The sequence below is a fragment of the Chthonobacter albigriseus genome (assembly GCF_013839445.1).
GTDB classification, from domain to species: Bacteria; Pseudomonadota; Alphaproteobacteria; order Rhizobiales; family Pleomorphomonadaceae; genus Chthonobacter; species Chthonobacter albigriseus.
Window position 1 is genome coordinate 1 of the sequence record NZ_JACDIT010000012.1, and the last position, 56,085, is coordinate 56,085.

54 protein-coding genes (1 of these 54 only partly in view) are annotated in these 56,085 nt (G+C 67.7%); 21 read left to right on the top strand and 33 right to left on the bottom strand.

The window, feature by feature from the left end:
- Positions 1-731: phosphohexomutase domain-containing protein (locus HZ321_RS20360; protein ID WP_483295044.1), on the bottom strand; the 731-nt coding region annotated here is incomplete at its 3' end.
- Positions 732-941: 210 nt separating this feature from the next.
- Here HZ321_RS20360 and cysQ point away from each other — a divergent pair.
- The gene (gene cysQ, locus HZ321_RS20365) at positions 942-1,745 is read left to right on the top strand and encodes a 3'(2'),5'-bisphosphate nucleotidase CysQ (RefSeq protein WP_181704252.1); all 804 of its coding nucleotides are present in this window, start codon (positions 942-944) and stop codon (positions 1,743-1,745) included.
- A gap of 26 nt (positions 1,746-1,771) precedes the next feature.
- Here the strand turns inward: cysQ and HZ321_RS20370 are convergent, their stop codons facing one another.
- Together HZ321_RS20370 and HZ321_RS20375 are read right to left on the bottom strand one after the other, a co-directional pair.
- Positions 1,772-1,987 (bottom strand): hypothetical protein, encoded by a 216-nt coding sequence (locus tag HZ321_RS20370; protein ID WP_181704253.1) that lies wholly within the window; start codon positions 1,985-1,987, stop codon positions 1,772-1,774.
- Between the two features lie 58 nt (positions 1,988-2,045).
- On the bottom strand, positions 2,046-2,672 hold the full coding sequence (locus HZ321_RS20375; protein ID WP_206682817.1) for a sugar transferase: 627 nt from the start codon (positions 2,670-2,672) through the stop codon (positions 2,046-2,048).
- A gap of 1,056 nt (positions 2,673-3,728) precedes the next feature.
- On the opposite strand from HZ321_RS20375, the gene HZ321_RS20380 reads away from it, so the two are divergent.
- Positions 3,729-4,343 carry a transglutaminase-like cysteine peptidase gene (locus HZ321_RS20380; RefSeq protein WP_181704255.1) on the top strand — a complete coding sequence of 205 codons (615 nt, stop codon included), beginning with the start codon at positions 3,729-3,731 and terminating at the stop codon, positions 4,341-4,343.
- Positions 4,344-4,353: 10 nt separating this feature from the next.
- Here the strand turns inward: HZ321_RS20380 and HZ321_RS20385 are convergent, their stop codons facing one another.
- The gene (locus HZ321_RS20385) at positions 4,354-4,638 is read right to left on the bottom strand and encodes a hypothetical protein (RefSeq protein WP_181704256.1); all 285 of its coding nucleotides are present in this window, start codon (positions 4,636-4,638) and stop codon (positions 4,354-4,356) included.
- Positions 4,639-4,807: 169 nt separating this feature from the next.
- On the opposite strand from HZ321_RS20385, the gene HZ321_RS20390 reads away from it, so the two are divergent.
- Positions 4,808-5,551: a CDP-alcohol phosphatidyltransferase family protein gene (locus HZ321_RS20390; protein WP_181704257.1), complete on the top strand. Its 744-nt coding sequence runs from the start codon at positions 4,808-4,810 to the stop codon at positions 5,549-5,551.
- Positions 5,548-6,339 (top strand): FkbM family methyltransferase, encoded by a 792-nt coding sequence (locus HZ321_RS20395; protein WP_181704258.1) that lies wholly within the window; start codon positions 5,548-5,550, stop codon positions 6,337-6,339. The genes HZ321_RS20390 and HZ321_RS20395 overlap by 4 nt, the downstream gene beginning before the upstream one ends.
- Here the strand turns inward: HZ321_RS20395 and HZ321_RS20400 are convergent.
- Entirely contained in the window at positions 6,273-7,238 is a 966-nt protein-coding gene (locus tag HZ321_RS20400; protein ID WP_181704259.1) for a lysylphosphatidylglycerol synthase transmembrane domain-containing protein, read from the bottom strand. The genes HZ321_RS20395 and HZ321_RS20400 overlap by 67 nt on opposite strands.
- A 30-nt stretch (positions 7,239-7,268) precedes the next feature.
- On the opposite strand from HZ321_RS20400, the gene HZ321_RS20405 reads away from it, so the two are divergent.
- Entirely contained in the window at positions 7,269-8,924 is a 1,656-nt protein-coding gene (locus tag HZ321_RS20405) for an alkaline phosphatase family protein (RefSeq protein WP_181704260.1), read from the top strand.
- Here the strand turns inward: HZ321_RS20405 and HZ321_RS20410 are convergent, their stop codons facing one another.
- The 16 genes from HZ321_RS20410 to HZ321_RS20485 form a co-directional block, all read right to left on the bottom strand.
- A complete protein-coding gene (locus HZ321_RS20410; RefSeq protein ID WP_181704261.1) occupies positions 8,925-9,713 on the bottom strand; it encodes a class I SAM-dependent methyltransferase in 789 nt (262 codons plus the stop codon).
- A complete protein-coding gene (locus HZ321_RS20415; RefSeq protein ID WP_181704262.1) occupies positions 9,710-10,756 on the bottom strand; it encodes a glycosyltransferase family 4 protein in 1,047 nt (348 codons plus the stop codon). The genes HZ321_RS20410 and HZ321_RS20415 overlap by 4 nt, the downstream gene beginning before the upstream one ends.
- A complete protein-coding gene (locus HZ321_RS20420) occupies positions 10,753-11,160 on the bottom strand; it encodes a 6-pyruvoyl trahydropterin synthase family protein (RefSeq protein WP_181704263.1) in 408 nt (135 codons plus the stop codon). The genes HZ321_RS20415 and HZ321_RS20420 overlap by 4 nt, the downstream gene beginning before the upstream one ends.
- Positions 11,161-11,199: 39 nt before the next feature.
- On the bottom strand, positions 11,200-12,072 hold the full coding sequence (gene rfbA, locus HZ321_RS20425; RefSeq protein ID WP_181704264.1) for a glucose-1-phosphate thymidylyltransferase RfbA: 873 nt from the start codon (positions 12,070-12,072) through the stop codon (positions 11,200-11,202).
- 26 nt (positions 12,073-12,098) lie between these two features.
- Positions 12,099-12,977, bottom strand: a complete 879-nt coding sequence (gene rfbD / locus HZ321_RS20430) for a dTDP-4-dehydrorhamnose reductase (RefSeq protein ID WP_181704345.1) — start codon at positions 12,975-12,977, stop codon at positions 12,099-12,101.
- Between the two features lie 7 nt (positions 12,978-12,984).
- On the bottom strand, positions 12,985-14,043 hold the full coding sequence (gene rfbB, locus HZ321_RS20435; protein ID WP_181704265.1) for a dTDP-glucose 4,6-dehydratase: 1,059 nt from the start codon (positions 14,041-14,043) through the stop codon (positions 12,985-12,987).
- A 44-nt stretch (positions 14,044-14,087) separates the two neighbouring features.
- A complete protein-coding gene (gene rfbC / locus HZ321_RS20440) occupies positions 14,088-14,648 on the bottom strand; it encodes a dTDP-4-dehydrorhamnose 3,5-epimerase (RefSeq protein WP_181704266.1) in 561 nt (186 codons plus the stop codon).
- A 163-nt stretch (positions 14,649-14,811) separates the two neighbouring features.
- Entirely contained in the window at positions 14,812-15,978 is a 1,167-nt protein-coding gene (locus tag HZ321_RS20445) for a glycosyltransferase family 4 protein (RefSeq protein ID WP_181704267.1), read from the bottom strand.
- A 157-nt stretch (positions 15,979-16,135) separates the two neighbouring features.
- Positions 16,136-17,104, bottom strand: a complete 969-nt coding sequence (locus HZ321_RS20450; RefSeq protein ID WP_181704268.1) for a zinc-dependent alcohol dehydrogenase — start codon at positions 17,102-17,104, stop codon at positions 16,136-16,138.
- Between the two features lie 3 nt (positions 17,105-17,107).
- Complete coding sequence (locus HZ321_RS20455; RefSeq protein ID WP_181704269.1) at positions 17,108-17,647, bottom strand: cytochrome b; 540 nt, start codon at positions 17,645-17,647, stop codon at positions 17,108-17,110.
- A gap of 91 nt (positions 17,648-17,738) precedes the next feature.
- The gene (locus tag HZ321_RS20460; protein ID WP_181704270.1) at positions 17,739-18,872 is read right to left on the bottom strand and encodes a Gfo/Idh/MocA family protein; all 1,134 of its coding nucleotides are present in this window, start codon (positions 18,870-18,872) and stop codon (positions 17,739-17,741) included.
- Positions 18,873-18,882: 10 nt separating this feature from the next.
- Complete coding sequence (locus tag HZ321_RS20465) at positions 18,883-19,641, bottom strand: sugar phosphate isomerase/epimerase family protein (RefSeq protein ID WP_181704271.1); 759 nt, start codon at positions 19,639-19,641, stop codon at positions 18,883-18,885.
- Between the two features lie 66 nt (positions 19,642-19,707).
- Positions 19,708-20,823: an ABC transporter ATP-binding protein gene (locus tag HZ321_RS20470; RefSeq protein WP_181704272.1), complete on the bottom strand. Its 1,116-nt coding sequence runs from the start codon at positions 20,821-20,823 to the stop codon at positions 19,708-19,710.
- 6 nt (positions 20,824-20,829) lie between these two features.
- Positions 20,830-21,720, bottom strand: coding sequence for a carbohydrate ABC transporter permease (locus tag HZ321_RS20475; RefSeq protein WP_181704273.1), 891 nt, complete (start codon positions 21,718-21,720; stop codon positions 20,830-20,832).
- A gap of 27 nt (positions 21,721-21,747) precedes the next feature.
- Positions 21,748-22,641 carry a carbohydrate ABC transporter permease gene (locus HZ321_RS20480; RefSeq protein ID WP_181704274.1) on the bottom strand — a complete coding sequence of 298 codons (894 nt, stop codon included), beginning with the start codon at positions 22,639-22,641 and terminating at the stop codon, positions 21,748-21,750.
- 134 nt (positions 22,642-22,775) lie between these two features.
- Positions 22,776-24,011: an ABC transporter substrate-binding protein gene (locus HZ321_RS20485; RefSeq protein ID WP_181704275.1), complete on the bottom strand. Its 1,236-nt coding sequence runs from the start codon at positions 24,009-24,011 to the stop codon at positions 22,776-22,778.
- A gap of 479 nt (positions 24,012-24,490) precedes the next feature.
- Here HZ321_RS20485 and HZ321_RS20490 point away from each other — a divergent pair, with 479 nt between their 5' ends.
- Complete coding sequence (locus HZ321_RS20490) at positions 24,491-25,504, top strand: LacI family DNA-binding transcriptional regulator (RefSeq protein WP_280514518.1); 1,014 nt, start codon at positions 24,491-24,493, stop codon at positions 25,502-25,504.
- Between the two features lie 13 nt (positions 25,505-25,517).
- Here HZ321_RS20490 and guaD read toward each other — a convergent pair whose 3' ends face one another.
- Positions 25,518-26,825 (bottom strand): guanine deaminase, encoded by a 1,308-nt coding sequence (gene guaD, locus HZ321_RS20495; RefSeq protein WP_181704277.1) that lies wholly within the window; start codon positions 26,823-26,825, stop codon positions 25,518-25,520.
- Positions 26,826-27,166: 341 nt separating this feature from the next.
- Between guaD and HZ321_RS20500 the strand changes: the two genes are divergently transcribed.
- Complete coding sequence (locus HZ321_RS20500) at positions 27,167-28,840, top strand: formate--tetrahydrofolate ligase (protein ID WP_181704278.1); 1,674 nt, start codon at positions 27,167-27,169, stop codon at positions 28,838-28,840.
- Between the two features lie 222 nt (positions 28,841-29,062).
- Positions 29,063-29,542 carry an RrF2 family transcriptional regulator gene (locus tag HZ321_RS20505; RefSeq protein ID WP_181704346.1) on the top strand — a complete coding sequence of 160 codons (480 nt, stop codon included), beginning with the start codon at positions 29,063-29,065 and terminating at the stop codon, positions 29,540-29,542.
- Between the two features lie 46 nt (positions 29,543-29,588).
- Here the strand turns inward: HZ321_RS20505 and HZ321_RS20510 are convergent, their stop codons facing one another.
- Entirely contained in the window at positions 29,589-29,804 is a 216-nt protein-coding gene (locus HZ321_RS20510; RefSeq protein ID WP_181704279.1) for a hypothetical protein, read from the bottom strand.
- A 336-nt stretch (positions 29,805-30,140) separates the two neighbouring features.
- On the opposite strand from HZ321_RS20510, the gene HZ321_RS20515 reads away from it, so the two are divergent.
- The 6 genes from HZ321_RS20515 to HZ321_RS20540 all read left to right on the top strand — a co-directional run bounded on the left by HZ321_RS20515 (position 30,141) and on the right by HZ321_RS20540 (position 37,096).
- Positions 30,141-31,241, top strand: coding sequence for a polysaccharide deacetylase family protein (locus HZ321_RS20515; RefSeq protein ID WP_181704280.1), 1,101 nt, complete (start codon positions 30,141-30,143; stop codon positions 31,239-31,241).
- 200 nt (positions 31,242-31,441) lie between these two features.
- Positions 31,442-31,942 carry a hypothetical protein gene (locus HZ321_RS20520; protein WP_181704281.1) on the top strand — a complete coding sequence of 167 codons (501 nt, stop codon included), beginning with the start codon at positions 31,442-31,444 and terminating at the stop codon, positions 31,940-31,942.
- Positions 31,943-32,029: 87 nt separating this feature from the next.
- Entirely contained in the window at positions 32,030-33,289 is a 1,260-nt protein-coding gene (locus tag HZ321_RS20525) for an imelysin family protein (protein WP_425305423.1), read from the top strand.
- Positions 33,290-33,327: 38 nt separating this feature from the next.
- On the top strand, positions 33,328-34,800 hold the full coding sequence (locus HZ321_RS20530; RefSeq protein WP_425305424.1) for a di-heme oxidoreductase family protein: 1,473 nt from the start codon (positions 33,328-33,330) through the stop codon (positions 34,798-34,800).
- A gap of 13 nt (positions 34,801-34,813) precedes the next feature.
- Positions 34,814-35,977, top strand: coding sequence for an imelysin family protein (locus HZ321_RS20535; protein WP_181704283.1), 1,164 nt, complete (start codon positions 34,814-34,816; stop codon positions 35,975-35,977).
- A gap of 3 nt (positions 35,978-35,980) precedes the next feature.
- Entirely contained in the window at positions 35,981-37,096 is a 1,116-nt protein-coding gene (locus HZ321_RS20540; RefSeq protein ID WP_181704284.1) for a DUF1513 domain-containing protein, read from the top strand.
- Here the strand turns inward: HZ321_RS20540 and HZ321_RS20545 are convergent, their stop codons facing one another.
- The 4 genes from HZ321_RS20545 to HZ321_RS20560 form a co-directional block, all read right to left on the bottom strand.
- Entirely contained in the window at positions 37,097-38,026 is a 930-nt protein-coding gene (locus tag HZ321_RS20545; RefSeq protein ID WP_181704285.1) for a carbohydrate kinase family protein, read from the bottom strand.
- Positions 38,027-38,129: 103 nt separating this feature from the next.
- Positions 38,130-38,969 carry an ABC transporter substrate-binding protein gene (locus HZ321_RS20550; protein ID WP_181704286.1) on the bottom strand — a complete coding sequence of 280 codons (840 nt, stop codon included), beginning with the start codon at positions 38,967-38,969 and terminating at the stop codon, positions 38,130-38,132.
- Positions 38,963-39,763 (bottom strand): ATP-binding cassette domain-containing protein, encoded by an 801-nt coding sequence (locus HZ321_RS20555; RefSeq protein ID WP_181704287.1) that lies wholly within the window; start codon positions 39,761-39,763, stop codon positions 38,963-38,965. The genes HZ321_RS20550 and HZ321_RS20555 overlap by 7 nt, the downstream gene beginning before the upstream one ends.
- Complete coding sequence (locus HZ321_RS20560) at positions 39,756-40,463, bottom strand: ABC transporter permease (RefSeq protein ID WP_181704288.1); 708 nt, start codon at positions 40,461-40,463, stop codon at positions 39,756-39,758. Before HZ321_RS20560 ends, HZ321_RS20555 begins: the two co-directional genes overlap by 8 nt.
- Positions 40,464-40,651: 188 nt before the next feature.
- On the opposite strand from HZ321_RS20560, the gene HZ321_RS20565 reads away from it, so the two are divergent.
- The 4 genes from HZ321_RS20565 to xylA all read left to right on the top strand — a co-directional run bounded on the left by HZ321_RS20565 (position 40,652) and on the right by xylA (position 45,814).
- A complete protein-coding gene (locus HZ321_RS20565; protein WP_181704289.1) occupies positions 40,652-41,878 on the top strand; it encodes an NAD(P)/FAD-dependent oxidoreductase in 1,227 nt (408 codons plus the stop codon).
- Positions 41,879-41,966: 88 nt separating this feature from the next.
- Positions 41,967-42,989 (top strand): LacI family DNA-binding transcriptional regulator, encoded by a 1,023-nt coding sequence (locus HZ321_RS20570; protein ID WP_181704290.1) that lies wholly within the window; start codon positions 41,967-41,969, stop codon positions 42,987-42,989.
- A gap of 34 nt (positions 42,990-43,023) precedes the next feature.
- The gene (gene xylB / locus HZ321_RS20575; protein ID WP_181704355.1) at positions 43,024-44,496 is read left to right on the top strand and encodes a xylulokinase; all 1,473 of its coding nucleotides are present in this window, start codon (positions 43,024-43,026) and stop codon (positions 44,494-44,496) included.
- Position 44,497: 1 nt separating this feature from the next.
- Positions 44,498-45,814, top strand: coding sequence for a xylose isomerase (gene xylA / locus HZ321_RS20580; protein WP_181704291.1), 1,317 nt, complete (start codon positions 44,498-44,500; stop codon positions 45,812-45,814).
- A 65-nt stretch (positions 45,815-45,879) separates the two neighbouring features.
- Here xylA and HZ321_RS20585 read toward each other — a convergent pair whose 3' ends face one another.
- The 5 genes from HZ321_RS20585 to HZ321_RS20605 form a co-directional block, all read right to left on the bottom strand.
- Positions 45,880-46,455: a type 1 glutamine amidotransferase domain-containing protein gene (locus tag HZ321_RS20585; protein WP_181704292.1), complete on the bottom strand. Its 576-nt coding sequence runs from the start codon at positions 46,453-46,455 to the stop codon at positions 45,880-45,882.
- A 126-nt stretch (positions 46,456-46,581) separates the two neighbouring features.
- A complete protein-coding gene (meaB, locus tag HZ321_RS20590) occupies positions 46,582-47,574 on the bottom strand; it encodes a methylmalonyl Co-A mutase-associated GTPase MeaB (protein WP_181704293.1) in 993 nt (330 codons plus the stop codon).
- On the bottom strand, positions 47,571-48,155 hold the full coding sequence (locus tag HZ321_RS20595; RefSeq protein ID WP_181704294.1) for a DUF1131 family protein: 585 nt from the start codon (positions 48,153-48,155) through the stop codon (positions 47,571-47,573). The genes meaB and HZ321_RS20595 overlap by 4 nt, the downstream gene beginning before the upstream one ends.
- A gap of 71 nt (positions 48,156-48,226) precedes the next feature.
- Positions 48,227-49,612 (bottom strand): M20/M25/M40 family metallo-hydrolase, encoded by a 1,386-nt coding sequence (locus tag HZ321_RS20600; RefSeq protein WP_181704295.1) that lies wholly within the window; start codon positions 49,610-49,612, stop codon positions 48,227-48,229.
- A 130-nt stretch (positions 49,613-49,742) separates the two neighbouring features.
- Entirely contained in the window at positions 49,743-51,389 is a 1,647-nt protein-coding gene (locus tag HZ321_RS20605; protein WP_181704348.1) for a helicase HerA-like domain-containing protein, read from the bottom strand.
- Between the two features lie 257 nt (positions 51,390-51,646).
- Here HZ321_RS20605 and HZ321_RS20610 point away from each other — a divergent pair, with 257 nt between their 5' ends.
- Entirely contained in the window at positions 51,647-52,057 is a 411-nt protein-coding gene (locus HZ321_RS20610) for a DUF4332 domain-containing protein (RefSeq protein WP_181704296.1), read from the top strand.
- 90 nt (positions 52,058-52,147) lie between these two features.
- Here the strand turns inward: HZ321_RS20610 and HZ321_RS20615 are convergent, their stop codons facing one another.
- Entirely contained in the window at positions 52,148-52,858 is a 711-nt protein-coding gene (locus HZ321_RS20615) for a helix-turn-helix transcriptional regulator (protein WP_181704297.1), read from the bottom strand.
- Between the two features lie 296 nt (positions 52,859-53,154).
- Between HZ321_RS20615 and HZ321_RS20620 the strand changes: the two genes are divergently transcribed.
- Positions 53,155-55,029, top strand: a complete 1,875-nt coding sequence (locus HZ321_RS20620; protein WP_181704298.1) for a methylmalonyl-CoA mutase family protein — start codon at positions 53,155-53,157, stop codon at positions 55,027-55,029.
- Positions 55,030-55,045: 16 nt separating this feature from the next.
- Positions 55,046-56,085, top strand: the beginning of a protein-coding gene (scpA, locus tag HZ321_RS20625; RefSeq protein ID WP_181704299.1) for a methylmalonyl-CoA mutase. Its footprint extends 1,126 nt past the window's final position; only the first 1,040 of its 2,166 coding nucleotides appear in the window; it begins with the start codon at positions 55,046-55,048; the stop codon falls past the right edge of the window.

Here is a 56,085-nt window from a genome sequence, read left to right on the forward strand (position 1 = left end):
ATGTCTTCCGGATTGGGGTTGTAGCGCGGGAAGGTGTAGTCGAGGTCGCAGTCGAGCTCGATCACCTCGGCTCCGAGCGCCCGGAGGATGGCGGGGGCGAAGGCGCCCGCGGTGCCGTTGCCGCAGGCGGCGACGACCTTGAGCTTGCGCTTGAGCTGCTTGCCGCGCGTGAGGTCGTCGGCGTAGGTGGCCGGGAAGCCTTCCACGAAGCGGTAGGAACCGCCGCCGGCCTGGCGGAAGCGGCCGGCCAGCACGATCTCCTTCAGCCGCCCCATCTCCTCCGGCCCGAAGGTGACCGGGCGGTCGCAGCCCATCTTGACGCCGGTCCAGCCATTGTCGTTGTGGCTGGCGGTGACCATGGCCACGGCCGGCACGTCGAGCGCGAACTGGGCGAAATAGGCCATCGGCGAGAGCGCCAGGCCGATGTCGTGGACGGTGCAGCCGGCGGCCATCAGGCCCTGGGCCAGCGCGATCTTGATGCCCATGGAGTAGCCGCGGAAGTCGTGGCCGGTGACCACGTCGAGCGGCTTGCCGAGCTCGTGGAGGAGGGTGCCGAGGCCGAGCCCCAGCGCCTGCACGCCCATCAGGTTGAGCTCCGGCGCCTTGTCGGAGGCCGGATGGCCGAACCACCACCGGGCGTCATACTCCCGGAACCCCGTCGGCTTGACGAGCGGCGTCGTCTCGAACGCAAGCGTGTTGGGCAGAACGGAATCAACAGGCTTCGGAAACATCAAGCAGCGTCCTCATCGATCGGTGGCCCCTATGGGGGCTCTCTACGGGAGCCTTACCGCAAAAAGGTGAACAACCGGGTGCCAAATCGACCTCCCATCGCCTTTTTGCGGACTGATCGCCGCGCGGGTGAAAGACCCCGCAGTCTCGGCTTGCCCGCGGCGCGGCCTTGCGATACCCAGCGCCGAACCTGCCGTGGATCCCGGACCGCCATGACCCGCATCGAGGCCCTCGCCGACATCGCCCTCCAGGCCGGCGCCGTGATCATGGACATCTACGGCACCGAATTCGCCGTCGCCATCAAGTCCGACGAGAGCCCCGTCACCGCTGCCGACCAGGCTGCCGAAGCGGTGATCCTGGCGGGTCTCGCCCGTCTCGACCCCGGCCGTCCGGTGGTCGCCGAAGAGGCGATGGCCGCCGGCGCCGAGGCGGTCACCGGACCTGCCTTCTACATGGTCGACCCGCTCGACGGCACCAAGGAGTTCGTCTCCCGCAACGGCGAGTTCACCGTCAACATCGCCCTCGTCGAACACGGCGTCCCGGTGGCGGGCGTGGTCTACGCCCCGGCGCTCGGCCGCCTCTACGCTGGTGCGGAAGGGCAGGGCGCCTGGCGCGCGAAGGTGACGGACGGCGGCTCGCTCGGCCCGGCCGAACCGATCCGCACCCGGCCGGTACCGGAGAAGGGGCTCGCCGTGGTCGCCAGCCGGTCCCATGCGGGGGCCGAGACCACCGAACTCCTCTCCCGTCTGCCGGTCGCCGAATTCCATGCCGCGGGCTCGTCCCTCAAGTTTTGCCTGCTGGCCGAGGGGTCGGCCGATTTCTATCCGCGCCTCGGCCCCACCATGGAATGGGACACCGCGGCCGGCGACGCCGTGCTGCGTGCGGCCGGCGGACTGGTCGTCACACGGGACGGCGCGCCGATGGTCTACGGTCGCCGCGACGACGATTTCCGCAATCCGTGGTTCCTGGCGGTGGGAAATGCATCGATCCTGCGATCGGTCCTGGCGGTGAGCTGATAGCTCGCCGCCGCGCCCGTCCCTGGTCAGGATTTGCTCGGCGCCTGCAGCGCCTTCATCAGCACGAGCACGGCGAGCGTCACCGGCCACAGCAGGCCCACCCACCAGCCGGCGGCGAGCGCCTTGGAAAGCCGCCAGCGCCGGCCGCGGAGATCCTCGACCGTTCCCGCCATCACGAGAAAACCCGCCGCAGCGTAGAGCCCGGCGAGCAGCGTGATCGTGGAGGGCACGTCTCCGTCCATCATAGTCTCGTTGCCCGATGAGGAGCCCCGGTGCGGTTGCGCCGGGGCCGTTCGTGGATCAGCAGCCGGACCCCGACAGGAACTCCGAGCGGATCGTCCGCAGGATGATCTTGATGTCGAGGAGAACGTTGAAGCTGCGGATGTATTCCAGATCGCACTCGACGCGGCGGCGAGCCTTGTAGGCGTCCGTCGTCGGGCCGCGATAGCCGTTCACCTGCGCCAGACCGGTCAGCCCGGGCCGCACGATGTGGCGCAGACCGTAGTTGGGCACCAGTTCGTCGTAGGGCACCCCGGCGGCCAGCATGCCGGGCACGTGCGGACGCGGTCCGACCAGCGACATGTCGCCCTTCAGCACGTTGAGCAGCTGCGGCAGCTCGTCGATGCTGGTCCGGCGAATGAAGCGCCCGATCGGCGTCACGCGCGGATCGTTCTCGGTCGTCTGCGCGACGCCGGAAAGATCGCAGCGGTCGGTGTACATCGACCGGAACTTGAAGATCCGGAACGTCTCGTTGCCGAGGCCGACACGCTCCTGCGAGAACAGCACCGGTCCCCGGCTGGTGAGCCGGATGATGGCCGCGATCGTCAGGAGCAGCGGCGCCAGGGCGATCAGCGCCGCCAGCGCCAGCAGGAAGTCGAGCGAACGCTTGATGGCGAACTGCCAAGCGCCGGCCCGGGCGATCGGCATCGGCGCGCTCTCGCCGCCACGCACGAGGCGTGCCGTGGAGGAGGGCGCGCGGCGGGCGGTGCTGGGCGCACCGACGCGGTCGCGGTTCTTGGGCTGGCTGTCCGGCTGCCAAAGGACGGACATCGACGTGCTCGACATCAACGGCTCGGACGACGGTCCGAAGCGGCGGGCACTGCGGGATCCGGCGGAAGCATAGGCGAAGGACGGCTGCGCAAAGGACGAGAAAGCGTCCGAAGGGGCAGAAAACAAACGACCGACAAAATCATTCAAATGCGAACGCATATCCAACTCCAGATTGGGTCGGACGCTGAAGCAACGCCTCGTGCGCCCTAAGCGACTGGAAGTGATGAAATACGACGCGAGCGTCCGTTCTCATCGGGTCTGGCGGGTCGATTAAGCGCTGATTTACCTTAACCGTCCGTAGAGACCCGAGGCAAAACAAAGCCGCGTCTCGGGGTCCTAAACCTGGAAACATGGTTAACGACGGCGCAACGCGCCCCGAAAACCTTGTCCATCTCCTGTTTGCAATACCGAAGCTCGGAAGCTGAAGCTCCTAGAACCCTCCCTGCAGCGGCTGCGCCGTTCAAATCCGACGCTGCAGTGCAGCATGAATGAAGGGACCAAGCGATTCAAATCCCAAATCATCCGTTTCCAATTTTTTCACTCTAAGCTGAACCCCCTACGCTCATCAAGGCCGCGACAGCGGGACGAACCGGCCGTCTACGAGATTCGGTCGAATTGATTCCGGTAACCTAAATGCCGACGAATCCGGGCATTTTCGAGTCACGATCCTGCGATCCGGGCCGGCTAGGGGGGATTTTGGGGGGTCTCGCGCCCTGTGGCGGCAGATCTGTGACGTTTCCACCACAAGCTGTTGTCATGGTATTGACACGTTGACAGCCGGCCGTCAGATTTTTTCAAGGCAGCTGTTGCAGCGCGACAACAGCGAGAGACACGATGCGCGAATGAACGTCGCACAGTCAAAATACGACTTATATTTTTGTACGCATGTGTTCACGCTCCACCGATGACGTGCCGGTGGAGGGCCTTCATACCATGCGGACGCGTGTCGCCCTGACGATTCTCGTATCCGGCCTCGCGGCTTGGGCCAGCGGGGCCAGCGCCGGTTTCCAGGCGCTACCCAAAACGATCCCGGCCCTGGAAAGTTCCATCCCGATCGTCGGAAAAATGTCGGCGAGCGAACCCGACGGTTTTACCGCCCTCTGCCGCCGGCTGCCGGACCGCTGCCGCCCCGTTGCTGCCCGCGCCGACGTGGAGGTCACGCCCAGCGGCGCGGTCAGGCTCACGCCGGCGCTCACCCGCATGGTGGTCGAGGTCAACCGGCTCACCAACCTGTCCATTCGTCCGCAGGCCGAGCTCCGCGGAGCGCCGGACAACTGGAAGATCGGCGGGCTGAGCGGCGACTGCGAGGACTACGCCCTCGCCAAGCGCGAGCGGCTGATTCGCGCCGGTTTTCCCACCTCGGCGCTGCCGATCGCCACCGCGCACCTGCCGAACGGCGAGTATCACGCCGTCCTCGTGGTGCGCACCGATCGCGGCGACTACGTGCTCGACAACCTGTCCCGCGCCGTCACGCCGGTCGCCAAGTCGCGCCTGCGTTTCCAGATCCTGCAGTCCCCGGTCGATCCGCGCAGCTGGCTCGCCCTCTGAAGGGCAGGGGTCAGCCGTCCTCGCCCGGCGCGCCGGACCGCTCGCGGCGGCGCTCCTTCTGGCGCAGGCGCACGACGAAGCCGAGCACCAGGCCTATGTTGAAGGCCACCACCATCAGGATCGTCGTCCAAGTCCCCGACCAGAACCCGTGCGCGCTCCACGCCAGCGCCGCGGCCAACGGCAGCACGAGCGTCGACGCGGCCACAACCACCGTGGGGCCGACTCGTCGAAACCGGAACGCCCGCACGATGCGGTCCAGTGTTCCGGAGGTTGAAAGGCTCGCCTTCTGCACCATTGCTCAATCCGTAGGCTGCGGAGCCGAGTATGAGCGAAACCCTGCTGTCGTGGTAGCCATCACCGGGTGGCGCGGGCGTATTCCGAAGGCATTTTTCAACAGGCCGTCATCGCGCGATCGGACAACCCGAATCCCTCGTATAATAAGCCGGCACAAGAAGGGTGGACGGATGAGCGTGGACGTGCGGAAATTCGGCGAAGCGATCGGGCGGCAGGTCGAGGGCGGGTCGCGCTCCCGTTTCGGCGACGTCATGCGCACCGCCGCCACGGCGCTGCCGCTGCTCGCCGCGCTGCTCGCGGGCGGCTTCGCGCCGGCCGCCATCGGCCTCGCCGCTCTCGTCTTCCTGGTCGGCGCCGCGCTCGTCGCCCGCGCCGCATCGGACCTCCCGCGATTCGGTCTGCCGAACACCGTCACCTGGCTCCGATTCGCCGCCACCGCGGGCCTTGCCGGCGCGGCGCTGGCGCTTCCGGCGGACACCTGGGCCATCGCCGCCGTCGCACTCGCCGTCGTCCTCCTCGACGGCGTCGATGGTTGGCTCGCCCGCCGCTTCGGGCCGGTCACCGCCTTCGGCGCGCGCTTCGACATGGAAACCGACGCGCTGCTGATTCTGGTGCTCTGCGCCTTCGCCGTTTCCGCCGACAAGATCGGGCCCTGGATCCTGCTGGCTGGCCTGATGCGCTACGCCTTCGTCGCCGCCGCGGCGGTCTGGCCCTGGCTTGCCGGAGCACTGCCCCCGTCGTTCCGGCGCAAGCTGGTCTGCGTGGTGCAGATCGCCGCCCTCATCGCGGTTGCCGCGCCGCCGGTCGGCCCGACGGCCGCCATCGTCCTCGGGGGCGTATCGCTTGGCGCGCTCGCCTGGTCCTTCACCGTCGACATCCTTTGGCTCCGGCGCAACGGCCCGGCGGCCGCATGACCTTGCCCGACGCTGCCAGCCTCATCGGCCTCGGCCGCTCCCTGGCGATCTACTACGGCCGGCCCTGGAAATCCGCGGAACTGCGCCGTTTCACCCGCGAACTCGTCGGCCCGGGCGATCTCGCCTTCGACATCGGCGCCCATGTGGGAAACCGCTCGCGCGCCCTCGTCGCCGCCGGCGCCCGCGTCGTCGCGCTGGAGCCGCAGCCGCTGTTCCGCGCCGTTCTCCGCCGCCTCCTGCCGCCCGGCACCGTTATCCTGCCGGAGGCCGTCGGCAGCCGGGAAGGGCGGATGACGCTCAACGTCTCCCGCCGCCATCCCACCGTCTCCACCCTCTCCACCGGCTGGATCGCCGAGGTCTCCGCCGACGCCGGCTTCCGCAAGGTGGCCTGGGACCGGGCGATCGAGGTCGACGTCACTACGCTCGACCGGCTGATCGAGCGCTACGGACGGCCCCGCTTCATCAAGATCGACGTGGAAGGCCTGGAGCCGGAGATCCTTGCCGGCCTTTCCCAGCCCGTTCCGATGGTCGCCTTCGAATACCTGCCCGCTGCGCTGCACGGTGCCGAAGCCTGCATCGCCCGGCTGCAGCAGCTCGGCGACTACGTCTTCAACCGCGTGGAGGGGGAACGCCACCGCTTCCTGCACGATGATTGGATGGCCGGCGCGGCCATGCTCCGCGTGCTGCACGAGGCGGCCGGCAACGGCCGGTCCGGCGACGTCTATGCCCGCCTGCGTGCGAGCGAAAGCACGCCGGGCAGTGCACCGACCACCGCGACCAGCCCATAGAGCGCCGCCGCCGCCGCGCCGTCGGCTGCCGGTAGTCCCACCGTCGGCCACAGCACGGCCGCCGCACCCTCCCGCAGCCCCCAGCCACCGACCGTGACAGGCAGCAGCATCGACAGCAGCACCAGCGGGATCACCGCCGCTGCGACCGGCAGCGGCAGCGTGCTTCCCACGGCGGCCGCGCACAGCGCGAACACTCCGACGTAGCTCGCCCCGATCGCCAGGCTGAGCCCCGCCTGGACCGCGAGCGACCGGCCTGTGCCGAACCCGGCGCGGATGTCCGATACGAATCGTCCGATCGCGTCCCGCAACCGCGCCGGGCCGCTCCGGCGCAGCGCCGAAGCGGCAACCCCCACGCCGGCGAGGGCGAGCGGAACGACCGCCACCGCCGCCACCGATCCCCGCGGCAGCGGAGCGGCGAGCGAGACGGCCCAGACCAGGATCCCCGCCACCGCCAGCACGGCGAAGGCGATCTGCCCGGAGGCCCGCTCCAGCACCACCGCGCTGATCGCCGCACGCGATCGGCCGGCAGCGGCCGCGCCGCGGCTGCGCAGCGCCCGGAGCGCGTCCCCGGCCACGCCGCCCGGCAGCACCATGTTGAGGAGGCTGGAAAGATAGTATTCCGCCGCCGCCGTCCCGAACGGGATCGCCAGACCCAGCCGTCCGGCCGTGAATCGCCAGCGCCAGGCCGACGCCAGGATCTGGGCCTGGACCACCAGCACCGCGAGGCCGAGCAGGACCGGGTCCGCCCCGAGCACTGCGTCGGCGATCGCCTTGAAACCCACGGTCCAGAGCACGCCCGTAACGAGAACAGCGCCACCGGCGAGTTGGACTGCGGTCCGGATCGCCCTGCGCCGCGTAGAACCGGTGGACAGCGTTTCTTCGCTTACGTTTTCTGTCATGCTGGGTCGGGCAAGAGGTGGGCGGAACGCATGGGTGGCAGCGGATCGGGCGGCGATACGACCGCGAACAGGCGAACGGGATTCGCGCTGTCGCTCCTCGCCATCGTCGTGGTGTTTGCCATTCTCGTGGCTCCGAACGAGCTGGACCGTATCACGCCTGCCGCCTTTCTGCGCATTCCCCTGGAAGCCGTGGTTCTGGCCATCCTGTATGGCGTGCTGCCGTTTCGGGCTGCGCGCGTTCTGGCGGCGTTCGCCGGCGTGGCACTCGGCCTCGTCGCCATCCTCAAGATCGCCGACATGGGCTCCTTCCCCGCTTTCGCGCGGCCCTTCGATCCCGTGCTCGACTGGCATCTCCTCGACGCCGCCATGAACCTTCTCACCGGTGCGATCGGCCGCACAGGAGCGGTTGCCGCCGCGGCCGGCGCCGCGCTGCTCGCCGTCGCCGTGCTGGCCGCGGCCGTCTGGTCGAGCCTCCGTATGCAGGCTGCAGTCGCCCGGCACCGCACCGTGGCCCTCCCGGCGGCCGTGGTCGCCGCGGTCGCCTGGCTCGGCCTCGCCGCGGCGGCCGTCGAGATTCGCCCGCGAGTGCCCGTCGCGTCCTCGGACGGCGCGGTCTTCGCCGCCAACCGCCTCGACCGCGTCCGCGTCAGCCTCGCCGACGCGCGGACATTCCAGGAGGAAGCCGCCGTCGACGCTTTTCGCGACACGCCCGCCGACCGCCTTCTCACCGCCCTTACTGGCAAGGACGTCCTCGTCGTCTTCGTCGAGAGCTACGGTCGCGACGCCGTCGAGAACCCCGAGTTCGCCCCTGCCGTCGGCGCGGTGCTCGACGAGGGTGACATCCGTCTGCGCGCCGCCGGCCTCGGCGTGCGAAGCGCCTACCTCACCTCGCCGACGGTCGGCGGCCAGAGCTGGCTTGCCCACGGTACGCTGCTCTCCGGCCTTTGGATCGACAACCAGCAGCGATACCGCACCCTCGTCGGCAGCGACCGGATGACCCTCAACGCGGCGTTCCGGAAGGCCGGCTGGCGCACCGTCGCCGTCATGCCGGCCATCAGCATGGCCTGGCCGGAAGGCGATTTCTTCGGCTACGACCGCGCCTACACCCTCGCCAACCTCGGCTATCGCGGCAAACCCTTCAACTGGGTGACGATGCCGGATCAGTACACCCTGTCCGCCTTCGAGCGCTTCGAGCGGGTGGCGCCCGACCGCAAGCCGGTCATGGCCGAGATCGCCTTGATCTCCAGCCACGCCCCGTGGACCCCGATCCCGGAGGTGATCGACTGGGCCGAGGTGGGCGACGGCACCGTCTTCAACGAGATGGCCTCGGCAGGCGACCCGCCGGACGTGGTCTGGCGCGACCCGGCGCGCGTGCGCACCCAGTTCCGCCTGTCGATCGAATATGCGTTGAAGAACCTGGTGTCCTACTTGGAAACCTTCGGCGACGACCGCCTCGTCGTCGTGGTCCTCGGCGACCACCAGCCCGCCCCGCTCGTCACTGGCGACGGCGCCACGCGCGACGTCCCCGTGTCCGTCATCGCCCGCGACCCGGCCGTTCTCGCCCGCCTCGACGGCTGGAGCTGGCACCCCGGCCTGAGGCCGCCGCCCGGCGCCCCTGTCTGGCGCATGGATCATTTCCGCGACCGGTTCCTCCAGGCCTTTTCGCCCGAAGCGGCCGGGCCCTGATCAGACCGTCGCCAGGATGTCCACGTGTCCGACGATGCAGCGGCCTTCCCCGGCGTGCTGCAGGCGGAAGTCCAGCCATTCGTCGACGGCCTCCTTCGCCAGGTGGCCCTCCTCGTGCGCGGCGGAGGCGATGCCGGTGGCAAGCTCGCGCACCAGCGCCTCGTCCTCCGGACCAAGCCGCCAGGCGCTCAACGCCGAACTGACGTGGAACCCCGCCCGGTTCAGCTTCTCCGCCAGTGCCCCTGGCGCGGACGGCCCGAGCGCCGCGCCGAAGCCTTTGTCGCGGCGCTGGTGCCGGTTGAAGGCGGCGAGCACCGGCTCGTCCAGCGGATGCGCCGGATGCCACTCGGTCGTTCCGTCATAGATCAGGTTGGCATGGAGCGCCGTCCGCCCGGCCGCGAGCGTGGCGACCAGCCGTTCCGCGAAGGTGTCGGACACGAGGTCGAACAGCGCCGAGGCCGTCACCAGCGTCGCCCCGCTCACCGGAAGCGGCGTCGGCGTGGAAAGGTCGTGCCGCAGCACCGAGACCTGACCGGGAAGCGACCCGGCGCGCGCGTCGGCCTCCGCCAGCACCGCCAGGTCGGCGTCCACCAGCAGCCATTCCGGCGCCTTCTGGAGATGCTGGGCGAGTGCGCGGGCCATCGCCCCCGTTCCGGTGCCGAGATCGACGACCAGCGGCGCATCGGCCGCGTCCACCAGCGCCGCGGCAGCCGTCAGCAGGCGGGTGTCGCGCGCCCGCCCGTCCGCCGCCTCGCGCAGATCAAGCCACGTCGCCGAAAAGCCGCTCATCGTCTAATCCCTTCCAGCACGCCGCGGATGATCCCTGCGGCGTCTCCCCAGCCGGGCAACGCAGCACCCGCCGCCCGCGATCCCTCACGATAGCGCTCGATGAGGGCGCGATCGTGAAGCATCGATCGGATCGCCGCCGCGAGTGCGTCCGGGTCGTCCGGCGGCACCAGGATGCCGGCGGTCTCCGGCACCACGTCCGGAACCGCCCCGGCCCGCGCCGCCACGATCGGCAGCCCGTGCGCCATCGCCTCGGCGAAGGCCATGCCGTAGCCCTCGTAGCGCGACGGCAGCACGAACAGATCCGCCGCGCCGAGCACGCCCGCCGTGTCGTCCACCGGCCCGCTCAGCCGAACCCGTTCACCAAGCCCCGCCCGCGCGATTCGCGCCTCGATCTCCGCCGTCCAATCCGGGTCGAAGTGGGTGCCGCCCACGAAGTCCGCCCGCCAGGCCAAGTCGGTCAGCCGGGCCAGCGCGTCCACCAGAACGTCGTGGCCTTTCCGCTTCGTCAGCGTGGCGAGCGTCACCAGCACCGGCGGCGAACCCGCGCAGGGCGACGCCGGCCGCGGATCGGTGCCCGGCACCGCCACGGTGATCGCCGGCCGTGGTACCCCGAACGCCTGCACCAAAAGGTCCGCCGTCGGCGGGCTCGTCACGATCACCGCCCGGGCGAGCGCCAGCGCCTCGGTCTCCTGCCGTTTCAGCCGCGCGGCGGTCTCCGGATCCAGTCCGGTCTCCAGGGCGAGCGGATGATGGCAGAGCGCCACGAACGCCAGCCGCTCGCGTTCCCGCCGCACGACATCGGCCAGCAGCGCATAGGCGAGCCCGTCGACCAGCACCACCGTCCTGTCGCCGAGCGCCGCGAAAGAGGCCGCCGCCGCGTCGAGATCCGCAGCGCTCGGATCGGGAAACCCGCCGGACAGGGGCAGGTGCTCCATTCCGATTGTCGGCCCGAGTTCCGCCAGGATCCGCCGGTCGTAGCCGTATCCGCCGGTCCGCTGCGTGATGTCGCCGGGTATCGCGAAGACCGTCCGGCGCGCCGTCATGCCCGCGGCACCGCCCCCTCGTACCAGGCCCGCGCCACGTGGCTCTCGTGCAGCTGGATGCGCAGCCGCTCCACCCGGGCGCCGCCGGCGCCGAGCTTGCCGGCGCCGATCTCCGCGACGAGGTCGTCGAAGATCGCCTTCGCCAGGAATTCCGTGGTCGTGGTCCGGCCCTTGAAGCGGGGCAGGGCGTCGAGGTTCTGGTAGTTGAGCGGCTTCAGGATGCGCTTCAGCGCCTCGGTCGCCAGCCCGATGTCCACCACCAGCCCGTCCGCGTCGAGATCGGCGGTGTAGAACGCAGCGTCCACCACGAAGGTGGCCCCGTGCAGGCCTTGCGCCGGGCCGAACACCTCGCCGGGCAGGCTGTGGGCGATCATCACGTGGTCACGGACTTCGACGGCGAACATGGCACCTCCAGGGCGTGGACGACGAAAGTCCCGCCCGGCTCAGTTCCCGGTCAGGACGACGTCCAGCAGATAGCGCCCGTAGGTGCTCTTGCCGAGGGCTTTGCCGAGTTTTTCCAGCTGGTCGGCGTCGATGAAGCCCTGCTTGAAGGCGATCTCCTCCGGGCAGGCGATCTTGAAGCCCTGCCGCTTCTCCAGAGTGCGCACGAACTCGCTCGCCTCGATCAGGCTGTCCGGCGTGCCCGTGTCCAGCCAGGCGAAGCCGCGGCCCATGATCTCCACGGAGAGTTGCCCGCGCTCAAGGTAGATCCGGTTGACGTCGGTGATCTCCAGTTCGCCGCGCGGCGAGGGCTTCAGGTTGGCGGCGATGTCCACCACCGCCGCGTCGTAGAGGTAGAGCCCCGTCACCGCCCAGTTGGAGCGCGGAGCGGCCGGCTTCTCCTCGATGGAGATCGCCCGCATCTGCTCGTCGAACTCCACCACGCCGTAGCGCTCCGGATCGGTCACCCGGTAGGCGAACACCGAGGCGCCGGTCATCCGCTGCCGCGCCTGCCCGAACAGGGTCGGCATGCCGTGGCCGTAGAAGATGTTGTCGCCGAGCACCAGGCACGACGGCGAATTGCCGACGAAGTCCGCGCCGATGATGTAGGCCTGCGCCAGTCCGTCCGGGGACGGCTGCTCGGCGTAGCTGAACGACATGCCGAGCCGCGACCCGTCGCCCAGGAGCCGCTGGAAGTTGGGCAGGTCGTGTGGGGTGGAGATGATCAGCACGTCGCGGATGCCCATCAGCATCAGCGTCGACAGCGGATAGTAGATCATCGGCTTGTCGTAGATCGGCATCAGCTGCTTCGACGTCACCATCGTCATCGGATGGAGACGAGTGCCGCTGCCGCCGGCCAGGATGATGCCACGCATCGGGTCCGCTTCCCTGTTCGCTGTCGTCAGGCGAGAAGCCTGCTCAAGGTGATTTCCAGCGCCGTCCGCCAGTCCGGCATCACGATGCCATGCTGGCGGCCGAGCTTGGCGCCGTCGAGCCGCGAGTTGGCCGGACGACGCGCCGGCGTCGGGTACTCGGCGGTGGTGATCCGTTCCACCGTCGGTACCTTGCGGCCCCGCGCCGCGGCCGAAGAGAAGATCGCCTCGGCGAACTCCGCCCAGGTCGCCTCGCCGCTTGCCGCCAGGTGGAACACGCCGCGCAGGTCCGGATCCCTTGATGCGGCAAGGTTCCGCGCCACCGAGATCACCGCGTCGGCGATGTCGAGCGCCGACGTCGGCCGGCCGTGCTGGTCGTGCACCACCCGCACCACGTCCCGCGTCTCGCCCACCCGCAGCATCGTCTTCACGAAGTTGGCCCCGAACGGGCTGTAGACCCAGGCCGTCCGGAGGATCGCATGGTCGGGCGTCGCCGCTGCCACCGCTTCCTCGCCGGCCAGCTTGGTCGCGCCGTAGACGCCGAGCGGCCCCGTCGGGTCGCTCTCCACGTAGGTGCCGTTCTTGGTGCCCGCAAACACGTAGTCGGTGGACAGGTGCACCACCGGCACGCCGAGCGCCGCGGCCGCCGCGGCCACCGCGCCGGCGCCCTCGGCGTTCACCGCGCGCGCCAGCGCCGGTTCGCTCTCCGCCTTGTCGACGGCGGTGTAGGCCGCAGCCGATACGATCACGTCCGGCTCCGCCGCCCGCAGCGCAGGCAGCACGTTCGCCGGATCGGCAAGGTCGAGCTCCGGCCGGCCGACGGCGACCACCGTCACGGCGGCGGTGGACGCGCGGTCGAGGAGAGACTGGACGACCTGGCCTTCCCGGCCTGTCACGGCGATGCGCATCATGTCCTCACGTCTTGTCCGGTTCCAGCACGCCGAGACGTTCGCCGGCGTAGCCCTTGCGCAGGGGCCCCCACCACCAGTCGTTCTCCAGGTACCATCGTACCGTCTTTTCGATGCCGCTCTCGAAGTTCTCCTGCGCCCGCCAGCCGAGCTCGGTCTCCAGCCGCGTCGCGTCGATCGCGTAGCGGTGGTCGTGCCCAGGCCGGTCGACCACATAGGTGATCAGGTTCTCCCGCGGCTGGGCCACCGGCTTCAGCGCGTCGAGCACGGCGCAGATCCGCTTCACCACGTCGATGTTGCGCCGCTCGTTGCGGCCGCCCACGTTGTATTTCTCGCCCGGTCGACCGCGCGCGGCGATCAGGTCCAGCGCCCGCGCGTGGTCCTCCACGTAGAGCCAGTCGCGGATGTTCGAACCGTCGCCGTAGACCGGCAGCGCCTTGCCGTCCAAGGCGTTGAGGATGATCAGCGGGATCAGCTTCTCCGGGAAGTGGTAGGGCCCGTAGTTGTTCGAGCAGTTGGAGACCACCACCGGCAGCCCGTAGGTCCTGTGCCAGGCGATCGCCAGATGGTCGGACGCCGCCTTGGAGGCGGAGTAGGGCGAACTCGGGTCGTAGGGCGTCGTCTCGGTGAACAGCCCCTCCGGGCCGAGCGACCCATAGACCTCGTCGGTGGAGACGTGCAGGAAGCGGAACGCCTGCTTGTCCGCGGCCTGAAGCCCGGCCCAGTAGTGCCGCGCGGCCTCCAGGAGCGTGAAGGTGCCGACGATGTTGGTTTCGATGAAGTCCTTCGACCCGGTGATCGAGCGGTCCACGTGGCTTTCCGCCGCCAGGTGCATGATCCGCGTCGGCTTGAAGTCCTCGATGGCCGAGACGATCGATGCCCGGTCACAGATGTCGATCCGGGCGAAGCGATGGTTCGGCGCGTTCTCGATCACCTTCAGGGAGGCGAGGTTTCCGGCATAGGTCAGCTTGTCCACGGTCAGCACTTCGGCCCCCACCTCGCTGACGAGATGGCGGACCAGCGCCGACCCGATGAAACCCGCGCCTCCGGTGACGAGTACCCTCATGAGCAATCCTAGTTGAGTGTCCGACCGGTCCGGTCGCTTGGGTGTCAGTTGGCGCGGAAGGTCTCGGGCAGGTCCCTCAGCCGAGGCAGGCGTCCGTCCTTGGCCGAGAGCACGACGCCGGCCGTGTCCACCGGCCAATCGATCTGGAGGTCCGGATCGTTCCAGAGAATCCCGCCGTCGTCCGTCGGGCTGTAGGGGTTGGTCACCTTGTAGGCGACCTCGGTATCCGCCTCCAGGGTGCAGAACCCGTGCGCGAAGCCGACCGGAACCCAGAGCTGACGCCCGTTCTCCGCCGAAAGCGTCTCCGCCACATGGCGCCCGAAGGTCGGCGAATCCACGCGGATGTCGACGGCCACGTCGAGGATCGCGCCGCGTAGGCAGCGCACCAGCTTGCCCTGCGCCGTGGGATGTCGCTGGAAATGCAGGCCCCGGACGGTTCCTTTCGGGCGGCTCAGCGAATGGTTCTCCTGCACGAAGACGATCGGGCCGACCTCCCGCGAGAACACCTCCTGTCGGAAGGTCTCCATGAACCAGCCCCGTTCGTCGGCAAACCGCTTCGGCGTGATCAGGACCACGTCGGCGAGGTGGGTTCGTTCGAAATTCATCCGTTGGAGACGCCCCGAGCCCGTTGAAAAAAAAGCTGCCACGGCCGCGATCATGGCGCAAACATCGGCCAGTTCTGCCAGACATCCCCCGGGCATGCAACCGTCGCCCGCTGCCGCGGATCGGTAGATTGTCCGTAGTATGAACGAGCCGAACGGGTCCTTGTCAGACCGTTGACGCGATCCGCTCCGACACCACCTTCCGCCACCGTTCCCAACTGAGGTCGCGGTCGTAGTGCTGGCCCACCTGGGCGCGGAACACATCGTACGCGGGTCGCTCTCGCCACATCCGCTCGATATGGCTCGCGACTTCGTCGAGCCCCGTGTCGGGGTGCAGCAGCCGACCTGTCCGTCCGTCCAGCAGCGCGTTTCCAACGCCGCCGACGTCATAGGCTATCGAGGGGACCGAAAGCGCGCTCGCCTCCACGAACACCACGCCGAAGGCTTCCGCCTTGCTCAGCACCAGCAGGGTGAAGCTGTTGGAGAGAAGCTCCAGAAACCGGTCCAGTTCCTCGTCCTTGACGATCCGGCCGTGGAATTGGACGTCGAATGGCGTTTCGCCCACCGGGTTGGTCGGCGGACCGACGATGTGGAGCTCCACCGGTACTCCGGTTTGATGCAGCCGGTTCGCCACGTCGACCACCTCCGGCCCGCCCTTGCGCGTCCAGTCGAAGCCGATAAACGTCAGGCGGCAGGTCTCCTCCGTGTAGGACGGCTTGCGGTGGCGGTCGATCACCGGCCGGGGCAGGCCTGCGCCGTATCCCACCACCGCGATCCGCTCCCGCGGGATGCCGTAGTTCTCGTTCAAGGAGGCCGCGCCATGCTCCGCCGGCAGGAAGAACCCGCAACAGCGCCGCGCAGCCGCCCTTTCGATCGCCTCGTAGTGGCCGATCATGAACCGCGGGCATTGCGAGTAGTCCAGATAGTGCTCCGCATCCCGCAGCGCGCGGAACGTCGTCCCGGTCATGTGGAACACCTTGATGCGGCCGGGGACGTAGGCCACGTAGTTCGCGCAGGACGTCCCGAACACGAAGTCCGCCCGGAGCAGGATCGCCGCGATCCAGATCACAAGCCCGTTCAGCCAGGCGTTGGGCAGCGTGTCGGAGGAAAGGAAGCGCACGTCCTTTTTCAGGAAGCGCTGTGATCCCCAGGAAACCAGTCGCATCAGCCGGTATTCGACCGCGTGGACGATCCGCGAGTACCAGTCGATCGAGACGACGTCGAAGTCCTTCTCCAACTCGGTACGCGCATGCCACGTGATGCCGGACCAGGTCGTGATCGACTTCGTCGGGCCACGCGAAACCAAGAGCAGTCGTTTGCGGGGGCTCGCCATGTTCGATAGCTTTCGGGGCTAGGGAAGACAGCGACGCGAGCGCGCAGTCGGGATTCGGGTCTGGTACGACCTTGCCGGACAGGTCTGCCAGTTCGGGACACGCGATGAAAGTACTAACATGTGCCATTGTTGGAAAGTGTCTCTGACACCTCCCTGACTAGGCATAGAGGTAGACGTGACAGAGCGTGCCGGCCGCCGCCAGGATTCGCGCATGCTCCCGGCCCGCATCGCCGAACGGCGAACGCCCGGAAACCAGCCCGTCGAGGCTGTCGTCGGCCAGAAGGCGGAGCGCCGTCTCCAGCCGCCGGCGGTGGTTCCAGCGCCGTGATCGGCCGACAGGCAGAAGGCCGACCTGCGACGACACCAGCCTCAGGCGGCGGGCGTGGAAGGCCGCTCCCAGCGGCACGGTCACCGGGCGATCCCCGTACCAGCTCGCCTCCACCACGAGCCCCTCCAGGCCGACCACCGCCAGCGCGCAGGCCAGTCCGGTCTCCGAGGCGCTCGCGTGGATCGCCACATCAGCGTCTCCTGGCAGCTCCTGCGGCGGGCGGAACTCCAGCCCCAGTGCCGCCGCGATGGCCGCCTTGCCAGCATCGATATCGGCGACAGTCACCTCCGTCCCCGGGATCGCCGCCGCCAGTCGCGCCGCCAGAAGCCCCACGACGCCGGCCCCGATCACCGCCACCCGGTCGCCCGGGGCGATTTGCGCGTCCCAGACGATGTTGAGCGCGGTCTCCATGTTGGCGGCCAGCACGGCGCGCTCGGCCGGCACGTCGTCAGGCACCGGCGTCACCGCGCCGGCCGGCACCACGAAGCGGTCCTGGTGCGGATGCAGCGCGAACACCATCCGCCCCCGCAGCGCCTCCGGACCCGCCTCCACCAGTCCCACGGCCGCGTAGCCGTACTTCACCGGAAACGGGAACGCGCCGTCCTGGAACGGCGCGCGCATGCCGGTCCACTCGCTCTCCGGCACCCGGCCTTCCAGCACCAGCCGTTCCGTGCCGCGGCTGACGCCCGACGCGATCGTGCGCACCACCACGTCGTCCGGCCCGCTCTCGCAGAGGGTCTCCCGCCGGATCTCCGCCCGGCCGGGTCCCGTGATCCACAACGCCGATGCTTCGCCCATCCCTCAAAGCATCCGGTAGAGCGTGGCGTCGCGCCGGAGCACGTGGTGGAACAACACGCCGCCGAGATGCAGCGCGAACAGCACCAGGATGGAATAGCCCACGACGATGTGCGCCTGTTTCAGAACCGCCCCCAGCGCCTCGTCCTTGCCCACCGGGCTCCACACCTCCACCAGCCCGAACCAATGGAACGGGAAGCCGAAGGCGTTGGTCATCAGGAAACCCAGCAGCGGCTGCGCGATCAGCGCCACGTAGAGCAGGGCGTGCACCACCGCCGCCGTCCTGGCGAAGATCGCCGGCATCGGCACCTCCGGCGGCGGCGGCCAGACCAGGCGGAACAGGAGCCGTGCCAGCATCAGCCAAAGCACAAGGAAACCAAAGCCCTCGTGCAGGAAGTAGAATCCGTTCTTGAAGTCGTCCTTCACGAACTTGATCACGAAACCGACCGGCCAGACCCCCAGCACCAGCGCCGCGACCGCCCAGTGGAGCAGGCGCGCGGTCGGTCGATAGCGGTCGACAGTAGGCAGCAGACTCGGCGCGACCATGCTCTTCCCCTCCGTTGAGCTGACAGGGAAGACTACACGAAAACACGCACCGAGGGGCAGGGGGAACGCGAAGCTCCCCCGCCGGCAAGCGTCAGCCCGGCCAGAGCGCCGCGGCGTCCTCCTCCGTCAGCACGGCCGGCTGCACGCAGGTCTCGGCCACCTCCACCACCCGGCCCTCGGTCGCTGCTTCCAGCGTCCCGAGCATCACGGCGAGCGTATGCAGCGCGAGATCGCCGGACGCCCGGTGCGGCCGCCCTTCGCGCAGGCCCGCCGCGAGGTCGGCGATGCCGACGCCGCGATAGTTCGCCAGCCGCGGCTCGGCCGCCGGCCAGTTGACCCGGCCCAGCGTCTCCCCGCCGACATCGATCGCCGTCCAGTCCCCGGCCGGTTCGGCCACGCTGATGACGCCGCCGAAGAAGTTGGGGTCCGGCACCCGGATCGAGGCTCGCGTCCCGTGCAGCTCGATCGGCAGTTGTCCGTGCGCCCACACGTCCCACGACGCCAGGAACACGACGTCGGCACCGTTCTCGAAGTGGTAGAGCGCGTTCACCGTGGTCAGCGTCTCAACGCTGATCGTCTGCCCGCGCATCGGCCCTTCCGAGGTCACGAGCCGTTCGCGCCGGCCGATCTGCCCGGTCGCGCGGATCGACTTGATCGGGCCGAGCAGCGTCACCAGCGTGGCGATGTAATAGGGGCCCATGTCCAACACGGGCCCGCCGCCGGGCTTGAAGAAGAATTCCGGGTTCGGATGCCAGTGTTCCATGCCGCGGCCGAGCACGGTCGCCGTGCCCGTCACCACCGATCCGATCGCCCCGTCGTCGAACAGCCGCCGCGCCCGCTGCACGCCGGCGCCGAGGATGGTGTCCGGCGCCGAGCCCACCCGCAGCCCCTTGGCGGCCGCCGCCGCCACGATCGCCCGACCGTCGGCGAGCGAGGTCGCCAGCGGCTTCTCGCCGTAGACGTGCTTGCCCGCCTCGATTGCCCGGAGCGACACCTCCGCGTGCGCGGCCGGCACCGTCAGGTTCAGGATCAGGTCCACGTCGTCGCGCTTGAAGATGTCGTCCACCGGCACGGCCCGCACGCCGTGCTTCTCGCCCTGGGCGCGCGCGGCCTCGGGCTTCAGATCGGCCACGGCCGTCACCGCCGTGCCCCGGAAGCGCGGCAGGTTGGTCAGATAGATGTCGGAGATGTTGCCGCAGCCGACGATACCGATACGCAAGGTCATCGCGTTCCCCTCAACCCTTGAAGCTCTTGATCGCGGCGGCGCTGCGGGCGGCGAACCGCTCGTAGTCCGACGGGTTGTCGTGCTCGGCGACCGTGATGCGCGCCGCGGTCTTCACCACGTCGGCCCACAGCGCCGCCCACGGCACGACGCCGTCGCCGACGTCCGCCCATCCGTCCTCATCCGCATTCTGCCCGGCCGGCGCGATGTCCTTCACGTGCACCGACACGATCCGGTCCGCGTATTCCCGCAGCCACTGCTGCGGATCGGCGCCCGCCCGCGCCACCCAGGCGACGTCCAGCTCCAGCATCACGGAGGGATGCGCCAGCACGTGCCGGATCGGCATCGAGCCGTCGGGAAGCGCCACGAATTCGAAGTCGTGATTGTGCCAGGCGAGCGTGAAGCCGAGCGGCTTCAGCTTGTCCGCCACCGCGCCGAGCCGCTCACCGAGCGCGATCCAGCCCGCGGCGTCCGTCGGCCGCTGCTCCGGCGGTAGCCAGGGCGCCACCATGATCGAGATCCCGAGCGTGCGGGCGATCGCCACGGCCGCGTCCAGGTCCTTCTCCATCAGGTCCAGCGCGAAGTGTCCGCTCACGCAGGAGAGCCCGTTGGCGTCGAGCGCCGCCTTCAGCGCCGGAACGTCGCCGTAGACCGCGCTGAACGGCTCCACGTTGGTGTAGCCGAGCCGCGCCAGCGTCTTCAGTTGCGCCTCCAGCGGCGGGAAGTTGCGCGACGTGTAGAGCTGGTAGGAGAGGGTGTGTTCGAGTGCCATTTTGTTGTTGTCTCCCGATGGATTCCGATGCCGCCCGGATCTTTCCGGACCAGGTCGGAGGAAGGGTCAGAGCCGGTCGCCGCTCGCCTTGTCGAACAGCGACGCCCTGGTCAGGTCGAGCCCATAGGCGAACGGCTCGCCCACATGGAAGTGCTTCTCCGCGTCCACGCGCACGGTGATCGGCAGGCCGCCGAGCTCGCTCCACACGATCGTGTCCGCGCCCGTCGGCTCCAGCAGCGTGACCTTGTCGGTCACCCAGTGCCGCCGGTCCGCCTCCGGCTCCGGCGAAGCCCCGCCCACCGCGATATGTTCCGGCCGCACGCCCAGCGTCACGGGTCGTCCGGCTTCCGGCGCCGCGCCCGCGAAGCCGTAGCGGCCGAGCGGCACCACCGTCCCGTTGATGTTCACCGCCGGGCCGCCGTTCGCCGCCGTGATCGTCCCGTCCAGGAAGGTCATCGCCGGCGATCCCAGGAACCCCGCGACGAAGCGGTTCACCGGCCGGTTGTAGATCTCGTGCGGCGCATCGAGCTGCTGGATCACGCCGCCCTTCATCACCGCGATCCGGTCGGCCAGCGTCATCGCCTCGATCTGGTCGTGAGTCACGTAGATCATCGTGTTGCCGAGGCTGTGGTGCAGCTTCTTGATCTCCACCCTGAGCTCCGCGCGCAGCTGCGCGTCGAGGTTGGAGAGCGGCTCGTCGAACAGGAACACGTCCACGTTCCGCACCAGCGCCCGTCCGATCGCAACCCGCTGCCGCTGGCCGCCGGAAAGCTGCCCCGGCTTGCGGTGAAGCAGCGGCTGGATCTGCAGGATGTCCGCCGCCCGCGCCACCCGCTTGTCGATCTCCGCCTTGTCCATGCCCGAGACGCGCAGTCCGAACGAGAGATTCCGCTCCACCGTCATCTGCGGATAGAGCGCGTAGGACTGGAACACCATGCCGATGCCGCGGTCCTTCGGCTCGGCCCAGGTCACGTTCTTGCCCTTGATGAAGATCCGCCCTTCGGTGATGTCGAGCAGCCCCGCAATGCAGTTGAGCAGCGTCGACTTTCCGCAGCCGGACGGCCCGAGCAGCACCAGGAACTCGCCCTCCTGGATGTCCAGGTTGAGCTGCTTGAGGATCGTGAGCGTTCCGAAGCTCAGCGACAGGTCCTGCACGGACACGCTGACGTTATGCTTGTTCATGTCGGATCAACCTTTGACCGCGCCGGCGGCGATGCCGCGCACGAAATACCGGCCCGAGAGGAAGTAGATGATCAGCGGAACGGCCCCGGTGAGGATCGTCGCGGCCATGTTGACGTTGTATTCCTTCACGCCCTGCGTCGCGTTGACGATGTTGTTCAGCTGCACCGTCATCGGATAGTTCTCCGTACCGGCGAAGATCACGCCGAACAGGAAGTCGTTCCAGATGCCGGTGACCTGCAGGATCACTGCCACCACGAAGATCGGCAGCGACATCGGCGCCAGCACCTGCAGAAAGATCTGCCAGAACCCGGCTCCGTCCACCCGCGCCGCCTTGAACAGCTCCACAGGCAGCGCTGCGAAGTAGTTGCGGAACAGCAGCGTCAGGATCGGCATGCCGAAGATCGTGTGCACCACGATGATCGCGGTCAGTGTCCCGAAGATGCCGAGTTCGCGCATGATGATCACCAGCGGGTAGAGCATCACCTGGTAGGGAATGAACGAGCCGATGATCAGGATCGTGAAGAACACCTCCGAACCCTTGAACTTCCAGTTCGACAGCGCGTAGCCGTTCACCGATGCAATGGCGATCGACACGATCACGCTTGGGATCAGGATCTTCATGGAGTTCCAGAACCCGACCTTCAGCCCCTCGCAGTAGAGGCCGGTGCAGGCGCTGTCCCAGGCGGTCACCCACGGCTGGAAGGTGATTTCCATCGGCGGCGAGAAGATGTTGCCGAGCCGGATCTCCGGCATGCCCTTCAGCGAGGTCACCACCATCACGTAGAGCGGCAGCAGGTAGTAGACGGCCGCCACGAAGAGGCCGGCGTAGATCATGAAGCGGCTCGGCGAGAGCCTTCTCGGACGGGCGCCGCTCGGTTCGACAGACGTCACGGACATGGGGATCCTCCGGGGGACGAGCGGCCGTCAGGCCCGCTTCTTCGGGCCGTATTCGATGTAGATCCAGGGGATCATGATGGTGATCACGACGATCAGCATGATCGTCGAGGCCGCAAGCCCCTGGCCAAGGTTCCCGCGCGAGAACATGAAGTCGTAGACGTATTTCGCCGGCACCTCCGACGAGGCGCCCGGTCCGCCGTTGGTCATCGCGATGACGAGGTCGTAGAGGCGCACGATGCCCGACCCGATCAGCACCAGCGTCGTCACGAACACCGGCTTCATCATCGGGATGATCACCGAGACGTAGACACGCCACGCCGGGATGCCCTCAACCCGCGAGGCCTTCCAGATCTCCTCGTCGACGCCCCTCAAGCCCGCCAGCATGATCGCCATGACAAGCCCGGTTCCCTGCCAAAGCCCGGCGATCAGCAGCGCGTAGATCACCGTGTTGCGGTCGGAGAGGGGGGCGAAGCTGAACGTCTCGAACCCCAGGCCCCGCACCACGTGCTCGATGCCGAACGTCGGGTTCAGGATCCACTGCCACACCAGCCCGGTCACGATGAACGACAGCGCGAAGGGATAGAGGAAGATCGTCCGGAACACGTTCTCGAACCGCACCTTCTGGTCCAGCAGCGCGGCGAGCAGGAAGCCCATCGTCAGCGAGAAGAAGATCGAGAACACGCCGTAGATGGCGATGTTCTTCAAGGACACGATCCAGCGGGAGGTCTTGAACAGACGCTCGTACTGCGCAAGCCCGACGAATTCGTTGACCGGAAGCGAGTTCGAACTGGTGAAGGAGTAGCCGATCGACCAGATCGAGCACCCCACGAAAACCACCAGGGCGGTCAGGATCATCGGCACGGCCGCGATCTTGGCGTTGAGATTCCGGGTGAGACCCGAAGGCCGGCGATCGCCGCTCATGGCTTCGCTCCATCCCTGCTCATGGCATGCGGCGTGGCCGGCGCGCCGCCTGTCCTTCCGCCAGGGCAAACCTAGGCGGAAGGACGTCTGCGGCCGGCCACGGGTTGGTCAGCCCCTCCCGGGGAAGGGAAGCATCACTTCGCGGAGGCGATGATCTCGGAGAACTTCTCCAGCGCCTCGTCCACGGTCATCTCGGGCGCGGAGAAGAACTCCGCCGCGAGATCCTGGATCTGGCCCTGGGTATCCGAGGAGAGCAGCTGCTCGTTGGACGGCAGCACGGCGCCTTCCTTGGCCAGGATCGCGATGCCCTTCTGCATGCAGGCGTTGGCGGCGGCCATGTCGATGTCGCCGCGGATCGGCAGCGAGCCCTTCTTCAGGTTGAAGGCGACCTGGACTTCCTTGGAGACCAGCAGGCTGGCCAGCTTCAGCTGCGCTTCGGTCACCGCCGGGTCGCTGTTCTTGGGGAAGTAGAAGGCGTCGCCGCCGGTATCCAGGATCTCCTTCTCGCCGAGGCCGGGAAGGCAGTCGTAGTCCGTGCCGGCGACCTTGCCGGCCAGGCCGAACTCGCCCTGCGCCCAGTCACCCATGATCTGCGCGCCGGCCTTGCCGGTCAGCACCAGGCCGGTCGCCTCGTTCCACTGCCGGCCGACGAAGCCGGGATCGGCGAACGAGCGGGCGGCTTCCATGCCTTCCCAGACCTTGCGCATCTCCGGGCCCTTGGCCGCCTCGGCGTCCTTGTCGCGGGCGATCTTCAGGAACAGGTCGCTGCCGCCGAGCGCCACGGTGAGCACGTTGCGGATGCCTTCCACCTGCCAGCCGTCGCCGGTCGCCAGCGGAATGAACCCCTTCTCCTTCAGCTTCGGCGCTGCTGCGACGAACTCGGTCCAGGACTTCGGCGGCTCCACGCCGGCTTCCTTGAACACGTTCGGGTTGGTCCACATCCACTGCCAGGAGTGGATGTTGATCGGCACGCAGTAGACCTTGCCCTCGTACATGCAGGCGTCGAGCAGCTTGGACGGACGGATGAAGTCCTTCCAGCCTTCCTTCTCGGCCAGCTCGGTCAGGTCGGTCATCAGGCCGGCCTTGATCAGGTCCTCGGCGTCGCGGCCGGTGTTCAGCTGCGTGGCGCCCATCGGGTTGCCGCCGGTGATGCGGCTGATGATGATCGGGCGCGCGGTGTCGCCGGAACCGGCGATCGCGCTGTCCTTCCAGGTGCCGCCGGCGGCGGTGAACGAGTCGGCCAGAACCTTCACGGCGGCGGCTTCACCGCCGGACGTCCACCAGTGGGTGACCTCCAGGTCGGTTGCAGACGCGGGGGCTCCGACGAGAAGCGCGGTGCTGGTGGCGAGGGCTGCAATGAGTGAACGCATGATGGTTTCCTTCTCCTCCGGATTGTTGTCGCTCCGCTTGCCGGGACGTTGAGGACGTGCCGTTGCGGGAGTCCGTTTTTGCCGAGAGGGCAGGGGCAGGCCCCCAGCCTCACCGGACGATGGCCGATGTCGCCGCAGCCGCCCAAGGGGGGCTGCGCCGTCGGGCCTGATGATCAGGATTCAGCGGGACGATGTTGCCACATTGGAAAGCCACTCGGACGGTTCGCGCAGATGGCGAATCTTGACGTGGTCCATGCGGTCCTCCCGACGTTTTTCTTCCAAGCCGCGGCACTCCCTCCGCGGACTTCAATCGATTGATGTAATCGATTACATAAATGGTACACCTGTGGCTTTCCGCTGGCAAGGGTTTTCTGCGCGATCCGAAAATAGTCGTAAAGAGCCGGAAGACGTCACAGTTTCGCCAACCGGGCGGCGGCGTTGCGCTAAGATGCGGGAATCGGCGGCGACGGGGGTGGTCAATGGCGAAGATAGGGGATGTGGCTCGCAGGGCCGGTGTTTCGACGGCAACGGTAAGCAGGGCGTTGAGCAACCCCGACAGCGTCCGCCCGGAGACCAGGAAGCTGGTCCTCGACGCCGTCCGCGAGCTCGGTTACACGCCGAACGCCGCCGCGCGCAACCTGCGTGCCGGCCGCAGCCGGATGCTGCTGACGGTGGTTCCGCTTCTCTCCAACTCCTTCTTCGCCCGGATCGTTAGTGGCATCGACCAGGAGGCCTCGCGGCGGGGCTACGGCACCATCATTTCCGAGGAGAGCCCCGACTCCGTGGAAAAGCAGGCCCACCTCCTCGACCTCGCCGCCGCCGGCCTGTTCGATGGCGTCCTGCTCCTCTCCGCGCTGATGCCGCGCGTCGGCCGCCGCAGTCTGGCCGACATGGGCATGCCGCTCGTGCGCGTCTGCTCCCGCCGCGAGCCGGGCGCCGGCGCCGTCCTGCTGGAGGAGCGCGAGGCGACCCTGATCCAGACCCGTCACCTGCTCGGGCTCGGCCACCGCCGTTTCATGTACATCTCCGGCGGCGCCGGCAACATCAACGATATCCCCCGCTACGAGGGCTTCTGCGAGGCGATCGCCGAGGCCGGCCTTCAGCCGGACCAGCAGATCCGCGTGGAGGGCTTCTTCGATTTCGCCAGCGGCACCGCCGCCGCCCATCGCTTCCTGGAACTTCGGGCCGAGGGCAGGGCGCCCACGGCCATCGTCGCGGTTGGCGACCAGATGGCGATCGCCTGCATGAAGGGCATCCAGGAAGCCGGCCTGCGCATCCCCGAGGACGTCTCCATTGTCGGCTTCGACGGCATCGACTTCACCAACTACTGCCAGCCGACGCTGACCACCATCGTCCAGCCCGCCGAGGACATGGGCGCCGCCGCCGCCGGCCTGCTGATCGACATGCTCCAGGGCGAACGCGACCCCGGCGAGATCGTCTTCCCCGCCACCTTGCGCGTCGCCGGCAGCACCGGCCCCGCGCCCGCCGGTTAGACCGGCCCGCCGCCTACACCCGCCGCCCGGCCACGTAGGTCGCCGCCACCGCGCGGTCGTCGCCCATCGTCATCAGCACGAACAGCTCTTCTTCGAGGTCGCCGCGCACCGCTTCCATCCGGTGCGCCATCGCCGGCGTCGCGTGGGCGTCGAGCACGATGAGATCCGCCGCAAGCCCCGGCTCGATCCGGCCGATCTCCGTCGCCTCGCCGATCGCCTCGGCATTCGCCCGCGTCATCTGGTCGAACGCCTGCAGCGCCGAGAGCTTCTGCCCCCGGAGCTGCATGATCTTGTAGGCCTCTGCCGCCGACTGCAGCATTGAGTAGCTGGTCCCGCCGCCGACGTCGGTGGCGAGCGCGATCCGCACCGGCGCCGGCCCGCGCTCCAGGCCGTCGTGGTCGAACAGCCCCGACCCGATGAAGAGGTTGGACGTCGGGCAGAACACCGCCACCGACCCCGTCGCATGCATCCGCGCGATCTCGTCCTCGCGCAGGTGGATGCAGTGGCCGAGCAGCGTTTTCGGCCCCAGCAGCCCGTAGTAGTCGTAGATGTCGAGATAGCCGGCCCGCTCCGGGTAGAGCGCCCGCGCCGTCTCGATCTCCTTCAGGTTCTCCGACATGTGCGTCTGCAAGAGGCAGTCCGGGTTCTCTCGTTTCAGGGCGCCGGACGCCTCCAGCTGCGCCGGCGTCGAGGTGATCGCGAAGCGCGGCGTCACCACCACCCGCTGCCGACCGCGCCGGTGCCAGGCCTTGATCACCGCCGTCGTATCCCGGTAGCCGCTCTCCGCCGTGTCCAGAAGCCCCTCCGGTGCATTGCGGTCCATCATCGTCTTGCCGGCGTGCATCAGTGTGCCCCGACGTTCGCTCTCCTCGAAGAACGCCTCGATCGCCTCCCGGTGCACCGACCCGTAGACCACCGCCGTCGTCGTGCCGTTTCGCAGCAGCTCGTCGATGAAGAACCGCGCGCCGGCCTCGGCGAAGGCGCGGTCCGCGTAGCGCAGCTCGGAAGGGAACGTGTACTTCTGCAGCCATTCCATCAGCTGCGCTCCGTAGGACGCGATCACCTGCGTCTGCGGCAAGTGAATATGGGTGTCGATGAACCCGGGCAGGATCAGCTTGTCGCCGTGGTCCTCGACACTGACGCCGGGCCCCTGGAAGCCCTGCAACGCACCGGCGTCCTCCACCGCGGTCACCCGCCCCCCTTTCACCACGACGATCCCGTCCTCCAGATAGCGGTGGCTCCCCGCGTCCCCGGGGCCGTCCGGCCGGCGGTGGAAGGAAAGGATGCGGCCGCGCAGGATGGATCTGGTCTGGTCTGGCATGGGATCTCCCGATCGATCTCGTCCAGGGTCAAGACCTATCCCACCCACCCGGCGGAGGCAAAGGGCCGGCTCTCGCAAGGCCGACAACAGCCGTCTCTGGTGACAGATCGTCACGGACGCCCGCCCGAAAGGCCGCCGAAGCCCGGGTGCAGGCAGCCGCTCGCCTCGTTTTTCCGGCCGATTAGAAAAACCGAAAACCCGGCACAGAAATTCTGCAGCCCGCCACCCTTCCCCCCGCGGGAACCGTCATGCACCCTCCTCGTCAAGATGAAAGCCGCCACGGGACGCGCGCAACAAGCGCCCGGGCGGCGGGAAACGCGCTCCAAGGGGAAAGATCAGTCATGTTGAGCGATATCGAGATCGCCCGGTCCGTGAAGATGAAGCCGATCGCGGAGATCGCCGGCAAGCTCGGCATTCCCGACGACGCGCTGATCCAGCACGGCAAGCACATCGCCAAGATCGACCACGCCTACATCAAGTCGGTCCAGGATCGCCCGCGCGGCAAGCTGGTGCTCGTCACTGCCATCACGCCGACGCCGGCCGGCGAGGGCAAGACCACCACCACCGTCGGTCTCGGCGACGCGCTGAACCGCATCGGCCGCCGCGCGGCCATCTGCCTGCGCGAGCCCTCGCTCGGTCCCTGCTTCGGCGTCAAGGGCGGCGCGGCCGGCGGCGGCTACAGCCAGGTCGTGCCGATGGAGGAGATCAACCTCCACTTCACCGGCGACTTCCACGCCATAACCTCGGCCCACAATCTCCTGTCGGCCATGCTCGACAACCACGTCTACTGGGGCAACGAGCCGAAGATCGATGGCCGCCGCCTTACCTGGCGCCGCGTCCTCGACATGAACGACCGCATGCTGCGCAACCAACTGAACGGCCTCGGCGGCACCACCAACGGCTTCCCCAAGGAGGACGGCTTCGACATCACCGTCGCCTCCGAGGTGATGGCCGTCTTCTGTCTGTCCAAGGATCTCAAGGACCTGGAGGCGCGCCTGTCCCGCATGGTGATCGGCGAGACCGACAAGAAGCAGTTCCTCACCGCCGACGTGGTCGGCGCGCCCGGCGCCATGGCCGTGCTCCTGAAGGACGCGCTGCAGCCCAACCTCGTCCAGACGCTGGAGGGCAACCCCGCCTTCGTCCACGGCGGCCCCTTCGCCAACATCGCCCACGGCTGCAACTCGGTGATCGCCACCGAGACCGCCCTCCGCCTCGCCGACGTGGTGGTCACCGAGGCCGGCTTCGGCGCGGACCTCGGCGCCGAAAAGTTCATGGACATCAAGTGCCGCAAGACGGGCCTGACCCCCGACGCGGCCGTCATCGTCGCCACCATCCGCGCCCTCAAGATGCACGGCGGCGTCGCCAAAGACGAGCTCTCCAAGGAGAACCTCGCGGCTCTGGAGGTCGGCTTCGCCAACCTCGCCCGCCATATCGAGAACGTCGGCAAGTTCGGCGTCGAGGCCGTCGTCGGCATCAACCGCTTCGCCTCCGACACCGACGCGGAGGTCTCGCTGCTCCTCGCCCTCTGCGAGAAGGCCGGCGCCAAGGCCGTCATGTGCACCCACTTCGCCGACGGCGGGAAGGGCGCCGAAGCGCTCGCCCACGAGGTCGCCGCGATCCTGGACGCGCCCCGCAAGGCGCCCTTCAAGACGCTCTATCCCGACGACCTCGGCCTCCTCGCCAAGGTCGAGACGATCGCCAAGGAGATCTACCGCGCGTCCGGCATCGAAGCCGACCCGAAGGTCAAGGCCAAGGTGAAGGACTATGAGGCCAAAGGCTATGGCCACCTGCCGGTCTGCATCGCCAAGACGCAGTCGTCCTTCTCCTCCGATCCCAACGCCAAGAACGCCCCGTCCGGCCATGTCCTGCCGATTCGCGAGGTGCGCCTCTCCGCCGGCGCCGAGTTCGTCGTCGTCATCTGCGGGGACATTATGACCATGCCGGGCCTGCCCAAGGTGCCTGCCGCGGTCAACATCCGCCTCGATGCAGACGGACAGATCGTCGGGCTCAGCTGAAAAGCCGCACGCTCCTGCAGAAACCTGAAGGCCGGGCGCATCGCGTCCGGCCTTTGCACTTGAACATCGTGCGCGCAGGCCACACCTCTGCAAAACCGACGCTTCGGTTAACCCTGGATTGCGGAAGTCCGGGGGGGTTCGATGGTCAGTTCAGCCGCCTTGTGGTAGATGATGACCATCGATTTATTCTCGGATCGATTTTTTACTGGCCGTGCCGAAGTCATGATCTCCCAGAAGGCGAAATACGCATTCAAGGCGCTGGTTGAACTGGGCTCAGTCCCCCGCGGCCAGGCCATGCTCATCGAAGAGATCGCCACGCGCGCCAACATCCCGCGCAAGTTTCTCGAGCATATCCTGCTGAACCTGAAGCACGCCGGCGTCATCTCCAGCCGTCGCGGCAGGGGAGGCGGCTATGTGCTGCTGAAGGACCCGGCGGAGATCACCATCGGCCACGTCCTGCGCGTCATCGACGGCCCCATCGCCCCGCTCGGCTGCCTGTCCCGCTCCGCCTACCGGCCTTGCGCCGACTGTCCGGACGAGGAGATCTGCGCAGTCCGCAACATCTTCGGCGACATCTTCGCGGCCACCATCATCCTGATGGACGCGACGACCCTGGCCGACGCGGTGCGCAAGTCGACCCGGCACGATGACGACGCGGCCACCACGCCGGCCACCATCCTCAACGACATGCTGGCCAACTGAGGTCGGCCGTCGGCCCGGCGCGAGCAGCAACCGGTTCCGTTCCGACCTACATGTACTTGAAGCGGGCGTAACGCGGATCGTGCGTCTCGTGGATGTTGATCCTGTCCCCCACGAACTGCACGCCGATCTCGTTCACCGTACGCCAGACGACCTCCGACCGTTGAAGCGAGCCGTCGGACTGGTCGTAGAAGAAGAAATCATTGGGGATTTCCGCGGCGTTCTCGGACTTCAGCCGAACGCCTTTCGGCGTCAGATCGCGCACGATGCAATCGATTGTATAGCGAAAGTCGCCGTAGACGGCCTTGCCTGCCTTAAGCGTTCGCCTCCGGTTATGTTCGCGACGCTCCTGCATCTTCGAACTACAGCCTCTTTCCTCGGTTTCCGACAACTTTTCTGAAAACCCTGTGTTCCACGCTACCGCGGCTGAGTTAAGCAATCCTTTAGCGGTTATTGACAATTCGATGATTGCGCAAAGATCGAGAGGTAGACTGATGAAAACTTGAAGCATCTGCCGCCTCGGCGGATTTTCTACATCCGCGTTAGGATTTTTTTTGTCCGCTGATGCTCTAGTCCAGACAAAGCGATTGGGAGAGGCAGGTTGCGGCGCGGCGTCAGGGTCAAGCTTCAGAAGGCGGGTCTGGCAATGCTCTCGGCCCTCCATGCCGACGAGTGGTACCCGCCGGGCATCCTCTGGAATGGCGGCGTCCTGATGTTGCACCGGGTGCGGCCGCAGCCGGACCACCCGTTCCAGCCCAACGCGAACCTTGAGATCACACCCGATTTCCTCGACCGGGCCCTCACGATCCTCCGTCGCCGGAAGGTCTTGGTGGTTAGCCTGGAGGAGGCTGCCGACCGTCTTCGCCGCGGCTTGCAGGACGAGCGCTACGTCGCCGTCACGCTCGACGACGGCTACCGCGACAACCACGACCACGCCTGGCCGGTCTTCCGCGCCCACGAAGCGCCTTTCACGGTTTTCGTCGCCACTGGCATGGTGGACCGCACGGCGAACGCCTGGTGGATGACCATCGAGGAGGTGGTGCGCCGCAACGATGAGGTCGTCGCCACCTTCCCCGACGGGGACGTGCGTTTCGCCTCCGCCACCCCTTGCCAGAAGCGCAAGGCCTTCCTGAGCATCGCCGGAACCGTCCTTGCCATGGACGAACCCGGTCGCGAGGCCGTTGTCCGGCCCCTTGCCGCCGCGCACGGCTTCTCCATTGCCGACATGCTCGCCCGCGAGATGATGGACTGGGACCAGGTCCGCGCCATGTCTGCCGGCCCGCTCTCCTCGGTCGGCGGCCACACCGTCAGCCATCCCGCGCTCGCCCGCCTGTCCGATGCGGACGCCGAAACCGAGATCCGCGGCGGCCTCGACCGCCTGGAGGCGATGACCGGCCGGCGGCCCACCACCTTCGCCTATCCCTATGGCGACGACGACGCGGTCAGCTGCCGCGACGTCCGGCTCGCCGCCCGCTTCGGGTTCTCCGTGGCCGTCACCACACGGCGCGGCATGCTCCGTCCCGAGCATGCCTGCATGAACACCGACTGGCCGCGGCTCTCCCTCAACGGCCACTTCCAGTCCGACCGCGAGTTCGAGATCCTTCTGTCCGGCGTGCCCTTCGCCCTGGAACGGCTGGGCTGGCGCTCCTTGCCCTTCCTGCGCCCCACCGGCCGCGCCGCGTTGCCCGCCCGCTCCGCCTGACGCCCGCCGCGCCGGTCCGGCACCACTTTCGAACCGTTCCAATGTTTCGCCAAAGCCGCTTTTTTACTTGACCGTAAGGCTCAGGTTTAAGAGGCTCGCGCCGTTCTTCGATGTCGGGGCCTTGAACCCTTTCGATTGGAGGCGGAGATGAAGTTTTCGACGGTCCGGATCCGGCCGCTGCGTCGTCGCGAGGGTTTGTCATGGCGATAGCATTGGCCATCGGGCGCAACGCGCCTGTGCTGGCGCGCCAGCCCGAACGGCTTGTGGTGGAGGGACTCCGCCATTGGCTCAACGGATACTCCACCGGCAGCATCGATTGCTGGGAACTCGGCTGGGAGCTGTTCGCCCGCGAGATCGGGCCGCGCGACGCCCGGCGCCTGCTCGGCGAACTGTCGTGGTGGGTCCGTGAGATCCGTCGTGCGGCCGGCAAGCCGCTCGCCTGTTTCCCCTACGGCTGCCAGTGCATCTGCCGGGATGAGTGCTTGGCTCTGACACTCGTGGCCGCCGCCCAGAACGGCGACGCGGACACCATTGCCGGCGCCGCCCGTCATCTGGTTGGAGAGGAAGCCACCGATACTGCTCTGGCGGCGACCCGCGGGTTCGGCGAAGCCCTCGACGAACTTCATCAGCGCCTTCTGCCGATCCCGATGTGGGTGGTCGACGACATTGCCGAGCGCCCGCCGCTCACCAGGGTCCAGTAACCGGCCGGACCGACGAGGTTTCAGCGCCGTTCGCCTCCACGGCCGGCGGCTCGATTGTCAAAACGGGGAAAAGTCATGAAGAAGCTTCTGAAGGCCTCGGCCGCCCTTGCGGCGATGCTGTCCACCGGCCCGGCCCTTGCCGCCGAGATCACCGCCAGGGACGTAGCCAAGACATACGCCGACATCGGCGAGGCGGCCTTCGCCGACAGCCTGGAGACCGCCAAGGCGTTGGAGGCGGCCGTCAAGGCGCTCGTCGCCAAGCCCACCGCCGAGACGCTCGCCGCCGCCCGCACGGCCTGGATCGCCGCCCGCGTTCCCTATCTCCAGACCGAGGTGTTCCGCTTCGGCAACCCGATCGTCGACGATTGGGAGGGCAAGGTGAACGCCTGGCCACTGGATGAAGGCCTGATCGACTACGTCGACGCCTCCTACGGCACCGAATCCGACGCCAACGGCCTCTACACCCTCAATGTCGTCGCCAACCCCTCGATCCGCATCGAGGGCGACGTCATCGACGCCTCCGTCATCACCGCCGACCTGCTGCAGGACAAACTCCAGGAAGCGGCCGGCGTGGAAGCCAATGTCGCCACTGGCTATCACGCCGTGGAGTTCCTGCTCTGGGGCCAGGACGTCAACGGTACCGGACCCGGCGCCGGTAACCGTCCCGCCACCGACTTCGATCCCGCCAACTGCACCAACGGCAACTGCGACCGCCGCGCCGCCTACCTCCAGGCCGCCGCAACTCTCCTCGTCACCGATCTCCAGGAAATGGCCGCGAACTGGAAGGAGGGCGGGGCGGCCCGAGCCCGCGTCCTCGAGGGCGACGGCTCCACTGGCGTCGCCTCCATCCTCACCGGCATGGGCTCGCTCTCCTACGGCGAACTCGCCGGCGAGCGCACCAAGCTCGGTCTGATGCTGCACGATCCGGAGGAGGAGCAGGACTGCTTCTCCGACAACACCTTCAACGCCCACTACAACGACGTCGTCGGCATCCGCAACGTCTACATCGGCGAGTACACCCGCATCGACGGCTCCAAGGTCGAGGGTCCGTCCCTCTCCGACCTCGTCAAGGCCAAGGCCCCGGATGTCGACGCCGAACTGGCCGCCCGGCTTGAAGCCACCTACGCCGCCGCGGCCGCCCTCAAGCAGCGCGGCGAGACCGTCGAGGCCTACGACCAGATGATCGCGGAGGGCAATGCCGAGGGCAACGCCGTCGTCCAGGCGCTCGTCGATGCCCTGGTCGCTCAGGTGCCCCCGATCCAGCGCGCCGTCTCCGCCCTTGGCCTCGGCGATATCGCTTTCGAGGGCTCCGACAGCCTGGACAACCCATCCGCGGTCTTCCAGTGATCGTAGACCGGCATCGGGACTGAAGAAGGGGCTTCGTGGTGCGTCATCGGTGGGCTCTGCTCGTGCTGACCTGCCTGCCGGCGGCTCTGCTACCGGTCGGGGTGGGGCTCGGCAACGGCCTGCTCGCCCACCGCGAAGACCTGGACGACCGTGACCGGGCCCGTGTCGCCAAGGTCGTCGCGCCGGCCTTCGACTTCACCGACGGCGAGCCCTTCGAGGCACTCGCCGGCGGAGCCGCCACCACCCGGACCGTCCCGACCGAGGACGCCTTCACCCAGCCCTCGGCCAACCTCCCCGACGAGCGCCGCCAGACATTCATCCTCGGCCATGCCTTGTTCCGGAAGACGTGGGTCTCCTCCCCGTCCTCCACCCAGGCCTCCGACGGACTCGGGCCGCTCTTCAACGCACGCTCATGCGAGCAATGCCATGTGAGGGATGGCAGGAGCAGGGCGCCCGGCGAGCACGGCGGTCCGGGCTTCGTCCTGCGCCTCTCCATCCCCGACGGCGAGGGCGGAACCACCTTCGAACCGACCTATGGCTGGCAGCTTCAGGACCGCGCCGTCCCAGGTCTCCCCGCCGAGGGCCGCGTTACGGCTACACCGGTCGTTTCGACGACTACACGCGCCGGAGAAGCCGCTACACGTCTCGAAAAACGCGACTACACCATCACGGAAGAATCCGCCGGTGCGCTGCATCCGGAAACACAGATATCCCCGCGCGTCGCCTCCCCGATGATCGGCCTCGGCCTCCTGGAAGCCATTCACCCCGGCGACATCCTGGCCAACGCCGACCCCGACGACCGCGACGGGGACGGCATCTCCGGGCGGCCGAACATCGTCGAGGGCAGGTTGGGCCGCTTCGGCTGGAAGGCCGCCGAACCCGACGTCCCGACCCAGGTTGCGGCCGCGTTTTCCGCAGATCTCGGCCTTTCCACGCCGCTCCGGCCCGACCCCGCCGGCGACTGCACGCCCGCCCAGGCCGCCTGCCGCTCGATGCCGGATGGGGTCCAGGCCCGCCTCGGATCGGACGAAGTGCCGCAAGATGTTCTTGAACTCGTGTCATTCTACGCCCGCAATGTCGCTGTACCTGTCCGGCGCACCGTGAAGGACCGCACGGTCCTTGCCGGCAAACAGGTCTTCTACGAGGCGGGATGTCAGAAATGCCATACTCCGAAGTATGTGACGCGGCGAGATGCTCAGTCACCTGATCATTCATTTCAACTGATCTGGCCTTATACGGACTTGTTGCTGCATGACATGGGTGATGGACTGGCCGACAACAGGCCGGAGGGTGCCGCGAATGGACGGGAATGGCGCACGCCCCCGCTTTGGGGTATCGGACTCACCCACCGGGTCGAGCCCGACGCCGGCTTCCTTCACGACGGCCGCGCCAAGACGCTCCTGGAAGCCGTGCTCTGGCACGGCGGGGAGGCGGAGGCGGCCCGAAACCATGTGGCGTCGCTCGATCCGGATAGCCGCAACGCATTGATAGCATTCCTGAATTCTCTCTGAGAGGCAGCCCCCGATGCCCCTGTTCGCCTCCACCGGCCCTCGGCTCGCGAAGCGGCTCGCCGACCTCGCCGTCGCCTCGGCGCTCACCCTCGCGGCCTTGCTCGCCGGCACCGGACGCGCCCCGGCGCAGGAAGCGGAAACCCAGCGCGAACAACCGGTTACCGAGGATCAGTATGCCGCCGTCGTCCGCGCCATCGTCGAAAAACACATTCGCCCCGCCGCCGAACGGCTAAGCCAGGACGCCGAGCTCCTCTCCGCCGACGTTCAGGCGCTCTGCGCCAACCCGACCGAGGACTCCCTCGCCACCACCCGGCGAAGCTTCGAGTCCACCGTCCGCGCCCTGGCGGCCATGGACGGCATCCGGATCGGCCCGCTGGTACAGGACAACCGGTTGGAAAAACTGGCGTTTTGGCCCGATCCGCGCGGCATCGGCCTGAAGCAGGTACAGGCCGTTCTCGTCAAGGCGGACGCTACCGCCGCCGATCCCGCCACGCTCGCCGGCAAGTCGGTGGGCGTTCAGGGACTGACCGCTCTGGAGTTCGTGCTCTACGGAACCGGCGCCGAGGCGCTGCTTCAACCGGCTGACCCGGCCGGCGCCTTCCGGTGCCGCTACGGCGCCGCCATCGCCGCCAATGTCGCCGGCCTTTCCTCAACACTCGTAGAGGGTTGGGAAGGGGAGGGCGCCGACCTCCTGCTCCAACCTGGGCCCCGGAACCCGCAGTTCCGCACCCATGCCGAAGCCGCCGGAGCCCTTTTCTCCGCCATGGCCACGGGCCTGGAGGTGCTCGCCGACCAGAAGCTCCGTACCCCGCTGGGCGACAGCGCGGAGAAGGCCAGGCCCAAGCTCTCCTACTTCTGGCGTAGCAGTCAGACCTTCCCCTCGATCGCGGCGACGCTGGAAGCGATCCAGCACGAGTTCGAGGTGAGCGGAGCCTCCGATCTCCTTGAAAAGCCACAGCTTTGGCTGGCCAACTCGATCGTCTTCGAAGCCGGCAACGCCGCCCGAAAGGCGCAAGGCATCACCCTTCCGCCCGCCGAAGCCTTCAACGATCCAGCGGTCCGCGAACAGGCGAAATACCTCTCCATCGTCGCCTCCAGCCTGAAGCGCTCGATCGGCCGGGAGACGGCGGTCGCCCTCGGCCTGGAACAAAGCTTCAACGCCCTCGACGGGGACTGAACCATGGACCGCCGCGCCTTTCTGCGCCTCTCGGCCGGCACCCTGACCGCCGCTGTCCTCGGACCCCGCCGCCTTCATGCCGCCACCGTCGGCGGCGAAGCGCTCTACGCCTCCTGCGTCAAGCTGCCGAACGACAGCTATGCCGTTGCGATCATGAGCGAATCCGGCGCAATCCAGTTTCTGCGCCCGCTTCCCGACCGCGGCCACGACGTCGCCTTCGACCCCGTCTCCCGCCGCTGCGTCGCCTTCGCCCGCCGGCCGGGCACCTTCGCCGTCGTCGTCGATCTCGACGGGCGGACGGAGCCGGTCGTCCTTTCGGCCGCTCCCGGCCGCCATTTCTACGGCCACGGGGTCTTCACTGCCGACGGATCCATCCTCTACGCCACCGAAAACGACTTCGAAGCGGCGGGCGGGGTGGTCGGCATTTACGACGCAAAGGCGGATTTCCGCCGGATCGGCGAGTTCTCCACCGGCGGCGTCGGCCCTCACGAACTGGTCTGGCTGCCGGACGGCCGCACCCTCGCCGTCGCCAACGGCGGGCTCGACACCCACCCCGATTTCGGCCGCGTCGCCTTGAATTCTGCAGAAATGCAGCCCTCGCTCAGCCTGCTCGAGGCTGAAAGCGGCCGTCTTCTCGCCACCGAGACACTCGACCGCGATCTCGCCGCGCTCTCCATCCGGCATCTCGCGGTCGATGCTGCCGGCGCCGTCTGGTTCGGCTGCCAGTACGAGGGCGATCCCATGGACCTGCCGCCACTCGCCGGCCGGCTCGTTCCGGGCCGGCGGGCGGAACTCTTCTCGCTTCCGGACGAACTCCAAGCCGGCGCCCGCAACTACGTCGGTTCGGTCGCCGCCTCGGCGGACGGCGAGCTCGTCGCCTTCTCCGCGCCCCGCGGCGGCATCGTCTTCGCCTTCGAGGCGCGATCGGCGCGCTTCGCCGGCAAAGTCGAATTCAACGACGGCTGCGGCATCGCCCCCGCTCCGGTCCGGGGGCCGAGCCTGCTCGCGACCTCCGGCACGGGCCGGATCGCAACCGTCGAACGGTCGAGCGGACTGGCGATCACCCCCGTCGGACGGGACGATCTCGCCTTCGACAACCACTTGAATCTGCTGGCCTGATCAGGCCGGTACCTCGTGCCGCCACGGTGGGTTGGCACCGGCCCGCGAACAGGTCACCGCCGCGCAGGTGACGCCGAACGTCAGCGCCTGCGTGAGTTCGTCGGCGGTCAGCCCCGCCAGTTCGTCGGCGTCGATGCGGCCAGCCTCCTTGAGCGCGACCAGCATCGAGCCCTGGAAGGTGTCGCCGGCCCCGATCGTGTCGACCACGTCGACCTTGGGCGCCGCCACCTCGATCCGGCCGGCCTTCGCATGCCACGCGACCACGCCCTTGCCGCCCCGCGTCACGATCACCAGCTTCGCGCCGCCGTCGAGGTAAGCCTTCGCCTTCGGCTCGTAGTCGTCGCCGCCGAAAAGGTAATCGAAATCCACGTCCGACATCCGCACGATGTCCGCCCGCGCTGCGAACTCCGCCATCCGCGCCACATAGCCCGCCTTGTCGCGGACCAGAGTCGGCCGGCAGTTCGGATCGAACGAGATGGTCGCCAGCCCCTTTGCGGCGTCGACCAGTGCCAGATAGGCGGAGGACGACGGCTCGTTGATCAGCGTCGTCGACCCCACATGCACCGCATCGATGGCGGCAAAGGGGATGGTGCCGGGCTGGAAGGACCAGAGCCGGGCGGCGGTCGTCTCGTCATAGAAGGCGTAGTGCGCCTCGCCGTTCACCAGCCTGACGAAGGCGAGGGTGGTTTCCAGGTCCGAGCGGTCGGAATAGCGCAGGTCCACCTTCGAACCGCTCAGGTGATCGGCGATCATGGTCCCGAACAGGTCCCGCGAGATTCCGCCCACGAAGCCCGTCGGTGCGCCGAGCCGCGCCATCGCCACCGCGATGTTGAGGCAGGAACCGCCCACAGCCGGCACGTAGGCGTCGCGGCCGTCGCCGGCTTTCACGGGAACGAAGTCGATCAGCGCATCGCCGCAGGAAAGAAGCATCGCATTTGGCTCGGGTTCGCGGCCCCTGCGCCCATCGCAAAGGCCGCGACCTTGCTACCGACAAATGCATCATCCCGCAACGGCTGCGGCGTTCGGCCGAGCCTCAGCCGCCCGCCTTCTTGGCGTTGGGGAAGAACACCTGCTCGCCGCTCACCTTGAAGTCAGCGATCGCCTTCTGGCCCTCGTCGGAGATCACCCAATCCACGAACGCCTTGCCGGCCTCTGCCTTCACCCTCGGGAACTTGACCGGGTTGACCAGGATGATGCCGTACTGGTTGAGGAGCTTGGTGTCGCCTTCGACGACGATGGTGAGCTCGCCCTTGTTCTGGAACGCCGCCCAGGTGGCCCTGTCAGTCAGCGCGTAGCCGCTCATCCCGGCGGCAATGTTGAGAGTCTGGCCCATGCCCGACCCGGTCTCCCGGTACCAGCCGCCGGACGCTGCCTTCACATCCACCCCGGCCGCCTTCCAGAGCTTCAGCTCCGCCTTGTGCGTGCCGCTGTCGTCGCCGCGCGAGACGAACGGCGCGCCCGCCGCCGCCACCTTGGCCAGCGCCGCCGCGGCGTCCCTGGAGCCGGCGATGCCGGCCGGATCCGCCTTCGGTCCGACCACGACGAAGTCGTTGTACATGACATCGAAGCGCTCGACGCCGTTGCCTTCGGCGACGAACTTTTCCTCGTCGGCCTTGGCGTGCACGAAGAGCACGTCGCCATCGCCGTTGGCGGCGTTCTTGATCGCCTGACCGGTCCCCACCGCCACGACGTCCACCCGGATGCCGGTCTTCTGCTGGAACAGCGGCAGCAGATGGTCGAACAGCCCGGAGTTCGCGGTCGACGTGGTCGACTGCACGATGATCGACTTCTCCTCGGCGAGCGCGCCTGCCAAAGCGCCGATCGTCAGCAGTACGGCGCCCGCGGCGCCGAGGATGGATCTTCTGTTCAGCATGAGTTGGTCTCCTCCTGGGGAATGAGCCGGCCATCGAGGTAGGCTCGCGCCTCGGCCGAATGAGGTGAGAGGAAGAAGTCGGCAGCCGCGGTGTGTTCGCGCACCACGCCGCCGGAGAGAAACACCACGTCGTGCGCCAAGCGCCGGGCCTGGGCCACGTCGTGGGTGACCAGGATGACCTTGACGCCCTGGCTCTCTGCGGATCGGATGAGCGCCTCGACGGCCGCCACCGAGGCGGGATCGAGGCTCGCTGTGGGTTCGTCGAGGAGCAGCACCCCGGGTCCGGTCGCGAGCGCCCGCACGATCGCCAGGCGCTGTTGCTCCCCGCCGGAAAGCACCCGCGCCGGTCGATCCGCCAGCGCACCGAGCCCCGCCGCGTCGAGGAGGCTGCGGGCCTTGCCGCGAGCCTCGGCGACGCCGCGGAGCTTCAACACGAAGGCGACATTGTCGAGCGCACTGCGCCGGAGCAGAACCGGCCGCTGGAACACGAAGGACTGGGTGAGCCGGGTGGCGTCCGTTGGCCGGTCGTCTCCCCACCGGACGGTCCCTCGCGTCGGCAAGAGCAACCCGTTCGCAAGCCGGAGGAAGACGCTTTTTCCGGCGCCGTTGGGCCCGAGCAGGACGGTCAGCCCCGAGGGCGAGAGGGTCATCGACACCTTGTCGAGGATCGTCTTGCCGCCGGCCTCAAAGCCGAGATCGACGGTTTGCAGGCTCCGCTGACACCGGCTGGTCCGGACTTGCGGGGCGCTGGCGAACCGGCCCGGAAAGGGCACGGTCGAGACGATGCTAGCCATGCCCCGCCTCCCGCGTTGCCAGCGACAGTGCGGCGACGGTGGCGTTGACCGCCAGCGCGATCAACAGCAGCACGAACCCGAGGGCGAGGGCGAGGGCGAGATCGCCCTTGGAGGTCTCCAGCGCGATCGACGTCGTCATCACGCGCGTGACGTGGGCGATGTTGCCGCCGACGATGATCACGGCGCCGACCTCCGCGATCGCTCGGCCGAAGCCGGCGAGCGCGACCGTGGCAAGGCCCGACCTGCCGTCGCGCAGCAGGGCGAGGAGCGCTGTCGGCCAGGGCACGACCAGCGTCCGGAACGTGTCGGCGTATTCCCGTGCCAGCGTTTCCACCACCTGCCGCGACAGCGCCGCGACGATCGGGGTGATCAGGACGGCTTGGGCCACGATCATTGCCGAGGGTGTGTAGAGAAGCTGCAGGAACCCGAGCGGTCCGGCGTTCGACAGCATCATGTAGACGAGCAGCCCGACCACGACGGGAGGCAGTCCCATCAGGGCGTTCAGGCAGACGATGACGAACGAACGCCCCCGAAACTGACGAAATCCGATCAGAGCCCCCACCGGAAATCCGATCAGGCACGCGACGAGAAGAGCGGACCCGGTCACCGCAAGGGACAGCCCGACGATGCCCATCAGGGTCGGATCCAGGCCGATCAGCAACTGGCCTGCAAGGACGAAGGCGAGGGTGAAATCTTGCATCGTGTCGATAAGAAAAAAGGCTACGGTCGCGTTCGCGGTGGGCACTGGAGCCGTGAGGCCGCCATAGTGATGGCGTAGCGAGCAGCGTCGGCCTAGCACGATCTTCTGCGCCTACGAGCGCAAAGTTGTCGCATAGTCTCATTGATGGAACCAACGCAAGTAAGCGCAGAAAGGTGCAGGTAGACTTGATGACGGACGGTGTCGTTGTGGTGGGCGGCGGTCACGCCGGAGCAGCCGCGGTGGCGGCTTTGCGACAGGAAGGCTTCGCGGGACCGATCCGACTCGTGACCGCCGAGGCTGACCTGCCGTATCAGAGGCCGCCGCTTTCCAAGGCTTTCCTGAAGGATCAGGGCACCGAACCGCAGTTGATCCGACCTGAGGCCTTCTACGCCGCCCAGGGCGTCGACGTCGAACTCGGGGCAACCGTCACCGGCATCGACCGGATCGACCGCACCGTGACTCTCGCCGACGGACGACGCCTGCGCTACGACGGCCTGACGCTGGCGACCGGAGCCCGGGTCCGAAAGCCGGATGTGGAAGGCGCCGGTCTTGCCGGCATCCACTACCTGCGCACCACGGCAGACGCCCGGGCGTTGCGGGTGGCCCTGGGCCAGGCGACCAGCGTGGTCGTGATCGGCGGCGGCTTTATCGGGCTTGAAGTGGCCGCCACGGCCGCCGCCCTCGGCAAGCGGGTGACGGTCCTGGAGGCCGGCGATCGCCTGATGGGCCGGGCGGTTGCGCCGGAAATCTCAAGGCATATGCTCGAGCGCCACCGCGAGGCCGGCATCGACGTGCGTCTCGCGACGTCGCTCGGTCGCTTCCTCGGCTTTCGCGGGCAGCTGGTGGGCGTCGAGCCAGCGGGATCCACCGCGCCGATCGAGGCCGAACTCGCCCTGGTCGGTATCGGCGTGATCGCCAACAGTGAACTTGCTCAGGCAGCGGGGCTGGCGACGGACGGCGGCATCCTGGTCGACTCGCATATGCGCACCAGTGATCCCACCATCGTCGCCTGCGGGGACGGCGTCGTGTTCGACCACTGGCACGCCGCTCGGCGGGTTCGCATCGAGTCCGTCCAGAACGCGACGGACCAGGCGCGCCACGCCGCAATGGCTCTCCTCGGCAAGCCGGATCCCTATCGCCAGGTGCCCTGGTTCTGGTCCGATCAGGGACCCACGAAGCTTCAGATGGTCGGGTTGTCCCATGGCGCAGACCGGATCGTGCTGCGCGGGCGGGCCGATGACGGTCGCTTCTCCGTCTTTCATTTCCATCGGGAACGCCTCATCGCCATCGACAGCGTCGACCGCCCCGCCGACCACATGGTCGGCCGGCGCCTGCTGGCGGCGGGAACAGTTCTTCGACCGGACCAGGCGGCCGACGAAAGCGTGGACCTGAAGGCGCTGCTTTCCGCCGGTTGACCTGAGCCCGACTGCTACGCCCTTGACGATGTGATCCCACCGAGATACTGCGTGAATCATATCATCTCCATGAGGGGCGTCGGGCGGGATGAAGGTTACGCTGAAGGATGTCGCGGAGGCCGCTGGCGTCAGCATCGCCACGGTCGATCGCGTGCTGAACCGCCGGGAGGGGGTGCGCGGCGCCACCGTCGAACGCGTCGAGGGCGCGATCCGGCGTCTGGGTTACGCCCCGTCCAGCCTGGCCTCCCGCGTCCAGCCGCTGCCCAACCGCTTTCTTTTCATTCTGCCGTCCGGTGACAACCCGTTCTTCGCGGCCCTGGCCGACGCCGTGCACCGGCTGAAGGAATGGCTGCCCTTCGGCGGTTCCACCTACGACGTGGTCGAAGTCGACGTGTTCGACGGCGAGGCGCTGGCCCGCGCGCTCGGCGCGGTGAGCCGCGACGTCTACGCCGGCGTCGCGGCGGTCGCGCTCGACCATCCCGCCGTACGCGAAGCCGTCAACCAGCTCCGCCGCGACGGCCTGGCGTTGGTGACGCTGGTCTCCGACGTGCCGTCTTCCAACCGCGACCGCTACGTCGGCGTCGACAACACCTCCGCCGGGCGTACCGCCGGCACGCTGCTCGGCCGCTTCCTGCCCGACCGCAAGGGCAAGGTCGCGTTGATCGCCGGGTCGCTGGCGCTGCGGGACCATGCCGAGCGGCGCTTCGGCTTCGAACAGGTCATCGCCCAGGATTTTCCGTCCGTGGAGGTCGTCGCCGTCCGGGAGGGGCGGGACGATCCGGCGCGCGTCAAGCTCCTCGCCGAGGAGGTGCTGCGCGCCCATCGCGATCTTGCCGGCCTCTACAATGTCGGCGCCGGCACCCATGGCGTGATCGAGGCGCTGGAGGCTGCGGGCAGGGCCCGCGACGTGGTCTTCATCGCCCACGAACTGACCGAAGAGAACCGGGCCGCCCTGGTCCGCGGCACCATCGACGCCATCATCAACCAGGATGCCGGCCACGAGGCCCGGTCCGCCGCGCGGATCCTCCAGGCGCTCGCCAACGGTTGGCCCATCCTGGACGACCAGGAGCGGATCCGGATCGACATCTTCCTGCGCGACAACGTCCGTTGAACGGGCGCAACGAGAACACAAGGGGAGGAGCCCAGTGAGCACCTATCTCGGGATCGACGTCGGCACCTCGTCCGTCAAGGCGGTGCTGATCGGCGCGGACGAGCACCTGATCGCCAGCGCCACCGTCAAGCTGGAGGTCAGCCGCCCGCACCCTGGCTGGTCGGAGCAGGACCCCGACAGCTGGGTCTCCGCGACCTTCGCCGCCGTGGACGAACTGAAGGCGGGCCACGCCGCCGCGCTCTCCGCCGTCGCCGGCATCGGCCTTTCCGGTCAAATGCACGGCGCCACCCTGCTGGACGCTGCCGACAAGCCGTTGCGCCCGGCGATCCTCTGGAACGACGGCCGCTCCGCCGCCGAATGCGCGGAGCTGGAAGCGGCCTGCCCGAACGCCCGCGCCATCGCCGGCAACATCGCCATGCCCGGCTTCACCGCACCCAAGCTGCTCTGGGTGCGCAAGCACGAGCCGGAGATCTTCGCCAGGATCGCCAAGGTCCTGCTGCCGAAGGACTATGTGCGCCTGCACCTGACCGGCGACCACGCCTCCGACATGTCCGATTCTGCCGGCACCCTGTGGCTCGACGTCGGCCGCCGCGCCTGGTCGGACGAACTTCTGGCTGCGACCGGACTGACCCGCAGTCACATGCCCGAGCTCTTCGAAGGCACCGAGCCGACGGGCCGGCTGAATGCATCGCTCGCCGCCCGCTGGGGCATGGCGACGCCGCCCGTCGTTGCCGGCGGCGGCGGTGACAACGCGGCAAGCGCCGTCGGCATGGGCGCCGTCGGGCCGGGCGTCGCCTTCGCCTCGCTCGGCACCTCCGGCGTGCTCTTCGTGTCCAACGCCCGCTTCTCGCCGAACACGGACGGCGCGGTACACGCCTTCTGCCATGCGGTCCCGGACACCTGGCACCAGATGGGCGTCGTGCTCTCCGCGACGGCGAGCCTGGAGTGGCTATCCGGCGTGCTCGAAGCGCCGGCACCGACGCTCACCAAAGGCCTCGACCCGCAGCCGGACGGACCGTCACCCGTGCTGTTCCTGCCCTACCTCGTCGGTGAGCGGACCCCGCACAACGACGCGGCCGCCCGCGGCGCCTTCGTCGGCCTGTCTCCGGAGACCGACCGCCAGACGCTGACCCAGGCCGTGCTGGAGGGCGTCGCCTATGCCTTCCGCGATTGTCTGCGCGTGCTCAACGACGCAGGAACCGACCTCGACCGCGCCTTCGCCGTCGGTGGCGGCTCCAAGTCGGAGGCCTGGCTCAGGATCCTCGCCGCGGTCCTGAACCGTCCGCTCGACATCACGGCCGAGGGCGACTTCGGCGGTGCCTTCGGGGCTGCCCGCCTTGGCCGCATCGCCGCGACCGGCGACGACCCCTTCGAGACGCTCACACCACCGCCCATCGCCCGCACCATCGAGCCGGATCCAAGGCTCGTCCCCCGATACGCGGAAGGCTACGGCCGATACCGCGCGCTCTACCCGGCCCTCCGGCAAGCCTTCAAGAATGGAGAATGACATGAACGCCCCCTTCTTCCCCAATCCGACGCCAGTCGCCTACGAAGGGCCTGAGAGCAAGAACCCGCTGGCCTTCCGCTACTACGACAAGAATCGGGTGGTGCTGGGCAAGACCATGCAGGAGCACATGCGCTTCGCGGTCTGTTATTGGCACTCGTTCACCTGGCCGGGCGGCGATCCCTTCGGCGGCGAGACGTTCGAGCGGCCGTGGATGCACGGCTCCGACCCGATGGAGCTCGCCCGGCAGAAGGCCGACGTCGCCTTCGATCTCTTCAAGATCCTGGACGTGCCCTTCTACACCTTCCACGACCGCGACATTGCGCCGGAGGGCTCCTCCCTCGCCGAGTCCAACCGCAATGTCCGTGCGATCGCGGAGATCTTCGCCCGCAAGCAGGAAGAGACCGGCCTGAAGCTCCTGTGGGGCACCGCCAACCTCTTCTCCAACCGGCGCTTCATGGCCGGCGCCGCCACCAATCCCGATCCGGACGTGTTCGCCTATGCCGCCGGGCAGGTGAAGAATGCGCTCGACGTGACGCGGGAACTCGGCGGCGAGAACTATGTCCTGTGGGGCGGCCGCGAGGGCTATGAGACGCTTCTCAACACGAACCTGAAGAGCGAGATCGAGCAGGCCGGCCGCTTCCTGTCCATGGTCGTGGACTACAAGCACCGCACCGGCTTCAAGGGCGCGATCCTGATCGAGCCCAAGCCGAAGGAGCCGACCAAGCACCAGTACGACTTCGACGTCCAGACCGTCTACGGCTTCCTGAAGGCCTTCGGCCTGGAGAAGGAGGTGCAGGTCAACATCGAGCAGAACCACGCCATCCTCGCCGGCCACTCCTTCGAGCACGAGCTCGCCATGGCTTCCGCGCTCGGCATCTTCGGCTCGGTGGACCTCAACCGCGGCGACGACCGCCTGGGCTGGGACACCGACCAGTTCGGCATGAACGTCGCGGAACTGACCCTCGCCATGCTGGAGATCATCAAGGCGGGCGGCTTCACCACCGGCGGCTTCAACTTCGACGCGAAGATCCGCCGCCAGAGCCTCGATCCGGATGACCTGATCGTCGCCCACGTCGGCTCGATGGACGCCGTCGCCCGCGCGCTGCTGAACGCCGAAGCCGCCATCAAGGACGGCACCGTCGACAGCTTCGTGAAGGACCGCTACGCCGGCTGGCGCACCCCGTTCGGGCAGTCGATCCTCAAGGGCGAGAAGACCCTGGAAGACATGGCCGCCTACGTGGAAGGCGGCGACATCAATCCCCAGCCCAAGAGCGGCCGCCAGGAATACCTGGAGACCGTGCTCAACCGCTTCCTCTGATCGCGAAAAAACCCTCCCCGGGCGACCGGGGAGGGCTGCACTTCGGTTCGGCGAAGGCGACCGGCTCAGGCAGCGCGGCGGCGCTCATGCCGTCCTTCGCCGATCTCCTCGACGATCTTCCTCACGAAGGCGTCGATGTCGTCCGGCTTGCGGCTGGTGATGATCCCCTCGTCGGTCACCACCTCCTGGTCCACCCAGTCGCCGCCGGCGTTCTTCACGTCGGTCTTTATCGAGTGGTACGACGTGACCTTGCGACCCCGCACCGCATCGGCTTCCACCAGCAACCACGGTCCGTGGCAGATCGCAGCCACCACCTTGCCGCTGTCGACGAAGCGGCGGACGAGGTTCACCGCGGCTTCCTCGGCGCGCAGCAGGTCCGGATTGATCTGCCCGCCCGGCAACAGGAGGGCGTCGTAGTCGTCGACGGATACCGAGCCGAGAGTCTTGTCGACCGGCACGCTCTGCCCCCAATCCTTCTGGTCCCAGCCGCGGATCTTGCCGGGTTCGCGCGTCTTCTCCGGCGAAGCCACGTGAACGGTGGCGCCCTGGGCGCGCAGCTGCTCCAGCGGCTTCATCAGCTCCGACTGCTCGAAGCCATCCGTGGCAAGGATCAGGATCTTGGCTTGATTAATGGCGGTCATGAATTCGGTCCTTGAAGCTCGTGCCCCCCAAGAGCTTCAACGCATCCCGGCGCTGACCGTTTACAGTGTTCACTGATTAGTGAATCGAAATGACCTCGGTCGGCTGGGCCGGACCCCGGGGTGGCTCTAGAGCCCCAGCATTTCCGCAATTTCCGCCGCCGCGACGCTCGGGCTGAGCGTGCCGTCCGCCACCCGGGCCTGGCGGTCGTCCAGTGCGGTGCGGATCGCGGGATCGCGCACCAGCCGCTCGTGGAAACGCTCGTTGATCATCTCGCGCATCCAGTGGACCTGCTGTTCCCGGCGCTTGGCCTGGAAGCGGCCGTTGGCGGACATCACCGAACGATGCCGCTCGATCTCCGACCAGAGCTTGTCGAGCCCTTCGTTAGCGAGGCCCGAAACGGTGAGCACCGGCGGCGACCAGTCCGGCGACGCGGGCGCCAGGATGTGCAGCGCGGCCCGGTATTCCGTTGCCGCGGCGCGCGCCCGGATTGCGGCCTCGCCCTCCGCCTTGTTGACGGCGATCAGGTCGGCCAGCTCGATGATGCCCTTCTTGATGCCCTGGAGCTCGTCGCCGGCTCCCGGCAGCATCAGCACCAGGAACACGTCCACCATGTCCGCGACGGCGGTCTCCGACTGCCCGACGCCGACGGTCTCCACCAGGATCACGTCGAAGCCGGCCGCCTCGCAGAGGAGCATCGTCTCGCGCGTCTTGGCGGCGACCCCGCCCAATGTGCCGGCGGAAGGGGAGGGGCGAACATAGGCGTTCGGATCTACGGCGAGCCGTGCCATCCGCGTCTTGTCGCCGAGGATCGAGCCGCCGGTGCGCGTCGAGGACGGATCGACCGCCAGCACTGCCACTTTGTGGCCGGCGGCTGTCAGGTTGGAGCCGAGCTGGTCGATGGTCGTGGACTTGCCGACGCCGGGCACCCCCGTGATGCCGACGCGGAAGGCACGGCCCGTCTGCGGCAGGACGGCCTGGAGCAGGGCGCGCGCGGCTTCCTGATGGGCCGGCTTGCGGCTCTCCACCAGCGTGATGGCGCGCGCCAGCAACGACCGGTCGCCGGCGAGCACACCGGCGGTCAACCGCGCGACGTCGGGCGTGGCCGGCGCCGCGTTCATGATGCCGCCGGGTTGAAGCCGGGTGTCCAGATGATCCGCTCCAAGGTGGCGTTCCGCATCGCGTCCGTCGGCGAGGCGCTGAAACCCGAGGTGGAGAACACCAGCGACACGTTGGGCGCGACGGGCGACGTGCAGATCGGCATGCCGAACCAGTTCCCGCTGCCCAGCCGGCAGGCGGACGGATCCACCTGCGCTTCGGCGAAGCTCATGCCGATCCGCTCGCCGGCCGGGCCGCGCAACTGCGTGGATACGCCGTGCACGCTTCCGATCGCACCGTCCGGTCCTGGCAGCACCTGCACCACCTGCAGACCGTCACGGAAGAGGGCGATGGCGGCCTGTGTATCGGTTTCCGTCGCCATCGTGATGGCCGAAGCGTCGAAGCCGGGCAGAGCCTCCTCGATCGCAGCCTCCGAGAAAGGCGTCCCTTGCGGCAGGCCGCTCACGCCGCCGGCGGTGATCGCCAGGATGTCGACCGACTGGGTCGTCGCAGTGGCGCTGCCGAAGTCGGAATCGATCCCGGACGAACAGCCGCCCAAGGAGGCGACGAGAACAGCCGAGAGGCAGAGACGCTTCGTGATCATGAAAAAGCCATAGCATGACTGGACCCGGCCGCAAACGCGGCGCAGGCGCGACCGCTGGCCTCGCCCGCCGGTCAGCCGGCGAGCGCGTCGAGGACACGCGCCCAGGAGCGGATGCCCTTGTGGAAGCTGGTCATCTCGTACTTCTCGTTGGGCGAGTGGATGCGGTCGTCGGCGAGTCCGAAGCCGACCATCAGGCTGTCCATGCCGAGCAGCGTCTTGAAGTGCCCGACCACGGGGATCGATCCTCCGGACCCAACGACCGCCGCGGGCCGGCCCCATTCCTCCTCCAGCGCGGCCCGCCCCTTGTTCAGCGCCGGGCTGTCGAAGGCAAGCCGCAGGGCAGGGCTGCCGCCGTGCGGGTGGAAGGACACGGCCGCTCCCTTCGGCAGGCGCTCGGTGACGAACTGCCGGAAGCTCGCGCGGATCTTGTCCGGATCCTGGTCGCCGACGAGGCGGAACGACACCTTGGCGCGCGCTTTGGCCGGCAGCACGGTCTTGAAGCCGTCGCCCGTGTAGCCGCCATCGATGCCGTTCACCTCGGCGGTCGGCCGCGACCAGATCTTCTCCAGCACGGTGCGGTCGACTTCGCCGGCGGGTGCCGACAGCCCGACCGCGCCGAGGAAGGCGTCACCGTCGAACCCGAGTGAAGCCCAGTTGGCGGCGATCTCAGCCGGGATCTCCGGCACGCCGTCGTAGAAGCCCGGCAGAGTCACGCGGCCGCTGTCGTCGTGAAGTCCGGCGAGAACCCGCGCGAGCACGTGGATGGGATTGAGCGCCGCTCCGCCGAACATGCCGGAGTGGAGGTCCTGGTTGGCGCCGGTGATCGTCACCTCCTCGCCGACAAGGCCGCGCAGCATGGTGGTGATCGCCGGCGTGTCGCGGTCCCACATGTTGGTGTCGCAGACGAGCGCGACGTCGAGCGACAGCTCCTTCGCATTCGCCAGGAGGAACGGCACCAGCGACGGCGAGCCGCTCTCCTCCTCGCCCTCCGACAGGATCGTCACGTTGATCGGAAGCCCGCCGGTTTCCGCCACCATCGCGCGGCAGGCTTCCACGAAGGTCATCAGCTGGCCCTTGTCGTCGGCAGACCCTCGCGCGACGATCCGCTCCGATCCGTCCGGCTGCCGGGCGACGCGCGGCTCGAACGGCGGCGTTTCCCAGAGCGAGATCGGATCCACCGGCTGGACGTCGTAGTGGGCGTAGAAAAGCACGTGCGGCTTGTCGGGGCCGGCCTTGGTCCAATGCGCGACCACCATCGGATGGCCTTCGGTCGGCCGCGCCGACGCATCGAAGCCGATCCCGCTCAGCTCCTTCACCAGCCAGTCCGCCGCCTCTGCGCACGCCGGCTTGTAGGCCGGATCGGTCGAGATCGAAGGAATCCGCAGGAACGCGAACAGGCGTTCAAGGCTGGCCGGAAGGTCCGCATCGATGCGGTCGAGCACGCGAATATCAGTCATGAAACGATCCTGGAGCAGACGCCGCGATCCGGCTCGCCACGACGAGCCCGCTTGAGATCCACGGCTTTGAAAGGAAGGGCGGGCCCGTCGGCGACAGGCGGGCAGTCTGGACTACCGGTGACAGTCTCGATCAGCGTTTCAGGATGCTCCCGAGCACGCCGCGGACGATAGCCGAGCCGATCTGTCGCCCGACGGAGCTCGACACCGACCGCACCACCGACTTCACCGCCGCTTCGACAACGGTCTGTCGGCCGCTGGACGATCCGCGCGCGGCCCGCTCCTCGTCGGCCTCGCGGCGGCGGCGCTCGGCCGGGCTCTCGTACTCGTCGAGCCGCGGCCGCCCTGCCGGCGTCGGATCGTAGCCGGGATCCGGCTGCGGTTCTGGTTCGGAGCGGGAGGACGGGCCCCAGCCGAAATCCGGGAGCTGGAAGCCGGACGAGGTTCTGCGGGGAGCAGTGGCGGAGGGCGCGCTCGGTCGGCTCGGACGGCGCCCTTCGGCGCGTGCCTTCAGCATCTCGAACGCCGACTCGCGATCCTGGAGCGCGTCGTAGACCCCGGAGAGCGGGCTCGCGTCGAGCACCTGCGCACGCTCGTCCGGAGTCAGCGGCCCGAGGCGGGAGGAGGGCGGGCGCACCAGGGTGCGTTCCACGATCGACGGCACGCCCTTTTCGGCCAGCGTCGAAACCAGCGCCTCGCCGACGCCGAGCTGGGTGATCACCTCGAAAGTGTCGAAGGCCGGGTTGGGGCGGAACGTCTCCGCGGCGACGCGGACGGCCTTCTGCTCGCGCGGGGTATAGGCGCGCAGCGCGTGCTGCACCCGGTTGCCCAACTGGGCGAGCACGCTTTCCGGAACGTCGAGCGGGTTCTGCGTGACGAAATAGATGCCGACGCCCTTCGATCGGATCAGCTTGACGACCTGCTCCACCTTCTCCAGCAACGCCTTCGGCGCTTCGTCGAACAGCAGGTGCGCTTCGTCGAAGAAGAAGACGAGCTTCGGCTTGTCGGGGTCGCCGACCTCCGGCAGTTCCTCGAACAGCTCGGAGAGGAGCCAGAGCAGGAACGTCGCGTAGAGCCGCGGCGTCTGCATCAGCTTGTCGGCCGCCAGAACGTTGACCGCGCCGCGTCCGTCGCCCGTGGTGCGCATGATGTCTCGGATGTCGAGGGCCGGCTCGCCGAAGAAGTTCTCGCCGCCCTGCTGCTCCAACACGAGCAACTGCCGCTGGATCGCCCCGATCGTCGCCTTGGCGACGTTGCCGTAGTGGGCCGAAACCGCATCCGCGTTGTCGCTGAGGTAGGTCAGCAGCGACCGCAAGTCCTTGAGATCGATGAGCAGCAGCCCCTCGTCGTCGGCCACCTTGAAGGCGATGTTGAGGACACCTTCCTGCGTGTCGTTGAGCTGCAGGAGTCGCGACAGCAGCAGCGGCCCCATCTCGGTCACGGTGGCCCGGATCGGATGCCCTTGTTCGCCGAACAGATCCCAGAAGATCACCGGCGCCGCGGCATACTGGTACTCCTCCAGGAACCCGATCTCCTGCGCCCGCTTGACCAGGAAGTCCTTCTCGTCGCCTGCCGACGCCAGACCCGACAGATCGCCCTTCACGTCGGCGCAGAACACCGGCACCCCGGCGTCGGAAAGGCTTTGGGCCAGGATCTGCAGCGTCACGGTCTTGCCGGTGCCTGTTGCCCCGGTAACGATCCCGTGCCGGTTGGCGTATTTGAGGGTGAGATACTCGGGTTTCGTGCTGGTCCCGATGTAGACCTTGTCGGCTGCGAGCATCATCAACTCCTTCGCGCGCGACGCGCTCCCGAAACTCTCGTCAGGGGAATGTATAGGGTTCCTCTTCCCTCCGCTCAACGAGATGATGGCCACTTTCCATCAGCGAAAGTGAGGGTCTCCTGCCGGATGCGACAGCCCGCGGCGCGTTTCCATGTTAACAGCCCGCCGAAAAGCCAAGCCATCGTTGAACACTTCCGTACGATTGCTACTATTGCGATGCGTTCGGCGCGCTGGAACGCCGACAGGGGGAGGCATCGATGGCGGGTTACCCGATCTTGAACGTGGAGGGCATCGGCCCGGTATTTGCGGAGAAGCTCAAGGCAGCCGGCGTGCGGACCACGGCCGCTCTCCTGGAGCGCGCCAAGGACCCGAAGGGCCGCAAGGCGCTCGCCGGCGAAACCGGCATCGACGAGGGGAAGATCCTGAAGTGGGCGAACCTCAGCGACCTCATGCGGATCAAGGGTGTCGCGGAGGAGTACTCCGAACTGCTGGAAGCGGCGGGCGTCGACACCGTCAAGGAACTGAAGGGCCGCAAGGCATCCAACCTCGCCGCGCGCATCGCCGAGGTCAATGCCGACCGCAAGCTGGTGCGGCAGATCCCGGCGGAAAAGACCGTCGCCGGCTGGATCGAACAGGCCAAGACCATGCAGCCGGTCCTGACCTACTGACAGATGATTAGCGGCGCCTGGAAAGCCGCTGCACGCGGAATGCCAACAAATCGGCCGCGCACGCCCCCGTTGCGCGGCCTTGTCTCTTAGTCAGTCGTCCAGAGTGATCTGCCCGTAGCGAAGAGCTTCAACAACCGTCTGCGTCTTGTTCGACGCATCGAGCTTCTCGCCGGCATTCTGCAGATGGGCGTGAACCGTCCGCTGCGAGATGTTGAGCAGTTCCGCGATCTCCTGCGCCGTCTTGCCCGTGGCCGTGAGTTCAAGGACTTTCCGTTCACGGGCGGAAAGGTCGCCCGGACGGCTGTCGATCAGGAAGCCCAGCGCGCGCAGACGGCGGAAGGCCTGATTGCACAGGAAGTCGAACGCCACGAGGTCGAGTTCGGTCAGCGACAAGGACGTGCCGAGCCCGATCACGGCCGCCTGGTAGGGCTGAATCGACTTCACGGGGACGGCCACGATCCGGGCGGATGCCTCGGGCCCTGCAGCGGCCACGAGATCGGAATGTCCGGAGATGCTGACGCCATCCACCAGGAAGGGCCGGTGTGCGACCCTGCAGCGCTCCAGAATGGGATCGCCCTTGGAGATGGTGATCAACTGCCCGCGTTCGCTGCGGACATCCGGCCACTTCATGTGGAGGATCAGCGGTTCGACGGGTCGACCGGGCATCGGAAGTCCGGTGACGAGGATGTGGCTGGCCCCGTGACTGACCAGTCGACGCTCGATGATGTCGAAGATCCGATTGGCGCTCGAGCAGGTCCGGAGTCCTACGGCATCCGCCAGGATCTCATCAGGTGTATTCATGCTTTTTATACCCGATCAAGAGTTGGTATGCGAGTTACTGTCTCAACGTAAGACAACCACTGAGAACTTGCCACAACTCATGGCCTCACGCGGTTATCAACTGCCTAACCGGCAACTCGATTTTTCCCCCAGCGTTCTCTGCGACAAATCAGCTGACTTGCCGCGACAATATTTCCGCCGACTCAATACTGCGATCGCCTTATGTCTATCTGGGCACGACTTTATGCTGTCCGTATAAGGTCGACGCGTCGTTGAGAGCGACGGATCGTGTCAATCGAGCCCAGGACCCGAGAGCCATGGACATCGACCTTCGTCAGTTCGGCGAAACCCCGGCCGTCACGCGCGAGGACTGGGAAGTTGCCGTATCAAGGGCACTGGGAACCCTCTCTCTCGACAAGCTCTCGGCCGTCACGCGAGACGGTATCACCGTCCCGATCCTAGCCGCGCCCCGGACGGATCGAGATCCGCTGCCTGGACGTGGCGCTGGCGTGCCCTGGTCGATCGTTCAGCGGGTGGTCCTCTCGGATCCCGCTCGCACCAATGGTGAGGTCCTTGCCGAACTGCAGTCCGGCGCCACCGCCATCGATCTGAAAATCCCGACCAGGGGTTCCTTCATCGACCCCGACTCCACCATCGCCGAGGAAGACGAAAACAAATTAGTGCGTGTCTTCGAAGGTGTCTACCTCGACATGATTTCTGTTCATTTCACGAGTTCGTTTGCCGATCTGTCGGTTGCAGTACGCATTCTTCAACGACTTGGTCGACTTTTGGCGACCACGGGAAACACCCGCCTTCATCTAGGTATAGATCCCTTTGCGGCATCTGAAGCAGGCTATGCAGAATCGCTCAGCCAAGCTTATGATCTGCATGCACTAAATGACATATGTAGCTTTCGGACGCAACACTCGGTTGGCGGCACCATTTTGCTGGCCGGTGGGCAAACCTGGCATGCGCTTGGCGCAACCGAATCTCAGCAAATCGCAATCGCCATCGCAACCGGCGTCAGCTACCTGCGACAGCTTGCCGACTCGCCCCTGTCGAAAGAACTACTCGCCGTCCTCGCCGGTTCGATCGAGTTCAGGCTGGTCGCCGACCAGAACCAGTTCCTGACCATCGCCAAGCTGCGGGCCTTCCGCCGGCTCTGGGCGCTCGTCCTCGACGAGTTCGGGATCCCGCAGCAGCCGGCGTTCGTCCATGCCGAGACCGCCTGGAAGATGACCACGCGGCGCGATCCCTGGGTCAACATCATCCGGTCGACCATCGCCGCCTTCGCTGCCGCGGTCGGCGGAGCCGACGCGATCACCACCGTGCCGCATTCCGAACTCCTCGGCCTTCCGGACGCCAACGCACGCCGCTTGGCGCGAAACGTCCAGGCTATCCTGATGGAGGAGTCCAACCTCCATCGCGTGGGCGACCCCGCGGCTGGGGCTGCCGGAATCGAGACCTTGACCGATGCGCTGGCCGAGAAGGCCTGGGGCGAGTTCCAGACCATCGAGCGGGAAGGCGGTCTTGCCCGGGCACTCTCCGAAGGCGGCCTGCGCGCCCGCATCGCTGCGGCCGAGGCCGTCACCCGGGAGCGCGTTGCAAAGCGTCGCATCCCGATCACCGGGTCGAGCACCTATCCCCTCCTGGACGAGGAGGTGCCGGCGGTGGCAGGTCCGCTGCCGGACCCGGAGGTGCCTCCGTTCGAACCCCTGTCCACGCCGACGCGGGACGCCCAACCCTGGGAGTCGCTCCGTGACCGCTCCGATCTAGCGATCGCGGTTCGGGGGAGCCGACCGAAGATCTTCCTGGCCAACCTGGGTCCGGTGTCCGCCTTCACGCTCCGGTCCAACTGGGCGAAGAACCTCTTCGACGCCGGTGGCATCGAGGCGGTTGGACGCGACGGCCATAGCTCGCCGGAAACGCTACCGGCGGCCTTCGCCGCGAGTGGCGCACGCATGGTATGCCTTTGCTCGGACGACGCGACCTATGGAAAAATGGCGGGCGAGGCGGCGTCTGCCCTGAAACGGGCCGGCGCAACGCAGGTTCTTGTCGCCGGCCGCCCCGGGACGACGGAGCCGGAGCTCCGAAGTGCCGGCGTCGACCGCTTCGTCCACGAGGGGCAGGACATGCTTCAATTGCTGGCCGAAATCCACGACCAACTCGGCACGCCGGCTCTGAAGGCCTGAAGGAAGGATCGAACCGATGACCCGCAAGCCCTCCTTCGCCGACATCCCCTACCGCTTCGTCGCCCCCGCCGGCCCGGACGCCACGGCCGAGCCGTGGAACACGCCGGAAGACATTCCGGTCAAGCCGGTCTACACCGCCGCCGATATCGAGGGTCTGCGCCATCCTCACACCTACCCGGGGCTGCCGCCCTTCGTTCGCGGCCCCTATCCCACCATGTACGTCCAGCAGCCCTGGACGATCCGCCAGTACGCCGGCTTCTCCACCGCCGAGGACAGCAACGCCTTCTACCGCCGGAACCTGGAGCAGGGTCAGAAGGGTCTGTCGGTCGCCTTCGACCTCGCCACCCACCGTGGCTACGACAGCGACCACCCGCGCGTCTCCGGCGACGTCGGGATGGCGGGCGTCGCGATCGATTCCATCTATGACATGCGCATCCTGTTCGACCGCATTCCGCTCGACCAGATGTCGGTCTCCATGACCATGAACGGCGCCGTGCTGCCGGTGCTGGCGCTCTTCGTCGTCGCGGCCGAGGAGCAAGGGGTCCCGGCCGAAAAGCTGTCGGGGACCATCCAGAACGACATCCTCAAGGAGTTCATGGTCCGCAACACCTACATCTACCCGCCCGCGCCCTCGATGCGGATCATCTCCGACATCTTCTCCTTCACCTCCGCGAAGATGCCGAAGTTCAACTCGATCTCGATCTCCGGCTATCACATGCAGGAGGCAGGAGCGACCGCGGACCTGGAACTCGCCTACACGCTCGCCGACGGCATCGAGTATGTCCGCGCCGGCCTAAAGGCCGGGATGACGGTCGACCGCTTCGCCCCGCGGCTGTCCTTCTTCTGGGCGATCGGCATGAACTTCTTCATGGAGGTCGCCAAGATGCGGGCTGCGCGCCTGCTCTGGTCGATCCTGATGAAGCGCGAGTTCGACCCCAAGGACGACCGCTCGCTGAGCTTGCGAACCCACAGCCAGACGTCCGGCTGGTCGCTGACCGCGCAGGATCCGTTCAACAATGTGGTCCGCACCTGCGTGGAGGCGATGGCCGCGACCCA

Bases quoted from the DNA above. Each gene is read 5' to 3' on its own strand.
- cysQ (WP_181704252.1), top strand. From the start codon at position 942: ATGACCCGCATCGAGGCCCTCGCCGACATCGCCCTCCAGGCCGGCGCC.
- HZ321_RS20370 (WP_181704253.1), bottom strand. From the start codon at position 1,987: ATGGACGGAGACGTGCCCTCCACGATCACGCTGCTCGCCGGGCTCTAC.
- HZ321_RS20375 (WP_206682817.1), bottom strand. From the start codon at position 2,672: ATGCCGATCGCCCGGGCCGGCGCTTGGCAGTTCGCCATCAAGCGTTCG.
- HZ321_RS20380 (WP_181704255.1), top strand. From the start codon at position 3,729: ATGCGGACGCGTGTCGCCCTGACGATTCTCGTATCCGGCCTCGCGGCT.
- HZ321_RS20385 (WP_181704256.1), bottom strand. From the start codon at position 4,638: ATGGTGCAGAAGGCGAGCCTTTCAACCTCCGGAACACTGGACCGCATC.
- HZ321_RS20390 (WP_181704257.1), top strand. From the start codon at position 4,808: ATGAGCGTGGACGTGCGGAAATTCGGCGAAGCGATCGGGCGGCAGGTC.
- HZ321_RS20395 (WP_181704258.1), top strand. From the start codon at position 5,548: ATGACCTTGCCCGACGCTGCCAGCCTCATCGGCCTCGGCCGCTCCCTG.
- HZ321_RS20400 (WP_181704259.1), bottom strand. From the start codon at position 7,238: ATGACAGAAAACGTAAGCGAAGAAACGCTGTCCACCGGTTCTACGCGG.
- HZ321_RS20405 (WP_181704260.1), top strand. From the start codon at position 7,269: ATGGGTGGCAGCGGATCGGGCGGCGATACGACCGCGAACAGGCGAACG.
- HZ321_RS20410 (WP_181704261.1), bottom strand. From the start codon at position 9,713: ATGAGCGGCTTTTCGGCGACGTGGCTTGATCTGCGCGAGGCGGCGGAC.
- HZ321_RS20415 (WP_181704262.1), bottom strand. From the start codon at position 10,756: ATGACGGCGCGCCGGACGGTCTTCGCGATACCCGGCGACATCACGCAG.
- HZ321_RS20420 (WP_181704263.1), bottom strand. From the start codon at position 11,160: ATGTTCGCCGTCGAAGTCCGTGACCACGTGATGATCGCCCACAGCCTG.
- rfbA (WP_181704264.1), bottom strand. From the start codon at position 12,072: ATGCGTGGCATCATCCTGGCCGGCGGCAGCGGCACTCGTCTCCATCCG.
- rfbD (WP_181704345.1), bottom strand. From the start codon at position 12,977: ATGCGCATCGCCGTGACAGGCCGGGAAGGCCAGGTCGTCCAGTCTCTC.
- rfbB (WP_181704265.1), bottom strand. From the start codon at position 14,043: ATGAGGGTACTCGTCACCGGAGGCGCGGGTTTCATCGGGTCGGCGCTG.
- rfbC (WP_181704266.1), bottom strand. From the start codon at position 14,648: ATGAATTTCGAACGAACCCACCTCGCCGACGTGGTCCTGATCACGCCG.
- HZ321_RS20445 (WP_181704267.1), bottom strand. From the start codon at position 15,978: ATGGCGAGCCCCCGCAAACGACTGCTCTTGGTTTCGCGTGGCCCGACG.
- HZ321_RS20450 (WP_181704268.1), bottom strand. From the start codon at position 17,104: ATGGGCGAAGCATCGGCGTTGTGGATCACGGGACCCGGCCGGGCGGAG.
- HZ321_RS20455 (WP_181704269.1), bottom strand. From the start codon at position 17,647: ATGGTCGCGCCGAGTCTGCTGCCTACTGTCGACCGCTATCGACCGACC.
- HZ321_RS20460 (WP_181704270.1), bottom strand. From the start codon at position 18,872: ATGACCTTGCGTATCGGTATCGTCGGCTGCGGCAACATCTCCGACATC.
- HZ321_RS20465 (WP_181704271.1), bottom strand. From the start codon at position 19,641: ATGGCACTCGAACACACCCTCTCCTACCAGCTCTACACGTCGCGCAAC.
- HZ321_RS20470 (WP_181704272.1), bottom strand. From the start codon at position 20,823: ATGAACAAGCATAACGTCAGCGTGTCCGTGCAGGACCTGTCGCTGAGC.
- HZ321_RS20475 (WP_181704273.1), bottom strand. From the start codon at position 21,720: ATGTCCGTGACGTCTGTCGAACCGAGCGGCGCCCGTCCGAGAAGGCTC.
- HZ321_RS20480 (WP_181704274.1), bottom strand. From the start codon at position 22,641: ATGAGCGGCGATCGCCGGCCTTCGGGTCTCACCCGGAATCTCAACGCC.
- HZ321_RS20485 (WP_181704275.1), bottom strand. From the start codon at position 24,011: ATGCGTTCACTCATTGCAGCCCTCGCCACCAGCACCGCGCTTCTCGTC.
- HZ321_RS20490 (WP_280514518.1), top strand. From the start codon at position 24,491: ATGGCGAAGATAGGGGATGTGGCTCGCAGGGCCGGTGTTTCGACGGCA.
- guaD (WP_181704277.1), bottom strand. From the start codon at position 26,825: ATGCCAGACCAGACCAGATCCATCCTGCGCGGCCGCATCCTTTCCTTC.
- HZ321_RS20500 (WP_181704278.1), top strand. From the start codon at position 27,167: ATGTTGAGCGATATCGAGATCGCCCGGTCCGTGAAGATGAAGCCGATC.
- HZ321_RS20505 (WP_181704346.1), top strand. From the start codon at position 29,063: ATGATCTCCCAGAAGGCGAAATACGCATTCAAGGCGCTGGTTGAACTG.
- HZ321_RS20520 (WP_181704281.1), top strand. From the start codon at position 31,442: ATGGCGATAGCATTGGCCATCGGGCGCAACGCGCCTGTGCTGGCGCGC.
- HZ321_RS20535 (WP_181704283.1), top strand. From the start codon at position 34,814: ATGCCCCTGTTCGCCTCCACCGGCCCTCGGCTCGCGAAGCGGCTCGCC.
- HZ321_RS20540 (WP_181704284.1), top strand. From the start codon at position 35,981: ATGGACCGCCGCGCCTTTCTGCGCCTCTCGGCCGGCACCCTGACCGCC.
- HZ321_RS20545 (WP_181704285.1), bottom strand. From the start codon at position 38,026: ATGCTTCTTTCCTGCGGCGATGCGCTGATCGACTTCGTTCCCGTGAAA.
- HZ321_RS20550 (WP_181704286.1), bottom strand. From the start codon at position 38,969: ATGCTGAACAGAAGATCCATCCTCGGCGCCGCGGGCGCCGTACTGCTG.
- HZ321_RS20555 (WP_181704287.1), bottom strand. From the start codon at position 39,763: ATGGCTAGCATCGTCTCGACCGTGCCCTTTCCGGGCCGGTTCGCCAGC.
- HZ321_RS20560 (WP_181704288.1), bottom strand. From the start codon at position 40,463: ATGCAAGATTTCACCCTCGCCTTCGTCCTTGCAGGCCAGTTGCTGATC.
- HZ321_RS20565 (WP_181704289.1), top strand. From the start codon at position 40,652: ATGACGGACGGTGTCGTTGTGGTGGGCGGCGGTCACGCCGGAGCAGCC.
- HZ321_RS20570 (WP_181704290.1), top strand. From the start codon at position 41,967: ATGAAGGTTACGCTGAAGGATGTCGCGGAGGCCGCTGGCGTCAGCATC.
- xylA (WP_181704291.1), top strand. From the start codon at position 44,498: ATGAACGCCCCCTTCTTCCCCAATCCGACGCCAGTCGCCTACGAAGGG.
- HZ321_RS20585 (WP_181704292.1), bottom strand. From the start codon at position 46,455: ATGACCGCCATTAATCAAGCCAAGATCCTGATCCTTGCCACGGATGGC.
- meaB (WP_181704293.1), bottom strand. From the start codon at position 47,574: ATGAACGCGGCGCCGGCCACGCCCGACGTCGCGCGGTTGACCGCCGGT.
- HZ321_RS20595 (WP_181704294.1), bottom strand. From the start codon at position 48,155: ATGATCACGAAGCGTCTCTGCCTCTCGGCTGTTCTCGTCGCCTCCTTG.
- HZ321_RS20600 (WP_181704295.1), bottom strand. From the start codon at position 49,612: ATGACTGATATTCGCGTGCTCGACCGCATCGATGCGGACCTTCCGGCC.
- HZ321_RS20605 (WP_181704348.1), bottom strand. From the start codon at position 51,389: ATGCTCGCAGCCGACAAGGTCTACATCGGGACCAGCACGAAACCCGAG.
- HZ321_RS20610 (WP_181704296.1), top strand. From the start codon at position 51,647: ATGGCGGGTTACCCGATCTTGAACGTGGAGGGCATCGGCCCGGTATTT.
- HZ321_RS20615 (WP_181704297.1), bottom strand. From the start codon at position 52,858: ATGAATACACCTGATGAGATCCTGGCGGATGCCGTAGGACTCCGGACC.
- HZ321_RS20620 (WP_181704298.1), top strand. From the start codon at position 53,155: ATGGACATCGACCTTCGTCAGTTCGGCGAAACCCCGGCCGTCACGCGC.